This is a genomic window from Afipia sp. GW823-FHT06G09 (assembly GCF_058794875.1).
The window spans coordinates 898,214-955,355 of sequence record NZ_JBXAHF010000002.1 but is presented as its reverse complement, the minus strand read 5'-3'; the positions used below and the strand labels follow the sequence as shown (position 1 = coordinate 955,355).

Here is a 57,142-nt window from a genome sequence, read left to right as displayed (position 1 = left end):
GCCGCCGAAATGGAGCAATGCAAGCTTCGTTGAAATTTCAACCAAATGCAGCTTCGAAGCTACGCCCTCTATACACAATCGCGGTATCCCCTTGGCCTCCGGCCCATTTTTTGGGCGTCCGAAACCAGCCAAGGGGCGGGTTCATCTTGCTATTGCCGAAGGAACCCTTAAACCTAGCGTGGGCTCAAAAACTGCGGGGCTGCCATGATTACAGGGCAGCGTGGCTTGATCGGCGGCACGGATCATCGCTGTAGCTACTGCGGTTTCGTTATGGAACCGACAGCCCGGTTTTGCGGCGGCTGTGGACGCCCAAAAGCCCGCTCCAGCGACACGGCGTCGCACGCGCTTTCCTTCCTGCAATCGAACATACCCACAGACCTTGCCGATCGCATCCTGCGCTCGGGCGGAGCGATGCTCGGTGAGCGCAAGCACGTCACGGTCGTTTTTGCAGATGTCCGCGATTCAACGGCCCTGATCGATCACCTCGATCCCGAGGAGGCGCTACAGGTTCTCGGCCCCGTCCTTAAAACCTTGATGGATGCAGTCCACCATCACGATGGCTTCGTGAACCAGACACTCGGCGACGGGATCATGGCGCTGTTCGGCGCTCCAATCGCGCGGGAAGACCACGCCGTGCAGGCGTGCAGCGCGGCGCTCGCGATGCGGACCGCCGTCGGCGAACTCAATCAAAGGACCGGACGGGATATCGCCATCCGTATCGGCATGAATTCCGGTGAAGTCGTCATCCATTCGATCGGCAACAACCTGGCGATGAACTATGACGCAGTCGGAAAGAGCGTCCATCTGGCTGCACGAATGGAAGAGCTTGCTGCACCAGGCAAGATTCTGCTGACCGCGGCGACCCATGACCTTGCGAAGGGCTTTGTAACGGTCCAGCCGCAGGGATTTGTGGATGTAAAAGGCGTCTCCGAAGCGGTAGAAGTTTTCGAACTCACGGCCATACGGATCAGAACACGATGGCAGGTCCGGTCTGCACGCGGTCTCAGCGTTCTCGTGGGCCGCCAGAACGAACTGCGCAGCCTGAGAGGCGCGCTTGAGAGTGCCGCAGCCGGAAATGGACAGTCGGTGAGCATTGTTGGCGCAGCCGGACTGGGAAAGTCCCGGCTGATACACGATTTTATCCGGAATGTTTCCGACGAATGGACCGTTCTTGAGACTGCCTGCCCCTCGCAGCGAACAAGTTCAAGCTATTACCCCATCGGCCTGTTGATCAGAGCGTTGTTCGGGGTTGGCATCGATGACAGTCCCGAGACCGTCATTGGCCGCGTCAGGGAAGGCATTGGACGGCTCGGCAACAATCTGTCGGGTTTCCTCCCTCCTATTCTCTCGTTGCTGGATCTCAACGCAGACGATGAAGAGTGGAAGAAACTGGAGCCGTCCGAGCGGCGGCTCAAGACCATGGAAGCCGTCAGATCGCTGGTTATTCACTACACGCGGTCGAATCCCTCTGTCATTCTGGTCGAAGATCTTCACTGGGCCGACGCCGAGACGAAGCTCATCCTGCAAAATCTGGCCGGGGCGCTGGACGGGACACGGGCCCTCCTTATCGGAACGCAGCGTCCCGAGGGCGGATCGCTGGATCGCGGCACGACCTGCCTCGACCTGTCACCGCTTGACGACGAAACTTCTCACCAGCTGATGGACTGGCTGATGGGAGACGACAGCAGCCTCAGCCCGTTAAAGCGGAGAATACTGGCGCAGTCCCAGGGTAACCCGCTGTTCATGGAAGAACTGGTCCAGACGCTCAAGGAAACGGGATTTCTTCGGGGTCAGCCGGGCAACTATCAGGCCGTCAAACGGAGCGGCCGCGCGGAAATTCCACAAACCATTCATTCGGTGCTCGCGGCCCGCATCGACCTTCTGGACGGATTTCCGAAGTCGCTTCTTCAGACGTCAGCCGTCATCGGCATGGAGATTTCCGTCGCCCTGCTCTCGGAAATGCTGGACGTCACCCCTGCAGAAATTTCCGGCGAACTTCGAACGCTGGAGGCTGCCGATTTTCTCCGGAAGATCAGAAGCACCACGTCGGCCGATTATTCATTCAAACACGAACTCACACGTGAAGTTGTATATGGCACGATGCTGCTGGGCCTTCGACGCTCGCTTCACGCCAAAGCCATCGACATCATTGAAACGCGATTTCCCGATCGCCTTGACGAGTACATCGATCGGCTTGCCGACCATGCGTTCAAAGCCGAGCTTTGGGAAAAGGCCGTCCCTTATCAGTTGCGCAGTTGCCGGCGCGCAGTCAAACGCGGCGCCAATCAGGACGCCATCAGTATCTACGAGCGCGGCCTGGAAACCCTGTCACATCTGGCGGACTCTTCCGCCAAGATCAAAGCCGAAATCGATTTCCGCCTGACGCTGGTGATTGCACTCGAACCGCTCGGCAAGCACCGCCAGATCGCAGACGTCTTGCGCGAGGCGAGCCGTCTGGCCGACGCTTCGGGAGACCCCCTGCGCACAGCCGCGGTCAACTGTCAGCTTGCCGTAGCGTTGTGGCGACTCGGAGAGCACGCGCCCGCGATGGCGGCCGCCGAAATGGCAAGCCGCATCGCGGACAAGATCGGCGATCCATCGCTCCAGTTTGCTTCACTTCTCATTGTCGGCATTGTTCATCACGAACTCGGCAATTTCGCCACATCAATCGAGATGCACGAGAAATGCATTGCGATCGAAACCCCCGAGCTTGACCAGAAGCGCGCCGGCTGGGCTGCCTATCCCAGTGTCCTTCTGCGAACCTTCATGGCGGATTCCCTGATTGAACTTGGCGACCTTCCCCGCGCGGAAAGTGTGGCGGAGGACGCCAGCAGGCGCGCCGAAATCCTGGATCACGCCTATTCTCGTGCCAACATTAATCATGTGCTCGGCCGGTTGCGAACATCTCAGGGACGGCATGCCGAGGCGCTCCCCCTATTGCGCGAAAGCTGGCAGACCTGTCTCGATCTCGAAATGGTCCAGATGTATCCGGTGTTCGCAGCCCGCATGGGTGAGGCTCATCTTGCAACGGGCGACATCGAGACCGCCCTCAACATCCTGTCGATCCCTGAACGGCTCGACGTGCCGCTGGCGGAGCATTCGTTCGGCTGGCGCTATCTTTTCATCGCACAAGGCCGGGCCCTGCTCGCTGCGGGCCGTCTTGCGGAGGCGCAGGCTGCAGCCGAGCGCGCCCTGGCGCTTGCAGAACAGCGCGGAGAACCGCCGCAGCAGGCCTATGCGACACATCTGCTCGGTGAAATCGCGCGCGCCGGCAATCCGCAGAATCGCACCTTGGCAAACACCTACTTCAAGCGTGCGCTCATGTTCGCAGAAAAATGCGGCATGAAAGCCATGATAGCTGCCTGTCGCCATGCGATGGAGAACGCAGCCGATCGAAACAAAGAGCCCAGCATCGCGGACAGATAGAACGCTTCGCACTCTCCGGCCTGCTTCGGCTGAATCTACCTTGCCAGCGCGCGAACCGCTTCAATCCCCGGCAGGAAAAAGTAGGCGCCACCGCGGACCCGGACGAACGGGCGCGGACGATCGATATGGTGGTTGTTCGGCCGATCCTGAATGCTGGCTACATCCCCGGGGCAACTGAAATGTCCAAGCGGATCTGTACCGGCGTAAAGACCACCGAAGTGCGTGTTGTTAAGCCATGAATGCTGGATCATCTCGAATTGCCCGGCAATATCCGCGTTGAGGGCGATGAATGACATTCCACGCGCCGCCTCCCCGTTTGCACCGTCTTCGGAAAGTCTTTCTCCATAGGGCCTGCCGCGCCTGATGATACGATGCATCTTTGAAAGTCGCAGCGCTGTATCTGCATCCGGACCGATCGTGTCTCGCGGATTCGCGCGGCGGATGTGAGCGCCGATCGGGCATGCCATCCCGAAGCGATCTTCGAAGTGGTAGAGAAAATCATTGCGCGGCGACGCACCCGCGCGCCGCTCGATCGGAACCAAGGGATGGCCCTGGCGCGTTCGCCCGACAAGCTGCGAGGCAATCATTTCCTGCGCGGGCTCATCGGTTCGCCCATAAACGCGCTCAGCCGTCTTCGCGACGAACTCATTGAAAGCCGGCACGTCCTGCTCCAGCTGCCGGAACACGAGGTATGTTCCGTTATGCCGAATGTCTACGCTCCCTTCAGCCTTCGCACCGGAAACGTCGAAGATGCTGGAGCGGCGCTCGTTCTTGTAACCAAGGACGAATTCACCGGGCTTGACGAGAAGAATCCGCCTCTCCTCCGGGGTCAGCCTTTTGTTGTGGTCGGTATCGCTGGTTCGCTTCCTTCCGTTTCTTGTCGTCTTCGGAGAGCCCTCAATCAGCGGCTGTGAAATGCCGTCTGTAAATCCAAAGTGCTCCTTGCGATCGTCGTAGATCCGGCCGCCGATGATCAGCGGCTTGCCATTCTGCCGCACTGCCGGCGCAGCAACGCCCCCCATGGCCTCGATCTCGGCATCGACGAACGATCGCAGCTTCGTTTCGTCGGCCGCGTAGAGCAACAGCATTCCGTCGATGCTCTGATTCTCTTTCCAGCCGCCCCATTCCCAAAATTCAGGCGAACTGTCGCCTGTATCTCCGAGAACATTCGACCGGCGCGGAAACTTCGTTTCCGCTGTCGGCTTCGGGGCCATCCCTTCGAGAAACTCGAGAGAGAAGTCATTCAGCACCTCCTCACTGACGCGAAGATGCTCCAGGCCATGCGCCGTCAGCGCAAGATTGATCGCCTGTTGACCGCCGCTCGCCGTCGCGCGCGTCAGCCGATCTGACAGCCGCCGGAGCCATTTCTTCGCGACTCCAATCTCGCCCGGCACGAAGTGCCAGAAGACGTAAGCGGAAAACGGCAGTTTCGGATAACCGCTCAGCACCAGCCTCTGAACGTCATCCCATTCAACCTTCTCCATGGCAGCGACCCATATCAGAGGCTCCGGAATATCGTGTCGGTCTCGCTGTAGTTCAGCGGCTTGAACAGCGATTGTCTCAGCTCGGTGTTGGTGTTGACATTGATGACGCTGAGCATGGGATACGCGCTGTACCAGGCGATCGTCTCAACCTGGCTTTGACGGACATAGGCCTTGAAAGGCTGCTCGGCTTGCGCGCCTCTCCAGAAGAGAAATTTCGACGCGGGGAACCCGTAGGATTTTCCGTCCGCTGTGACAAACGTGTTCGACCAGATGGCATTGAGGCCCTTGACCGCCGCCAGATCGATGAATTCGTTGAGATAGCTTTCCCACGCGCCGCCATAATTATCGAGAAACAGGAGCCGCTGGCCGCCGTCAATCATCACCCACCGTGCCGACAGGATCGTCGGTATGCCGCCGAGCTCGCCGCGATTGAACCAGAAACGCGACAGCAGATTGATGACAAACAGCGCAAGGCGCAGCAGCCAGCATCGAATGAAACCGGGCTTCACAGACGTGATGCTGGCCAGATGATTCTGATACCGGTTGATACCACCTTCCTCGCGGACATACTTCCTGGCGTTCTCCCGGGCACGCGCGATGAGTCCGGCCGGCTCGGAAAAATTGCGCCTGTCCCTGATCTCAAGCGTTCGTATGAGCCCGAAGATAAAAAGCCCAATGACATAATAGGCCAGGATGCCGATGAGGCCGTAAGCCACGGTGACAAGAACAGCAAAGACGATCAACCGCGCGATGGTCGCGATCTGCTCGCTTACGGCAAACGGCAGGTGACGCGCGATGAGCAGAACGCCAACCGCGATCACGATAACCATCGCGAATCTGTCCAGATCAAGCAGCAGCCGCCGGACATTCTCACGAACGGCATCATATGGCCGAAGCTGAACGGCAAGCTTCAGGGATGTTGCCCAGTAGTTCAGAACCGCCAGGAGCAACACGACAACGACGAGACGGCCAATCGCCGCCCAGAGACCGGGCTGCACTGCGCCGCCAGATCGAACCGCGGTCATTCCCGAAATGACGGCCAGCACAACAGAGCCAGCAAGAAAGACGATCAGCGTGTATCTGACGATCACCGCGATCTGCAACGGAAAGCGGTTGATAAAGAGCTGATCGTGAGGATTCCTGGTCCAACTGGTCAGGAAGAGCTCAAAGATGCGGACGATCAGCCACACTCCGGTCAACGCAATCAGGGTATGAAGGATCGCGGGCTCGATCGTGATGTGGCTGGCAATCCACGGGAACCACGACACCATAAAGTTGCCGATGCTTGCCCCGATGCGGCTCACATGCTCGAACGCCCGAACGATGTGGCCGTGCAGCACAAACGGCCCCCAGGAGAACAGCGCACCTACAGCGATGCCGGTCGCGCAGACCACAACCAATGCCGCAATGACGGCGGCAGCAACGATCAGCGGACGCTGCCGTATCTCCCAAGGCGTCGGCGCAATTTGTTCGGCCCAGCGATTGTCGTCCTGCCCGCGAATGACATGGCGTCGCACCTCGTCGAGAAGTCCCACCGAGCGCGCGGGGATGGCATCACCCGGCCGGCATCGTTTTGAAAGGAACGTGACAATATCGCGACGGAGAAGACTCTCGCCCTGAATTTGCGCCACCGTGCGACCCGGACTGCCGCTAAAGAAAGTGTTCGCGCCGACATCATGGTTCACAAGATATTCTGCAATCAGGAGAGGCGCGGCGAGCCCGGAAACCGGATAGTCCGAACAATGCCGATAGGTCTCATGCATGCCTTGCGGCGCGATCTTCAGCAACTCATTCAGAAAGTCCTCTCTGGACCCGTCGAAGGTCGCCTCGAATACGAGGCTGGGAGCGAATTCGCCGTCGGCATCGAGGATGACAAAACTGCAGAAGTGCAGGCTTGCGATCTTGTCGAACCGGAACAACGGTCTGCACTCCATCAGGTCGCCGGAAAGGCGCGGCTCGGCGTTGTCGCGCAGATGCTGACGGCACGCGTCCACGCGGCCCGGGTCGAGCGGCGTGATGATCGTTGTGTAGTTCGGGCTCACCGTTTCTGCGCCCCGGTGGTTTGCGTGTTGAATGTGAGGACGAATGAGTATGGCGCCGGCCCTTCGTAGCGGATCTGGCCATCGGAACCGGGGGCGCGCGCGAGGCCGGACAGACGGAGCAATGCCCGCGCCATCTCCATGAGAGCACTCTCGGCAACGTATCTGCCGAAGCAGCGGCGCTCGCCGTCGCCAAAATGAATGTAATTCTTCAGCGGCCGCTGCGGATCGAACCGCGACGGGTCTGAAAATGCATCGGGATCGAACATGGCGGCCAGTGGCGCCGCCAGAACGCGCGCGCCCGCCGGCACGATGCGCACGCGCCTGGTTCCGTTTGCGATGATTGTTTCGCGTGGACAATCGCGCACGAGCAGGGGCAGCATCGGCCGGAACCGGAGCGCCTCATAGATGTAGTGTGTCAGCGCCTCGCGGGACTTCGCCACACGCTCCGCCGCGAAACGCCGATCACTGTCCGATGCTCCGCTCGCGAGGCGCTGTTCTTCCGCTTCCGCATGATCGAGCGCGATGGCCAGCTTCTGCGCCTCCCGCAAGGCATCGGGCCGCGCCACGAGCTGATCGACCATCTGCGACGTCCCGCGAACCACCGTTGCAAGACCGGTCGCAACCAGACCGGTCAGGTATCGCCGTATCCAGTCTTCATCGAACCACTTTGGCGTGCCGCCGGCATGCAGCAGCGCCGTCAGGCGCGTCAGCAGATTGTCGGGAAGTTCGCCTTGGCGTGACGCGCTGATTGCCGACCTGACAACCGCAATCTGCTCCAGCAGCTGCTGCGTCAGGGCAGCCATATCGTCGCGCGATTCGATCCACGGATTTGAACCGACCGGAGGATTGACCATGATAATCCCGGCCAGGTTACGCGTGGCGCGCGCCATGCGGCGCTTGTCGTTTTTCAGCGGAGCAACGCCGAAATAGTCGGCGGCAATGCGAATGACGGCGGGCTCCGCAAGCTCGGCGACCATGTCGATCCGGCCGTTATGGGCAGCGGTTATCCGCTCGCGGCATTCTTCAGCGACCACTTTCCTGATTGTCTGCGGATCGATCTCTCGCCTGACCACACTCTGAAGCAACCCCCGCTCGCGCGCGTGTTGCTCGCGCCAGTCAACCGTCATCAGAAACGGACCCCACGGCATCCCCGGATCGATCACCTCGCCCAGTGTGAAGTCATCGAAGCGCCCGAGAACCTCTCGAACATCGCTCATCTTGGTGAGAACGACGAGCTTGCCGAAGATCGAAATCGGACGCACACGGCGCAGCAGCGTGAAGACAAGCTTGAGAAGCCAGAGATGGCAAAAAATGTAGGAGCTGAACCGGTAGCTCGCCATTTGCCGGGCAAGCGAGATTCTTTGCAACAATCGGGTCAGTGCGCCGCCATCGGTCGCCCGCCTTTCGCGGCGAGGAGCCGCAGAGGAATGGCGATGTGGACCTTCGATCATTGAATCAGGAACGTGCGTGCTCATGACGACATCCCGCAATTATCGCTGGCAATGAACGCGCTAAAAATCTGGATCGGCAATCGATTGGTCTGCGCAGTCGACAGCAAGATATCATCTCCACCAGAGGACGACCAACACTTAGAGATTGATCCGCGAGAAGCAGATGGCACGGTTTCCGGAGGGCAAAGACATCGGCGTACACTCTGAAAATCTTCAATGACGCCAACACCTTGGGGGATGTCGGCGCGCGGCGCTCCGATGGAGCTCGATTGCCTCTCGCTCTTGAAAAAATAGCCGCTCGGGACGGCTGTCGAATGTGAGCTCGCTCACATTCGCCGCGCAGTTTCTGCCGCGGCGAGATGATGGAATTTTGCGATCTGTGGGTCAGGTCACAGACAGATTCGCACCCTTGTTGAAGGGTTCATGGCAGCCAATAGGAGGCTTCCATGAAAAACAGGCTCAGCTACAGCACCCGCCGCTTCGTCTTCATCGTTGGCGCATTTTGCGCTTATGGATTACTGGCCGGCGGCCTGATCATTCTCAACGCGAACAACCCGCACGCCAAAGGCGAAGCAACTTTCGATACCGCGACCATGGATTTTCCGTCATCGAACGCGGCGCCGGCCGCAAGGGCGGCGATAGCCGCGCTTCCCATTCAGGAGCTTCACCGCAAGACGACAAACCTTCCCGTTGAAGTTTTTGCCGATCCGAACTGACGCCAGCTTCCGCCGGATGCACCGTGCGACACTCGCCCGATGCATCCGCGCGCAGGCGGGAGACCTTGAGTCGCAAAGCCGGGAGTTCTGGCGTTCAGGGAATTTTGGCGGAGAGGGAGGGTGTCGAACTAATGTCCTACGGTGAACAACCTTGTTCGACGATGTCTATCAATCTTAGTTTTATCAATATGTTATTGTCTACACTCGTCATTGCCCGTCCATTGATGTCTGCCCCGATCCGAGTTATTTGTTGGGGCAGAAATTATTGAATGTTGGGGCACACATGGCTCGCGAGATCAATCGGCTCTCGGCCCGCACCGTCAAAACCGTTAAAGAGCTCGGCCGCCATGCAGACGGCAACGGTCTGTATCTGAGCGTTTCAGCGAACGGTGGCCGCCGATGGGTTTTCCTGTATCGACTTCCAGGCCGCGTTTATGAAAATGGAAAGCCGAAGCTCTTCGAAATGGGGCTTGGAAGCGCTTCGAACGTTTCGTTGAAGGAGGCTCGCGAGGCGGCTGAGGTCGCGCGAAAGCAACTGCGAGAGGGCCTTGATCCCCTTCAGCAGCGGGGGAAATCGTCCACGAAGACATTTTCGGAATGCGCCACTGAATACATCGCCTTGCAGGAAAGTGGATGGCGCAATCCGAAACATCGCGAGCAGTGGAAGAACACCCTGGCCACCTACGCCGATCCGAAAATCGGAAAGCTTCCTGTCGATGCTGTCACCGTCGACAACGTCCTCGATATCCTGAAACCGCTGTGGTCTACCAAGACCGAGACCGCATCAAGAGTTCGGGGCCGTATTGAAGCCATCTTGGATTGGGCGGCGGCGCACAAGTATCGGAGCGCCGAAAATCCGGCTCGGTGGCGAGGTCATTTAAATAAAGTGCTGCCAGCCATGCGGAAGGTGGCCAAGGTCCAACATCACCCTGCTCTTCCCTTTCGCGACATACCAACGTTCATGACCGACCTTCGAAGTCGTGATGGCACGGCCGCGAAAGCCCTGGAATTCACCATCCTGACCGCCGCACGGACAGGTGAAACGATTGGCGCGAAATGGGACGAGATCGACTTCAAGGAGAAGGTGTGGACAGTCTCGGCTGAGCGCATGAAAGCGGGCGTCGAACATCAAGTGCCACTGTCGGACCGAGCCATAGAAATCTTGGCGGATCTGAGTCAGGAAACCGACTACGTCTTTCCTGGGCAGGAAATCGACAAACCGCTCTCGAACATGGCCATGTTGGCCCTCCTCAAGCGGATGAACCGTTCAGACCTCACGGTGCATGGCTTCCGCTCGACATTCCGCGATTGGGCCGCCGAAACGACCGAGTATCCGAACGAGCTCGTCGAAATGGCACTGGCCCATACCATCAAGAACAAGGCGGAGGCCGCCTATAGACGCGGCAATCTCCTTGATCGCCGACGAGCCCTGATGCAGGCTTGGGCGAACTTCTGCATGGAAATTTCGGCTGATGCCTCCCCGTAAGGTCATCTATCCGTACCGCGATCAGCCGTTGGGCCCGGACATTATTCTGGAGGGGGTCTGGGGTGACGAAGACGAGCAGCAGATCCTCCAGCCTCCGGGCACGGAGGATGCTGTCACAACTCACACCTACGCCGAGATCCCGGGACTGTTTGAAAAATACGGCATCGATCCGGACGATCTGGATCGCTTCAGATGGCTAGCCGAGGTACTTGTCCGCGACTTTTTGATTAAACCGCGGATCGGCATCCGAACGCCGCCGAAAAAGGGGGGACGCCCCCGAATCTTCGATGACGCCTTCTCTGCCCGCATGAAGAAGTTGCGGGACGAAGGCAAGACTCAGGAAGATGCGCTGGAGATTACGGCGAAAGAACGGGGTTCGAAGGCTAGTCAACGGCGCAGCCTTAAGGATAGTTACGCCCGGATCGTCGTTCGCTGGGTGCTGCTGACTATGCGAGCCGACGAATATCTCCGGCAACAAGAAGCCCCCAAGCCCTAGCGCAAACATCGCACACTTCGATACTGCGTTTTTACATGGCACTGGGATAGGCCCCGGTTTTGACGCACCTGCTGGGCCCCCATTGTGACCCCATTTTCCGGTCAGGCACCGCTCCTGGTGTAACCGGACAAAAGCAATGGACGATCGCATTCTTACAAACGAGATTTTTCTCACCCGGCAGCAAGTCTGCGCCAGGCTCAACATTTCAAAATCGCATTTCTACAGCGAAGTCGACGCACTCCGACTCCGCATCACATACAGCGGCGGCACGCGCGTTCATATCGAGGACTTGAGCGACTACATCGGCCGCATTCGCGCAGGAAACTATGCCCCTGCGTATAGCGAGACCGATCCGTGGGTTATTCTCTATCGTTCGAAGTGCAAGCCGCGCAAGGTAGCGGCTGCAAAACGCTCACCCAAGCGCGGGAAGAAACCGGTCAGCGCGAAGCCAGCTATCGCTGAAGACGCTAATTCGGGCGGCTCGCTCTAATAAGCCGGGTTATTCACACTCACCACAATCAAACTCAAGGGAACGTCATTCGAACGAATAATTTCGCATGTCTGCATCAATTTCAATACCAACCTCCATCCTGAAAATCGACAAGCTGTCGGATACGAAAGCTGACCTTGATTCGGTTCAAGTTCAAAGCAACGTCCGTTCGTTTGAGGACTACTGCGTCAAGCGGGGCATCCCTTATGGCGCAACATCGCGTTACGCGATTCAGGCGACGACACTCTATTATTGTCGATCGCGGGTGTAGACTTCCTCGAGTTCGTCCTGACTGGCAAGGTCACACGCGTGGATGTCGCCGTCGACCTGGCGGGCATCACGACCGATGAGGTGATTGTGCGGAGTTCTGGCGTCCGCAAACACGGCATCTAGCGCGACCGGCATCCCGGAGACGGTTTACATCGGGAAGATCGGCGGAACTGTCGCATACGACAAAGGCACAGCGACGGAGGACGGTGTCACGCGCCTCAGGGCGAACGCCGATTGCGACCGAACTGCCGCGGCCACGAACTGCTGAACATCAGAATCCGTTCGACAAGATCCGCGTTAACCGACCGAAACTATCAAGCCGCTGATACCGGAGCACGCCAACGCGATCTTCGACAGCATGCGCATCCGCGGCATTCATCGCGTCCTCAAGATGCTACCACGCCAAGACCGGCTGCGCATCGAGCAGGTCGCAAACGATACCGCGAACAATCTGATGCCGGCGGACCTCTGGGACTCGTGGCCCATGTGTCTTGATCAATCAGGCCTAATCGCGCCGACCTCGAATTCAACTGATTTGTGGGCTCGGAGGGCCGCCTCTTGACGCTTTATCAAATTTATTTTCGTTGCGAGACACCTAGCGACACTGGTGGACACCACGCAGGACCGCGTCTGCTTGCGCGGTGCCCTGACCTTACTATGTTTTGATTTCGAGCATGCGGCACGAGCACATCTCGCAGCGCGCTGCAAAACGAGTCTATCGCGATGGGTCTCTAAGGCATCCGCAAACGGCTGATCGGCTGCACGATGCCCCCGCGCGGCTTGATAGCTCGAAAATGATCTGAAGCATTGCGGAGGCGCGTCCACGCGGTTTGTGGCTCGCTCACCTCTCCATGGTCCCTTCGGACGCACCCATATCGATTTCCGCTCATGAGCGGCGATTTCCCAAACCCTTTTCAAATGCAGGATTCTTCATGAATAGCGAAAAAAATCGTTCTGTGACGGCGCGACGCCTCAAAAAGGAGCTGCGAACCCGCCGCTCGGTCTACACCACCATCAGCATGGAGACAGTGGGCTCAACAGTACACATATATAGAGTCGTCTCCCGCGTCGCCTATTTTGGCGATGAGAAGCAGTTCCGCCGCTACTTCTCGCGAGTGTGGCCGCTGCTCCAGATTCGCGATGTTCGCGATTTTGAGGTCTACCCGGGGGTACGGGTCAAGTTCCGCCCTCGCGCTCACAGGGTTGAAATCACCGGAACGAACCTGCGAACCGTCGAAGGCGTCGCAGAGAATTTCGGACGCTCCGCCAAACGTGCTGGCTTACTTCACCGTCATCGCCACGAAGCAACCGACGGTGCCAAATCATGACCGGCGGCGAGAACAATAGCTCAAATGACAAGCACATTGGGGCTCGCTTGCCCGGTCACCCGACACAAGCGGACGCAACACCATCAAGCAGCATTTCTGAGAAGGGAATTTCCGTTACAAACCAATCAACTGACAACCCTTCTCACGAAGAAGGGATTAGCCCGCCGCTTGTACCGGATCCGGGCGGTCTAACCCTAGAGGACCGCCGCGTCGATTCGGTATACAGCAAAACGGCAGACGCCAGCATCGTGACCGGCGATGATCTTCGCGAGAAGTATTGTAGTGGGAAGGACGGTATCCATTTGCCCGGCGCGCTTCTCATGCAGCTCATGAATGCAAAGGCGGCCGGCGGCAGGAAATTCGTGCTGTCGGGCCCGGCTGATATCGGCCTTGCAGAAGCAGGCGTCGACCTGGCAGAACACTTCAAGCTACCTGTCTTCGAGATCAGTTCCGGCGAGAGCTACGCTGTGCGTGAGCTAAAGGCAAAACGCATCGACGGCTCGGACGGATATGTTGTGATTAGCGATGATCCCACCGCGCTGCCTGCGTCGGCCTACGCAGACGCTCAGTGGGTATCGTTTGATGACAAGAATCAGCTTCACTGGAGCGAGGTTGCAAGTTCCTTAAAAAGCCTGGCTTCCCGCATTTTCCGAGGCGAGGATATTCTTGCTTTTCGCGACGAAGCGGAAGCTTTGGTGAAACCCGCCCTTCCTGATCGCCGTGCCGTGCTGAGCGTGCTGGCCCACCACATCAATCTGTACCGCGCAACGAAGGAGAGCGGTCTTTACGATGACGGACGTTCAACGCCGACGTCGCCAGCCGGCACGCCGCGTGACGTATCGGTGACGGTTGCAACACCCAATGAGACTTCCGAACTGTTGAATTCAGTGGCGTCGCGCATCGCACGTCACGTGATCCTGCCGGAATCGTATGCTCGTGTCAGCGCACTCGCCCTACTTCATTTTTGGGCGTTTCGTGCCGCTCGCACGTCGCCAATCATTGAAGTGCAGTCGATTGCGCAGGAAAGCGGAAAGACAGTACTCATCGACATTTTGGCCGGACTTTCGCCGAGCGTTGAAAAAGTCTTCGACGCGACGCCCGCGTCGTTGTTTGAACCTGCCGATCAGGGCGCGACAATCATCTACGATGAAGGCGATCTCAACTTTACCTCGTCGAATATTACGCTGATCAAGTTCTTCAACGCAGGTTGCAAGCGCAATGGCCCGCGAATCCGTCGTGCGGGTGGAAAGAGCTATAGTGCGTGGTGTCCTAAAGTCATTGCGCGCATTGGCAAGATGCCGAATGCGGCACTTGCCAGCCGCTGCATAACTTTTTACATGCACCGCAAGTTGCCTGGCGAAAACGTCGAGCGCATTCTTCCAAATCATGAGCGCGAAATCGCAGAACTCGCTGCGACCTGCAAGCTTTGGGCCGAGACCGCTGTCAGCAACCTTCTAGACGCCGTTCCAGAAATGCCGACTGGATTTGCTTCACGCCGCATCGACAAATGGGAACCTTTACTGGCTATCGCGGAACTTGCAGGTCCGGAGTGGGCGCAGCAGGCTCGCAAAGACGCCTTGGCGCTGGATCCTATCCACTTGGACGAGCCTTCCTTAGAAGAGATGCTTCTTCACGACATACGCGCCGGCTTCGATATGACCGGCGCAGCCGCAATCAGCTCTGCCGCTCTTGTTGCGCATCTCAAGGGATTCAAGGATCGGCCATGGTGTCAGTGGGGAAGTGACGGTCAGCTTCGATTGGCCAAGCTCCTGCCCCGTCACATCCGTCCCATGAACGTTCGCACCCCGATACAAGCCAAGGGATACCGCCGCGAGCAGTTCGACGAGCTGTTTAAGCATTACCCGAAGAAGTCGGACGAATAGGCTATGAACGAGCGCGTCTGGGACGGCTGGGACGGCTGGGACGCCATTTCGCCCTCTTGCCTGTAATTTTTTAGGCCTGCCCGCCAGTTCATGCGACTTGCCGATATAAATATGCGTGACATGACTAAACTCAGCCTCAAGCAAGAACTCCGCCGTCTTATCGCATCCGGCTCAAAGGACGTGCCCGATCGCGGCGCAACCGGCAAATATGGCACCAAGAATCCTACTTCCCGCTCGGAAGCCATTAAGCGCATCAAGCAGGCAAAAACGCCGTTTGAACTGACGATTGCAGCCAGGGGAGCGCGTACGCTCGCCGATCAGCACGCAGCTATCCGAAAGGATGCAGTCTTTAAACTCAATTCCATGCCAGCGAACCGTGAGTTGGTTTTCAAGTTAGATTGGCACGAAGTCTTTCAACCTGAAGACGCAAATATCGCGCGGGAATGTATTCGCGAATTTTTGGTGCGCATGTTGAGAGGCATACACCGGTCTGCAAAATTGGAACTTGATTTCGCCGCTCAGAACTTCGTTGTTGTGCCGGAGATATGGAGCAAGATGGGAACATTTGCGCCGCTTCATTTCCATGCGCTGATCGATATCCCAACAGCGGGACTGCCGTCATTCGACGCGGGCGCCAAAAGCATCTGGGAAAGCGTTTGCCGGGCCCACAATATCAAGGGCTCGATTCATTCGTCCCCGATCAAAAACAAAGACAGGTTAGATCGCTATAACCTGAAGCAACTTGACTTAGAGTGGGTTTTCGACCGCACGATGTGGCCGATCGACCTCCTCGACTAAACGGCACGTCGAGCCAGTCTCCCCGTCGCTTTTGTCATGAACTCCGAGAAGCTGCAGATCGTTCTGGTCTGCGGCTACGTACAATAGTTGTCAAAATGATAGTCATTGAAATTTTAACAGCTCACTCAGTATCAGCTAATTTACAGGTCAAACGAATATGCCGAACGATAGTCGCTACAGTAAAACAAAGACCACTTCAGATCTCACCCACATTAAAACCTCCGGCGAGTATCCATACGAAGAGCGGGATAAGATTAATCCTCAGGTTCGTCCTGGATCAGCACGCACGCGTGGCTTTCGCGGAAACAAATACGGTCCAGCATCTCCGGTACGGCAGTTCACGAAGGAAGAGATTGCTGGGTACGAGCGCAAAGCTCGTGACGACGGCAAAATGTAATCCTGCCTTAGCTTGAAGATCATGGCTGCTCATTAGTTGATAGAAACGACCGGTGGTTGTGTACCGCAAATTCATTTGACGCCATGATCGCCGCTTGCTCGCCATTCAAACGGGGAGCAAATTTTAGCCGCAGATATTTCACAAAGGTAAGCTTTGTCATCTAGGTCCCGATAAGCTGCGATATGTTCCCGAGCAATGTCCGGATAGAGTTCTTGAGCCCGCACGTCTGCCGAGAACATCGAACTTGCAGCCAAGACTCCTCCTACGAGTGCGACTGACGCCGTTGTCGATTTTGTCGTTGCGGAGGTCGCCGACCAGATCAACGCCCCGAGCCAACCAATAATCGACCAGCCCAAGAAGAGGTTGATAACCAGAATGGCGTGCCTGTTCGTGTGCCAGCGCTGATACGCGATAAAGGCCGGTAGCAGATAAATGAATAAGCCGAACATAGTCCCGAGAATGACTGCACCGTTTCCGCCGTAAGCAGCACCCACCAGCAACGACACCGCGATAACCGAGACTGCCAGTATTGTACCTGGTCGTTTTTGCGTTGGCGGATTGCCCGGTTTAGTTGGCGCTAGAAGCTTTGCTTTTCGGTCTGCAAATTCCTCGTCAGTAATGACCTTTCGAATTCGCAGCTCGTCGAGATTTTCGATCTCCAGTGCAATGTTCGCAACTTCTGACATCCCGTAAAACCCTCTCGCTTATTGAATGACAGTCGCTCGTTCAGTTCCGCGCACCTAGCAGGAAGGACTCTGTCTTATTGCTCGTGGGAGTCGGCATGCAGCCGGGAACGTAAAAGCCCGGATAGAGGACAATCAGAACGTCAGAGTCTGTCGGCTGGAGTGCGAAGCGTCTGGTATCGCTCATGCATCGCTTCTCGTAAGCGACCAGCATGCGCACGCCATCCATCAGCTCCGGCATAGGATCTATGCCACGATCAATTTGATTATCCGCTCTGACAGCATAAGCATCGGCGTAGACGCCGAAGAATGCAGACCAAAGGAATGCGGTATCAAGCGTGTCGCGATAGCGCGGTTGGTTGGCGGCATGGATATCCGCCAGCCATTCGCAGCCAATCTGCGCCGCATCCGGCATGAAAGGGGTCTCTCCCAAGAGCAGCTGGCCCACGATTCTGACGTGGACCGAGCCCATGTGAGCAAACTGGAGCGAGGGGTTGCCTACGTCGGGCTTGAGATTATCGGGAAGTTTGCGGCAGTGCTGGACGTGCCACCCGACACATTCCTCAAGCCGTTAGCTCGCAAGTCAGCCAAAAAATGCACATAGTTCCAGACCGCCTTAAACAGGAAACCAGCGCTTATGTTTCGCGGCTTCACTTTCGATCCCCAGAACTATCGGCGATTCTACACCTGAAACGCACGAACGATTGTATCGAGCCGAAATCGTCGCCTCCCTGACCCCCATCGTGTTGGTAACGTGTGTAGGCAGCATTCTAAAGCCTAAGCGTTAGCGCGAAGATCGCAGAGGCCGCGCCTTACGGCTCCAAGCCTAAATGAAGCGCTTTAGACCTGCTAGGTCTTCACATAGACCCAGACGGCGCTGTGAAGGTAAGGAGAATGCACTTAGTATTTACCCATTAAGCCGGATTCCCTCCACCATCTTTCCATGACAACGACTAACGGTCAGACGAGTCTAATCATTCGCATTCGAGCGTCCGGCGACGTCTTTTCTAGCGGTGGTTGGCAGCGTAATCATCCTAATCATGACTAACGCTAAGAAGCGCTTACTACAGTGGAAATGATTGTTTCAGGCCACACCCCGTTTTGTGTCGCGCATCGAGCTCATTGTGATCGAATATTCTGAATCAGCGAAAGTGAAGACGTCGGAGGGTGCCTATAGTTGGGTTGTCGCTTGCCTTTCATTGTTGATGACATCCCTGAGCTTCGGCGCGGTGACTTCAGTTCCTATCTTAATGAAACCCATGTCGGACGAGCTCTTTTGGTCTCGCGGCAAGCTTTCACTGGTTCATACGGCAGCCTTAGTTGGCGCAGCTGTCGGAAGCTTGGTGATTGGATACGCATCCGACCGAATGAATTTCTTAAGGCTCGCCCTGTTGGCAGCAATCTCAATTGGTGCGGGATTGCTAATTGCCAGCCGCGCCGATGAATTCTGGCAAATCGCGCTTGCGTACGGAATTCTAGTTGGCGGAATTGGGCAAGGTACGTTTTTTAGCCCAATCACCGCTGCGGCCAGCCGGTGGTTTGACCATAACCGAACTTATGCGATCGCTATCGTTACCTGCGGCCAAGGTGTGGGCGGGATAGTAGTCCCGCTAATCTTGCGCGATATGGCGTTGCATAATGGCTGGCGTAGCGCATTGCTAAATTATGGGATTGCATCTACTGCAGTAATCGGGCTCGCGAGTCTCGTGTTTATCCGTGAGCCGCCGATAACTTCGGCGTCCATAGAACCAGAGACTGAACAGCAACCGAGCACAAATTGGTTTACTTATTATTTTGCGATGGCACATTTCGCTGTCTGTAGCATTGGTAGTTTTCTGTTCATTGGCCACTTCATGATCTTCTGCGAAGAGAGCGCAATTGATCCATTTACGTCGTCCGCGTTGATGAGTTCAACACTAGGCGCCACTATCGTGTCCCGATTGGCAGCGGGATATCTGTTAAAATCGATAGATTCCTCAAGAGTCATCCTCGCTAGCAATTTAATTATTGCAATTGGAATTATGGTTGTCGCGTTTTCGGAACAATCTGTATTCTTGATTTCCACAGGAGCGGCTATCTTTGGCATCGGCTTCGGGGCAGCCTTCCCGGCTTACGGAACCTCAGCGCGTGCTAACTTTCCAGCTCGACAGTTCGGATTTTGGTTGGCCACGATGTGGTGCTTATCGTTCATCTGCGCCGGATTTGGTAGTTGGGCGGGCGGATTATTCAGAGACGCACTCGGTAATTACAAAACCGGGTTTGCGTTTGCGAGCGGACTTATTCTTGCCGGAAGTTTGGTTGCGCAGCCGCTCCTGTATGCAACTCGCAAGCAGCAATTTAAAGGGTAAGCGGTGTCCCGCGGCCGCCTTCCGGATGATGTCGTGATCTGCGAGTCTGCGGTCTGGTTTTGACCGTTAGGCTTAGAATGGACACTGAACATATTGCTCTCACAGAGCCGGTCCGCCGGCTGGAAGTGTTCACCGGTGCCGGGCGCGGCGGACATGGCGTGAAGACAAGGCCGGGATTGTCGCTGAGATCGCGACCAGCGGAGACTCGGTCTGTGCCGTGGCTCGATGCCATGGATTATCACCGCAGCAGTTGTTTGGCTGGCGACGTCAATTGCGAGATTCCGAGGCTGAACGTTCTGAGGCTGACGGGCTGCAGTTCGTGCCGGCAGTTGTGAATGCGGGACCGTCTCCTGTTCCGCAACGGAGGGCGCCGCGGTGCAAGGCCGAGGCCCGTGCCGGAACGATCGAGGTCAAGATCCGCGGCGTGACGGTCCGGGTCGGCCGGACGCAAAGACTTTGTGCATTGAAAGCCGGCGCGTGATCGGCCCAGCGGCCGAGGTGACCTTCGGCCTTGAGGTGGCCGATCACCGGCTCGATTGCGGATCGGCGTCGAACATTTGGGGCTCCCACATCTCCATCGCGTACCGAGCGAGTTTGATAGCATTATAGCCGGCCGGTCGCATTGCCCATCGACAGCAACTTTCAGAAGGCGGCCGTCGGTAGGTCGAACGAGGCTGATCTATTTCCAGCGCAGAAATCGCGCTTCGACACGGTTCATAGCGGCTAGGATGCAACTTCCGATCAAAGCGAGAAGAAACAAAACTGCAAACACTCCGTTGGTCTGGAAACTCCCTGCAAATAGGCTCAATGCTTGTCCGAGGCCCGCCCTTGCAGCGAGAAGTTCGCCGGCGACGACTCCAAGGAGAGCATAAATCAGCCCAAGACGTAAGCTGGAGAAAAGCGTTGGCACCGCACCTGGAAGCGTGATCTGGGTAAAAATCTGAGTGGACGTTGCCCCTAGCATTCGCGACAGCGTTAAATGATCAGAATCAACGCTTCGCGCACCCGCGACCGTACCGCTCAAGACGATGAAGAACGTTAGACTCGCACCCAGCGCAATCTTTGACGATATTCCAAGTCCAAACCACAGGAGGAAGAGCGGCGCAAGCGCTACGCGCGGCAAAGCATTCAGCCCGGCAAATATCGGTTCCAAGAATTTTTCGAGCCCGGGATAGGCGACAAAGAGCGAGCCGACGCCGATCCCAAGAATGCTCCCGATCAAAAATGCGGAGACTGTCGCCCAAAGCGTCCAAAGAAGGTGGGGAACAAGAGTGTAATTAGTGAAAAGCCCATTATAGAGAAATAGCAGGATTCCAACCGGATCGCCGATTAAAATCGGGTTTATGAAACCGTAATTGGCCAAGGCCTGCCAGAGGGCACCAAGCGCAAACAGAAAGATTACTTGCCCGATCCAAAGGGGTGGGCGGATAAGTTGGCTCATATCGATCCTCCCAGAGCAATCTCAAGCTTGCTCCACAATTCTGCATAGAGTTCGTGGAAGCGATGGTCTTTTTGCAACGCACGAGCAGAACGGGGCCTGGGAAGATCGATCGCAACATCAGCAAGAATTTTGCCGGGACGTGCGCTCACAACAATAACACGGTCCGAAAGGGAAATTGCTTCACCGAGGTCATGCGTGACAAGCACGACCGTGCGCTGCTCCTTGTTCCAAAGCGATAAAAGTATCTCCCCGAGTTGAAGTTTGGTCTGCGCGTCCAGCGCGCCAAAGGGCTCGTCCATCAGCAAAATTGGGGCGTCTAGGCAAAACGTTCGCGCAAGAGCAACGCGTTGCCGCATTCCGTGCGACAACATTTTTGGGAAAGAGTCTTCGAACCCTTTAAGACCGACTTGCTCGAGCAATTTCTCCGCCTTTAGTCGACGGATCTCTTTCTCAACGCCCCTGATTTCGCAACCGAACTCTGCGTTTTGCTGCGCGGTTCTCCAAGGGAGTAACGAGTCCCTGGCGAGCATGTAAGCCACATCGCGACGCCCGGCATTCGGCGAGGTACCCGACACTCCAATGGAGCCGCTTGCTAGAGGTATTAGCCCTGCTATTAAGTTTAATAGCGTGGTCTTTCCGCATCCGCTCGGTCCGATAAGTGAGATAAACTGCCTCGGCTCGACCGCGAGTGATACATCGTCTAAAACGACCACCCCTCCGAACTTTTGGCTTACGTTATCTACCTGGATACGGCCGTTCATCTCCAATGCCGCGTTTCGCGGGGCTGACATGGATTGCTGCCGAAGCTGAGTGACATTAGCTTTATGGGGCATCGGCATAGACAATCGCATCCACGGTTACTGGCTTGTCAGTTACTTTGTACTTCAGAAGAAGATCTGAATATGCAGCCACTGATTTGCGATCGACACGCACACCCAGTGTTGGAATCTCGGCTTTAACAAGTTCTTCAAGAAGCGTTTCAGGATCAGGGAGATTACCGAGCGACATGTGCGATTTAGCAATCTTAAGAACTTTTGCAAAATTTTCGGGCTTTTGAGTCCAATCGATTGCGTCGGCCATGCCTTCGACAAATGCTTTAACTACGTGCGGATTCGCGGCGATGTAACTGTCCGTGGCAAGCAAGGGTAGAAACGCTCCGTTAAGAGCTTTAACATCCGCAGGTCCATCGCCATTAGCTAAGCTGACTGCCGTCACGCATGATTTCTGCGTTCTGCATAGCGTAGCGAAAGGCTCAAACATCATTGCTGCGTCGAGCTGCTTTGCTACAAGCATGGGATAAGAGGTGGCGGGTGAGCCCACCGCAACGTAAGTGACACTATCCGGGTCTACACCGGCTCCAGCGAAAAGGGCGCGCGTCATAATTTCAGTTGCTGCGCCCCGGGCCGTTACTCCGATTCTCTTACCCTTTAGGTCTTGCATTACAGCTGGATAGCCTGCCTTTAGGTTTGGGAGCGGGACTTCGTTGCCAACGTTCAACGTAAAGATGTTATTCGGCGCAAGCGCTCCGACGATCTTAATTTTGTTTCCGCGAGACACTGATTGAAGCGCCACATCGGTCGCCGAAAAATTGAGGTCTAAACTACCTCCAACAAGTGCCTGCAACGCTAGCGGCGCTGAAGGAATATCTGTGGGGTCGCATTTTAAGTTTCTCTCTCGGCAAAAGCCCTGGTCATTCATAACCCAAATCGGCAGATTAATGATCGAACCAGGAAAAGTGTTTATTCGAACCGTTTCCCCACGACCCATAGCTTTTTTATCTTGAGCATCGGCTGATTCGATCATCGCTACTAGTAGACCGCCGATCAACACACCAACAATAGCTATAGTCTTGGATTGCTTGATAAGCACTCTCGATCCTCCCGTTTGATGGTTCGCTTTTGATTCAATCGTACTCGTATGAGAATTCTTCTTCTATGAAAGCGAACACTTTCCCGTTTTCTACTTTAGACTCATACATATGAAGTGGCTTATCGGCGCTTTCGAGAACAGAGCCATCGTTCGCATTCCACTCCCAAAAGTGCTTACTGCAGGTAACGGTGTTTCCCTCGCAGAAACCATGCCGAAGTGGCTCTTCCATATGCGGACACAGCGGGGGAATGACTCTCACGAAGTCATCCGTCCGAAGGGCAACAACCGAAATTTTGCTATCCAAGGAAACTTCCTTGACCTCACCAATTTCAAGCTCATCGAGATCAATAACAAACTGCCAGGTCACTAGTTGCTCCTACATTGGAATGTGTGACCCAAACGGAAGTCGACGAGTATCAAGAGTAACTTTGCGAGCAGCCAGAGCAAATCGTGACTCCTCGGTGAGCACAAAGGTATCTTCATAGGTGCCAACGCAAAATAACGCTGATACGCCAGCTACATTGGTATGATAGACTGAGATTGCCGTCACCGCGCTGCATCCGTTATCAAACATTCCGCTGAGAAAGCTTCCTCCGACGATTCTACGAAACTTATCCGGATATCGTTCATGCATCGTCAGTTGATCAAAGAGCAACTTCAGACCTGCTCGATCCTTTTCCATCAAAACCACCTCACCCTGAATTTCTGGGCTAAAGGCGTAGATTCCATAAGTGAAAGTCGAATGAGTGAGAGCCAACCAATCTACGAACTTTTCTGCGTCCATCAGATAATTCGCGTGGGCGATAGTGCTCTGTATTTCTCCGACAACCTCGGGGCGAGAGAGTTTATTTCGGATATGTTCCGCTTCCAGTGGCGCATTTTTTTGCATTTAAGCACCTGTCGCGGCAGGCCGTGGATCGGCTGGATTTAAGCCAGTCAGAGCAGACCATTCCCGATAATATTCTCGAATTGGAAAATCATCTTGCGTCATGTTGTCTTCTTCCCTCGCCATGAGGGAAATCGGAGTCGCCTCGCCTTTCATCGTCTCTGTTTGGCGCTCGGCCGCAAACTGATCTTCCGGCAAGTTGCGTCCAAATGGACCCCAAAATTCTGCATGGTCGCGTAGCCGCGCTTTTCGCACGTCTGCCGGTTCGCCCTTAACGCCAAGGCCACGAAATTGCACGAGGGTTTCGCTGGGACTGATAGGCATTTGCGTATCAATTCGCATAACAGTAGCGCGGCAATTCAACATCACGTCGGGGAATATGTCGACCAAACGAAACTCGTTCGGCTGCAATCCAGGAAGCTCATAACCTCCGCGCGATTTCATCCCCTTCATTTTGCTGTAATCCACGACCAGAGGATCGAGTGTTGCGTGTCCGCCAGAGTATCCCCGCCATTTACGTTTGAAGTACGCTGGTTCGCGCATGCTCGTTTGGCGATTCAAGACATGTAGATACTCGTGATAGAGCTCCATGTTTGTTTCCTGCCAATGCTTCCAGTTGGACTTCACTACTTGCTCATGAAAATGAAAAACCTCCAGTTCCGCCTTCCCGAAGAGATCATCAAAGATTTCCAAGCATCCACCAAGCCACTCGACTAAGGGCTTCGCTTCTTGATCCAGGTTTACGAACACCAGCCCGTGTAGTGACTCGCACCGAACTTCCGGCAGCCCACATTTGCTCTTGTCGATCCCAGCAGAAGCAAATGCCTCTTCTCTCGGAATTGTCGTGCACTCACCGTAGGTGTTGTATGTCCAACGATGGAAAGGACACTCCAACTCGCGGGCGTTCCCGCGAGGAACATCAACAATTTTTGCCCCCCTATGAGAACACGAATTTACGAATGCCCGCAGCTTACCGTCAGGACTTCTGGCGACGAATAATGGAACACCGGCAACACTCAACGAGCGGTAGTCGTTCTTGTTCGGGACTTCCGATTCGCAGCAAGCAAACTTCCAAACTTTCTTAAAGATCTTCTCCTGCTCAATCTTAAAGATGGCCGGATCAGAGTAGATCTTATTGTCCACATAGTGATCAGAACGAAGGCTATGAGAAACTTGGATCGATGTTGATTGCATTGGTTACTCCGAATTCATTCCCTAGCGCGGCCGGAAGAATGGTCTAAACCGACGCCCGTTCTCTATGGACGATGGTGTCGACGAGGCCTTTCGTCTCCTTGGCGATTGCGAAGTCAAAATTAATCTTCGCAAATGGTCGGTTTAGTTCTTTACTTTTGAATTCTGCTGAGTCGCTCACACGTTCGATTTCTGGGATAAGTCCCTCGCGCGTGCCGAAAGCAAAGTCCTCGTGTAGGTATTTGTCATCGGCAATATTGATTTGCGTTGTCAACTGTCGGTAGCCGGGAGCAGTGATAAAGAAATGGATGTGCGCCGGCCGTTGCCCATGCCGTCCAAGCAAACACATAAGTTTGTCAGTGTTACCTCCTGGAGGAACGCCATACCCGCTTGGCATAATAGAACGGAAGCTATACTTACCGTCGGCTCCCGTCTTGATGCGCCGCCTCAGGTTGTATGGCGTTTGCTCAGGGCCAAAGTGCGAGTAGAAACCCATAGTATTACAGTGCCAGACATCGACGACAGCGCCGCCCACTGGTTTTCCTGAAACGTCCTTTACTTGACCCTCCATGAAAAGGACTTCTCCATCGTCTAACCCGTCGTCAAGCCGGGCATATCCGTCCGACATAGGTGCGCCGGCAATGTATAGCGGGCCCTCAATTGTTCTTGTCGTCGTGCCGATGACCCCTGCTCGGCGCTCAGCCTCATCTAGGCGAAGGTCTAAAAAGTGCTCCAAGGCGATGCCGGGAACGATCAAACCGAGCTCGTTGCTTTTGGCGGCTTCGCCGATGTATGCAACTGCTGCCCAAACTTCATCCATTTGAATATCTAGATCGTCGATCGCGCGAAACAGATCGGCTAGAAGGCGATTGACGATCTTCTTGACACGAAGATTTCCTCCGGAAGCGTTCAATCCTGATGCTTCGGAGGCCAGTTTGGTAATTACTTCATCCGATACGAACCTATCGCTCATTGTCTCTTCCCTTTACTTTTTTGGTAAGCGCTCAACCGCTAGCCCCGCGCTTCGATCGATGATGGATGCCGACACAAAGGTGTCACTTCTAAGTTCATGTAAGGAAACAGCGGCAGCGTTGAGAGAATTTCATGAAGTTCCTCGCCGTTCGTAACTTCAAAAACGCTAATATTGGCGTAGTTTCCAACAATCCGCCAAAGATGACGCCAAACGCCCGCAATCTGAAGTTCCTGAGCGCGGGCCTTTTCTAGCTTCTTAAGTGAATCAAACTCGCCACTGGCCAAATGCGCCGGAATCGTCACTGTCATTTTCACCTGAAACAGCATTTCAACCTCGCGCGGCTAGGGACGTTACCGGCACAACCACTCGTCTTGCTGCATCCCGTCGAAAAAATGATAGGCGATCTTCGTCGATCTCGACGCCCAACCCGGGACCCGTAGGAATTCCTAAGCTAAACTCGGAATAGTCTAGCGGCGTAGTGAGAATCTCTTCCGTCAAAAGAAGGGGGCCGAACAACTCTGTTCCCCAATCAAGCTTTCGAAAGGTGGAGAAGAGGTGCGCTGACGCAATAGAGCCAATCGCGCCCTCCAGCATGGTTCCACCGTACAATCCTATGCCGGCAGCCTCCGCGATTGCAGCGACCTTTGATGCAGCTACCAGCCCGCCTGATTGAGAAATTTTGACCGCAAACGCATTCGCAGCTTCTCGTTTGGCGAGGTCAAATGCGCTTTCTGGACCACACAAAGCTTCGTCAGCCATAATCGGTACAACGGATTGGCGAGACAGCCTAGCCAACCCATCGCGATTCCAACCGGCGATCGGCTGTTCAATGAGGTCGACGCCCGCATCTCGCAGGCTGATCAAGGCCGAAGCAGTTTCAGTTTCTGACCAAGCTTGGTTGATGTCTACGCGCACGCTTGCTGAACTTCCCAAAGCTCGTTTGATTTGCGCTACATGCTCAACATCTTCTTGGACGCTGCGACGGCCAATTTTAAGTTTGAAGGTGTTGTGCCTGCGGGAAGCGAGCATATTTTCCGCCTCTTTGATGTCCGCGTGCGTGTCACCGCTTGCGAGAGTCCAGGCAATCGGTAACCGCTCCCGGTATCGACCACCGAAAATATCGGAGAGAGAGCGATCTGATCGTCTTCCAATGCCATCCCAGAGCGCAGTTTCAACAGCGTTCTTCGCAAATCGATTATCGCGCACGTGCGCGTCGATCGCATTCATCGTTGCCAATACATTTTCCGGGTCGCAGGTCTTCAGGACAGGAGTTACGTACGTATCTATGGCCAGCTTTATCCCCTCTGGGCTTTCAGGGCCGTAGCTAAGACCGCCAATTGTCGCTGCTTCACCTATGCCGATCACGCCGTCAGATGTTCGGATTCGAACGATCAAGCTACTCTGAACGTTCATCGTCGTCATAGATAGCTTATGGGGGCGGATAGTCGGGATATCGACCAGAACGGTCTCAATCTCGTCAATTGATAGTTTGCTTGCCATGACTGACCAATCAAGTTATTTCGAGTTTTTTAGGGGGCAGCGCCCCTTTAGGATAGCTCCATTTTGGTCTACTTTCAGACCTTTCGGGTCTAGGAACGCAAAGATGGAACTTCGGCACCTTCGGTATTTCGTTACAGTCGCAGCTGAAGCTAATTTCACCCGCGCGGCGGAGAAGTTGCACATTGCCCAGTCGCCGCTAGGCCGTCAGATCAAGCAGATCGAGGAGGAGTTGGGCGTAAAGCTGTTGGAACGCCAACGGCCAATCAAGCTCACTGAGGCTGGTCGTTTCTTTTACGAACAATCCCGTCAGTTGCTGCAACGCGCTGATGAAATTGAATCGATGACGAAACGTATTGGCAAAGGCTGGAACGTCCACTTGAACATCGGGTTCGTGGGTTCAGTTCTGTACGACGCTTTACCTAAGCTTATTGGGCAGTTCAGAACAGCTGCCCCTGCTGTCGAGGTTTCGCTTTTCGAAATGACTACGCTCGAACAAGTGTCGGCCCTCAAAGATGGGCGAATTGATATTGGATTTGGACGGATCCGATTTGATGACCCTACAATCACTCGAGAGGTGCTACACGAAGAACGATTATCCGCGGCAATACCTCGAGGCCACCGGTTGAGTGATCCCTCAAAAGAACTGAAGCTGATTGATACAGCTCGCGAACCCTTGATTATCTATCCAAAGATGCCGAGGCCGAGTTACGCAGACCAAGTCCTTTCGTTTTATCGCGATCGAAGCGTTGAGCCGCCCGTCGCTTTCGAAGTGCGCGAGCTCCAAACAGCGTTAGGATTAGTTGCTGCCGGTGCAGGAATTTGTATCGTGCCGAACTCTGTAAGTCGCTTTGGTCGAGACGACGTAGTATATATTCCGCTTGCTGATACAGATATCGTTTCGCCTATCATCATGAGCTATCGGTCAAATGACCGATCAACGTCACTAGCAATGTTTAGACGGCTGACGAGTCAGATTCGCCGTGATGAGAGCTGAGGTAGAGTCCTAGGCCGCCAGTTCACTTATGCTTTTGACCGACGCCAGCTTGTCGGGCTCAATGGTTATACCTTTCAGCATTAGCTTCTTGATCATAGCTAATTCCTTTGGACGATTCACGGTGCAGACGTAGGTGATTTTTCCGTCCTTTAGGTAGATCCGCGAAAACTCAGAAGCTTGAATTGATCCGCGACTAACGGTTGAGTCGAACTCTCCAGGTAATCCTAGCATCTGTATGCTGAGATCATACTGGTCTGACCAAAACCATGGAATGTTCGCAGCTGTGTCGGCCATACCTAGTATGGTCTTAGCAACTTTCATCGCTTGGAGCTGCGCGTTTTCCCATGACTCGAGGCGCAATGGTCGACGGGCAAACGCGTTGAACTGACAGGCGACATCACCCACGGCAAAAATTGATGCGTCAGACGTTCTGCAGTATTCATCGATGACAATTCCGTTTTCTACAATCAATCCGCTTTGAAGAGCAATTTCTGCATTTGGAATTGCCCCTATCCCGACAACGACAGTAGAGACGGGTATCCGCCTTCCGGATGAAAGGGCTGCCACTTCCACTCGATCCTGGCCGTCAATCGTAGACACCGTGGTATCAAGTTCGATTTCCACACCTTTGCTCTGATGAACTGCACAGAGATAGTCGCTCAACTCGGAAGGCAACGCTCTGGAGCACAGCTTGCTGCCGGCCTCGACAACCGTCACTTGCAAACCCTTCGACCTTGCTGATGCAGCGACCTCTAGACCAATCCAGCCACCTCCAACGATCAGAACTCCGCCGCCACCATCGAGGGACCTTTTCAATTCGTTTGCGTCGTCTAGAGTTCTAAGAGTGTGAATTCCGGGTAGTTCGCCACCCTGTATACTGAAGGGCCTTGGGCGAGAGCCGGTTGCTAAGATCAAATAGTCATAATGCTCCTGGCTACCATTCGAAAGCTCTATCGTTTTTTCGTTTCGAGAGACGCTCAAAGCACAAAGATTCAGCTTGAGCTGAATTGTCTGCGATTCAAATTTTGATTTCGAGCCAACGTAAACAGGTACAACTCCTGCTCCTAACAGAGCAGCCTTAGAAAGCGGCGGTCTTTCGTACGGATAATGCTTTTCATCGCCAATCAGGACAATCTCACCTTCAAAGCCGTGCCGTCTCAGGTTCAACGCACAAAGTGCACCTGCCTGTCCTGCACCTACAATCACCACTTTGATCATATGAAAACCTCGGAGGTACCGACCCTGCTTCAGGACCGTACAAACTTTATCAGCATCAAACTAAAGCTTGCGATGAAAACCCAAGATGCAATGGCCAGGAGGAATGGTTTAGCGCCTCTTGCCTTGAGTTTCGAAAAGTCGGTCTCTAATCCCATCGCAGCCAGTGACGCAGTTAGCATAACCGCCGTTAATAGAACTATGACTGTGCGACTTTCCTCTGGAATATGTACTACGCTGTTTAATCCCACCATCGCGATAAAACCGACCACGAACCACGGCACACCGGGCGCACTGCTCGGACCGTTTATCGAGCTCCTCCGCGTCGACATCTTGACCAACCCGAAAAACATCACAAGCGGCGCCAAAAGAACCACACGGCTCAGTTTAGAAATCGTAGCTGCTTCCCCGGCCGTCTCCCCGTTTTGGAAGGCAGCTGCAACCACCTGAGCGATCTCGTGAATAGAAGAACCACACCATAACCCAAAGTCTTTCGGTCCGAGCCCGATGAGCGAAGATACAACGGGGTATAGTGCTATTGAGAAAGAACCCAATATTGTCACGCAGGCAACAGCATAGATCGCGTCTTCTTCCGGTGCGCGCGTGATGTTATTAGTGGCCAGAACAGCCGACGCGCCGCATATCGCAGTGCCTGCGGCAATTAATTCAGTCAGGCCGCGGTCAACTCCGATCTTTCGACCAAGCCACAACGTGAATGCTACAGAGCCGATTAAAGACACGGTTATAATGCCGAACGCGGACAGGCCGAGATCGAAAATCTGAGGAAAAGTCAGCTGCAGGCCCAGCATAGCGATGCCCAGTCTTAAGACGTGCCTCATGCAAAACTTTACTCCGGGCTTCGCGATTGTCGGAGTTCCCACGGTGTTGTTCGCGATGACACCTATCGTGATAGCGAATGCCATCGGACTTACGATAGTTAGTTGTGGCACCGCCTTGCGAAAAACGAACGCTATCAACGCGATCGTAAAGCAAAGAAAAGCACCAATCAGAACTTGGAAGTATTTTCCGAGAAATGACTGCGACGTTTTTATAGGCTGGGCTCTCATGTAACGATCTGGCTCTTTGCCTCGTTTCGCAAAAATCCACCTGAAAGATTGAGCCGGGAAGCATGTCGCGTCCGCTGGCTTTGCGTTTGTGCCGCGACAATTTTCCGCAGGACGTTTTGAAAAATCCGCGGGATACAACTCGATCCTCGATCAGAAAGGTCTTCTTGAAATTGGTTTCCGAGCATGTGCTTCCCATCGCTTCGTACTTGGGCTTGTAGTGCTTGTTCGCACCGCTAAACAGCTCGGTTTGGGTCTGATTTGAGACCTGCGAAGTCTAAGAAGCCGATGACCGCTATTGAAATCTCACCCGTCGTCTCTTAACGCCCGGACAGCAACATTCGATCTTTCGAGGCCTGCCAGAAGTCCGCCTCGGCGCCGTTGAGGTGCTACTCAGGAACAAGAAACAGCGCTAGGCGAGTGTCTTCGCCCGCGGCATGTACATCGTGATGAATGATTGGACGGAGGTCACAAGCCGGCTTCGGTCGTCGCCGTCTTTGCGGCTGCCGGGAGCATACAGCAAAATCGTCTGCGTAACTCTTCTGCCTGCCTTATGTTGCGCAAGTAGTGTATCGACTAGCAGAAGTGATGCTGGCTATCCGTGATCGCATTTGGAAACCCTTGCGCTGACGATTGCTACAAGAGCCGCAGGCATCGGGCGCGATTGCTAACCGTTTGCACTACCGTGTTGGCGTCGATCGCGGATGCGGAATGTACTTATAGAGCGTAGCATCGGACACGCCGAGCTGTACGGCTATTTCCGCGATCGTCAATGAACCATCTTTTATAAGGGCTTTCGCTGCGCCGATGCTTTGATCCGATAACGCGCGAGGACGGCCACCGCGCCGGCCACGAGCCTTAGCCGCCGCAAGTCCAGCCAGAGTTCGTTCACGAATGATACTGCGTTCAAACTCCGTGAGCGCTCCAAAGATATGAAATACGAGCTTCCCCGTTGGCGTCGTGGTATCTATCGCCTCCGTCAACGATGTGAAACCACAGCCGGCTTCGTTGAGTTGCTCGATGGTTCCGATCAACTTGGTGATCGAACGCGCTAACCTATCCAATTTCCAAACAACAAGCGTATCGCCTGGACGAATGTAGTTGAGCGCAGCCGCTAATTCCACTCGCGCGGCATCTGCACCCGACGCGGTTTCAAGGAATATGCGTGAGCATCCAGCCAATGTCAGTGCGTTAATTTGTAGGTCGGGCGTTTGATCTGCTGTCGAAACGCGGGCGTATCCAATGAGGCTCATAGTGGGCTCCATAAAACCCTCTGAGCCTAACATGAAATAGGAATAATTTCCAGATAGGGTTTTCGGAGCAATTTCACCGGGGAAATTTAACGCTTATCACCAACTGCACCTTTCTCTGACAACCGAACGTATTTCTGAGTTGGCGCGATGGCCTATTCTTCACTTCCGCGAAGCAAAACCGAGGCCCGGATTCGGCTAAGCCCTTACCTCATCACCATGGCGCACGAGTCGCTTGCGTCGCAACTCATCTGGAACTGCCTTACTGCAAAGGGCATCACGTATGCGGAAGAGCGCAAGGTCCGCGACATCATCATGAACCTCACGAGCAAATTCGATCCGTGGCAACGCGAATTCAATCACCGTCCCTATATCGAGCAAGAGCTCGATCCTCCCAGGCGCGATTTCGGAGATGATCCAATACCGAAGCCGGGACCAAAGATATGGTTAGGGCCCTGCTGCGCGCGGAAGGCTATCCAGATATTCCAGTGGTTCGCTCGGCTTGTGTGCTGTGACGTCCGAAATGCACGCGTCGCACGGTAACAGCCTAGAATTTTTGCGGCATAAGATCGTGATTGCGAAACGCGTCAAACAAATCCGCGATTTCGGGGTAGGCGTCCCCGAGTAGCGGCATGTCGGCAGAAAAATTCGGCTGGTTATATCCGGTAAATGCGGTTTCCAACCCGATGTAGAATTCGTCTAGCGGCAAGTGATTGGATGGCATATTCGTAAAGATAACGAAACCGGTCGCATCACGAGGCACGTTGCCCGGCTGCTCCTCCACCGCCCGCTTGGATGCGACAGCATCACCCTGCCACCACACCCCCTCCCCCTGCCAGTCGTGAGGCGGCGGGGGCAAATTCATGTCAATAAAGATGAGGCGTTCGGCATCAGCGGGCTTCGCAAGAGCCTCTCGTAATTGACGGCTGACATTGCCTTTCATGGTTTCAACGGGCGGCCTCTCCCCGGATTTTCCAAGGACGCCGGGCCAGCTCTTTGTCTTCATCTCGACGGCATAGCGCTTGCCCGTCCGGCGGTGAGTGGCAAGCCCGTCGGAATGGCCTGAGCTTAGATCCTCTTCATCAGAAAACGCGAAGCTAAAGCCGGCCCGTACAAGGCAGGCGGCGATCATCAGCTCATAGCGCGCGCCATGAAATTGATCGGCGACCCGCAGGGATTTGAGAAGCCTCTCGCGCGGCTCCGAATTATCGGCGATGACAAAGAGGTCATGAGCTACGGTAAAGAAGCTGAGCACAGGAACCGTCGACATGAGACCGCGTTCAGGCCCAAGGTGATGCCGCGATTTCGCCTGCGCACGCATTGCCTGCCACCAGATATGAAGTGGATGGCTGATGTTCCGACGGAACGGCTCGCCCAGTTCCCGCAGCAGATCACTTTCAAGAAAATTCATGAAATTGTCGCCGCCACCCCAGTGAATCACCTTCCCGCCCCGAACGATGAAACGATCTTGGTCATTGCCTGCGACAAGGGGCGGCCGGTGAAAACCGTGATTGGAATAGTGGTTTACGCGATCTATCTGCCGACGATTAAACGCATCCCGCACGCGCTCTGGCGTGGTGTGCCAGTTTTCGATCGGAGCATCCGGCGTATTCACGGACCACGCGCCATGGCAATGCTTGTAGCGCTTCCCGCTTCCGCAAAAACATCTTTCGTTGCGCCTTGGCATGTATGAAATTTCTGCCGATGCGGTTGCTTCGCATGGATATGAGTCGCCAGAAACGAGCATAGCCCGTAGCCGCAGGGGCGGTAAATGTTGCGCTTGTTGCCCGGCAATAACACCGACTCATGATATGGTTCGATCCGCGATACCATTCATTTGAGCATCGAATGCCCGATATTCCAACCTTGCCGCTTCCATCCGTTTTGCCTCATTCCGATGCGATCAAATCATCGAAGCAAACGAAAACCGACTATGAATCCGACTGTTGGGAATTCCAGTACGAGATTCACAGGTACCTGGGGCGGATAACCGATGACGCTCTGCGGGCGCGCTATGACAATATCGTCCGCAACATGCATGCAATCATAAGCGACGACCGGAATGTCATTCCGATCCATAGCTTTTTGAGCTCATGGTATTGGTACCGCAAGGAGCATCAAACACGGTATGAGTTTGCGCTCCGAAACGTGCCACTCCATCGGCCGCTCCCCATAGTCGCGCAGCGCGATTCAAGCGCAGCGCCGGCCCGGCCACGCGGCCCAAATGCCGGAGATGTCCTATTTCGATATGGCGAGCGGAAATGGTTGCAGAACCTCATGGATTTCGGGCGGTTGCGCATGAAATCCGCGCAAGAATATGCTTTGATGGAGAAGGATCCAGCGCGGCAGGACGACGAGCGAGTCAAGCATTCCTATTCACCTGGGGAGTATATCAGCTTGACCATGCCGGACGGCCTGCAGGTGCGTCCGATCGGTGACCTCAAATACAGCACTTCCGGAACCGATTATTTCCTCTACTGCGTCTCGATGGATTGGGACTCGGTTCTCTTTGACCAATTTTCCGGGACTGACTGCTGCGTCGTCATCAAAGAGCCGGATGAATTCGCCCGGCGTCTTGAGCACGCCGCCAAGAACTTGCTCCCGGGCTGGTATTTTCATCATTGCCCCATCGAGTATTTCGATACATATGAGCGCAGGTCCAAGGAGCGTATCGACAACGCCATGTCGAAGGATTTTCGCTTCGCTTACCAAAAGGAATATCGTTTCCTCTTTGCAGGTTTCGGTCGGCCCGCGACCGGCTTCATCGACCTCGAGCTTGGACCGTTGCACGACATTGCCGAGTTGCATATGCGGCCTGAACCGCCTCGCGTCGAATAAGATGACGGTTCGTCGAACCACCCCGTGACGGCCGATAAGAATTCAAGAGCGCGGTGAAGGCAAGCTTCTGGAAAAGATACATCCGGGGCGTTAAAGCTCTGGGGCCGGACCGGACGCGTTACCCTCGCTATCCGTGGCCGCTTGAGAGAACTTAAATTTGAGCAACGTCATCTCCCGATGCTCGATGAAGCCCTTTTCCTGCGCATAGTAGGCTTGATAGAACTTGAAATCGGTTCGGTTTGCAGCGCGGCACTTGTCTTCAATGATCTTGCAGATCGCGATCTTCTTGTCGATCGGCGTCTTAATGCCGAAGATAATTCCTTCCAGGTTGTTAAAGTCATAGTGCGTGACGCGGCTTTTAGGCTCCACAAAGTCGTGAAGCATTCCGGTCAGGATCAGGCGCTGCTCTTTCTCGTAGTGCCAGGCTTCGAGTTTTCGCGTTACACCGTGATTGAACGTATCCCAGTAGCGCTTCCGCCACGCGTCTTCATTGTTGAAAATATCGTCGGCGCAGGCACTGCGCTGTCCGGTCCGGTCCGTGTACCATGCGCGCGATAAATCGGGGATCGGCAATCGGCCGAGTGAACGAAAAAAGTCGACCGGAAGATGCTTGTTTTCGTAAACAACCTCCTGAAACGTGTGCGGTACGAAATCAACGACCGGGCCGCCACTGCTGTAACCGGCGACGCGCTTCAGCCGCAGCGATGGGGACTTCTCTCCATCACTGACCTTGAAAACAAGGCAAGCCGCAGTGTGATTATCGCCATAACTTCCCCATACGGAGGAATCGCGGCATTCCTTCATGAAGCAGGCGGTATACCAATCGGGATAAGCCAGCGTTTCAAGCTTTGTGACGTACTCGTTCGGAAATTCGAACAGAACAAACGCGCGATTTGCTTCAATTGGCTTGTCGGCATTGTTATATCGGTGAAGAAGCTTGATCTCCTCGATCATATGGCGGTGTGCCATAAAGAGTGCAGCAGCTGCGCGTTCGGGGTCGGTAATCTCCGCACTGAGGCGTCCTACATGGTCAAGCATCTGCTTCGCCTGATCCATGGTCCGTTTCAGATAGGCTTCCGTGTCTGGATCCGGATTTGTTTGTTTGGCAAGCCCGTGGTCCCGGTAATTTTGCTGGATGATCGACAAGGCCAGGGTGTGCACCGGCTGAAGATAGGCGGCGAGTTCCTCGCGGCGGACTGAGTAGGTTCGCGCTGCAAGCGACTGAACCAGAACCTTGATGGAGTCATTTCCGAGGAATGCTGCAACGAGCTTATCAATTCTGTCTTTGTATTGCGGAGTAAACGCCATCGCATCGACGTTGAAAATCGGAATGTTCTTCCACGAGAGCGGCTCGTCTTCGCCGCCCAACGATACAAGCGAATAGCCCCATTCAAGGCAAAGCAGGTAGTGCCGAAGCAGATTCTGCCATACGATCGCGTCACCCTGCCAAAAGATGTCCCGAAACCCCTCCATGGGATCGTTCAGGCTGTCGGGACTGGCGAAGAAGACTTCCTGATTGAGCAACTCGCCTTTATCAAGCAGACGCCACAGCGGCCGGAAACGGTAGAGACGGGTTGTCATACTAACCTCAGGACCTTTGCATTTCACAGATTTGCCGAGATCATCCGGAGCGTTGTCGAACTTTCTCAACACAACACCCTCAGCAACACATCCTATCTGTATAGCGAGAGTCGCCAATGACGACCACATATCGCTTTTATTCCTCACCGTCATAAGGTGCATGCGACTACTTGATATCGACGTGATCGGATATATCAGCCCGGGATGTCCGCTTTGGTTCGGGACCGATTCTGTTCGGAGCAAAGTCTTCGGTATGTAATTGAGCTAATCGGCATTATACTTGGTCGTCCTCAGCAACCATATGTTGGAGGACCAAATGACTTCCCTGAAATCGCTGAACTTCACGACGCTCCCCAAGACGGAAACGGATCCGAAGTTGGAGCGACGCGCTCGCACGATTGTGAGACTGGAAGAACAGAAGGTACTACTGGCCAATCCGAACTTCGTGCGCAAAGTACGCTCGTTCAAGCAGGTCGACGGCGTTCGCAAATCCGTCGAAAGCGATCAGCGCGTGAACCCATGGTGGCGCAAGCACATCGACGGCTCGTATCTCTTCACGATCAAGTCGGGATCGAAGTCCCTGGAGTTCGAAAAAGGAAAAGCGGCCATTGCAGTGCCGTCTCTCGATAAACTTCCCACTGTGATCGATACACTGATCGCTGCTACTCGTACCGGTGAACTCGATACGCAATTAGCTCAGGCGTCAAGAACACCACCGACCCGTAAGAAAACAAGCTGATTGATTAAGATTGGGGGGCGAGCAACCAGTTCGCCCCCGAACTTACTCTCGCGGACGACAAGATGCTTTTTCGCAACTTTTATGAATGCCCGTGCGGCTCGAAATGGGCCGATGAATGGTCCGCAACCTGCGACGATCGATGCCCGAATTGCGATACCAGTTGCTCACCGGTGAGCAGTGAAGACATCGCGGAGATCCACGAACCTGCGGCCCGAACACATGCTACAAAAAATTAGAAGCCGCCAGCCCGGCAAGACCGCTCTATCGCTCGATGCTGCCGAAACGCGAAGCGCGCATATGGGCTAACCGCCACTTTGACTACGTTCCGCACGCGAAGGACATCTTCCCGCGGAAGCTCACGCCCTCGCATGATGAAGTCAAGCTGCCAGTCCGATTGTCGCGGGACGCTACGGGCGCAAAGGCCAAGCCATTTTTAACCCCACAGAACCAGCTACATTTGAGAAAATAGCCTAGTCTTTTCAAGACCCCTTACTTTATCCCCAACCAGTTACGACCATCGCGTTGCCAGCCCTTCCTTGGCCGTAAGCGATCCAAATCAATTCATGGAAAAAGGGGGATATGCGGGCGTTGGTACGCTGGCGCGTGAGTCTGCCGTGATATTATTCCGTTCTGGCGCAAAGGAGTCGTTCCTGAGCGTCTTTTTTACGGAATTGACGATGAAGCTATTTTTGAAGTCTTTGCTTCTGGGATTTCGGCGACGCTGGTGGACGGGTATCACCCGCGCATTCGCCATGGCGGGCGCCATCTGGCTGGTCACCGAAATCACCATGAAGTCTTTTACATCCGTTGACCAGTTCATCACGGCTCACGGTACGGAATACGCTGTCGGCGTCGTGACCGCGTGCGTCGTGACCTTTTTCTATCACATATACGAGACTCGCTCTGTTTCGTTCCGGGTGCCGACGACTGATAGCTGGATCAACATCTATTACGACGATTTGCTAGGCACCGATACCGATTGGTTGATCGGAGTCGGCGAGTTTTTTGATAGCGACCTAGGCCACGTCGTTTCAAGCCAATCGCTGCATGGCAAGCTGATCGAAAAGGTTTGGAATAGCGATACGGGCCGCTTTCGTAAAGACGTAGACGATGCTCTGAAAGGGAACCCTTCCGAAGTCACGGAACGCTCAATCAAGCCAAACAAGAAATACGCAATCGGCACGACAGCCGTTCTTCCCCGGGCAGCGCGCAAGATCTTCTTGGTCGCAATGGCAAAGACCGACTTGCAAAGCTCCAAGGCGTCTTCGACTGTACCGATGCTATGGGATGCACTTCTCGGCGCACTTCATTCTATTCATAACTTTGGGAACGGTGGGACCATTTCTTTGCCCCTTATCGGGAATGGCCGTTCAAGCGTAAACATTGAGCCGCAGCATTTGCTTCGGCTCATCGTACTCTCGCTTATCGATTTCGGTCGCAAGACGGGTTTGCCTAAACAGGTCAACATCGTACTGCCCGAAGATTGCTTTGAGAGACTAGATATACGGGAAATCAAGCGGGACTGGAGTCACAAGTAAATGGCCTACAGAAACGGCACATACATCGCCTTTCATGCTGAAGGCAAAACAGACCCAACAGCATCCGACATCAAGTATTATCGAATGATCAAGGCCTGGCACGCACATGACAAAACCGACTTTCGGTTCGTAAACAGCCACGAAAAGACTTCTGCTGTTCGCGACAGCAGCCTGAAGTCTACCCTGAGAAGAAGCTTGATGGAGCGTCTCAATCACTCGCGCAACATGCTGCTGATCATCGGGAACACTACGCGTTTTGATACTGACTGGGTGCCCTTCGAAATTGCATATGCGGTAGATAGCTGCAAGATCCCGATCATTGCCGTCTATACACAGTATGATTGGATCTTAGCTCCCAGTGCGTTGAGCAACTTGTGGCCACCCACTTTTGCATCGAGGATTGCTAACAACAGTGTACGTTCAATTCACATCCCGTTTAAGCAAGCGGCCATTGACGACGCGATGAAGCAATTCGATCACAGCACCCCGCCCACGGGAGCGCTCAATTACTATACCAAAGAAGCCCACAACACCTTTGGCATCTACTGGTGATTACTTCGCTGTCGGACAGGTCGTCATCCGCATGAGTCGCAAGTGACGTAATATTCGCTGTTCTCGCGAAGAGACTCGAACCCTCGACTCCAAGATTAGAAGTCAGAGTGCTTCTGTTCGCCAACCCATCATCGCGGCTTCGATTGCTTCAAGCTCGGTTTCCAGTAGTAGCCACGCAGACGATCGCGGCAACTCAACACTACGCTCCACTCGTCGTTGCTCGCGCAAACGACCAACAAGCTTTTCAAGCCGACACACGAAAAATCTCTCGCCTTCATTGCAAGTCTTCGATGCCCGATCGGCTTTCCGAAGTTCGAAGATTTCACGGATCGAGGGTCGAACGAGAAAAGTACCAGTGTCTAGCTTGATCGAATCCAGGCCTGCATCCGGCCACCCGACCCTTCCACCAAACATCCTCCCATCCTGATCTCGATACTTCGGTCCGGGTCGACACCAAGGCGGCAGCTTCGCGTAGGCCAAAGCCCATTTCTGATCGAGCTTCGCAATTTCTGATTGAAGGTATTCGCGACGTTGAATCAGGCGAAGTCGTTCGTGATCATCTATCGCAAGGACAGCGTTTACTGGCAGTGCGGCTGGCGCAACCAGCGAAGCCGCAATGAAACTTCTGCGCGTCGGGTTAGATGGCATCTACGTCTCCTGATCAGACGCCAATCCCTATCCGTATTTTTTCGGCAGAATGTCAACGTAAGATTGCGAGCCTTCCGCTGAACAGATTTACCGACAAGATCGAGCCGCCTTTCCAGAGCCTACCGGCTAAATAAAGCCCTTTTAAAGGATGCGATTTCGCCGGGTAAATTGGGCGCCAAAATTTTCAGTATGTGATCACCCAAAATCATCATACGTAACGCGCGAGACCGTGCACCGAATTATTTTTGCAATGCGGGTCGAGTCACAGCGACGCGCTTATATATACGATTGAACCACCGTCATATCGACGCTTCAAACTCATCATGTTTCGCACTCTGGACGATGATTGTGCTCGCCAGATGCGCTGAGAAGCGCCACCGACCTTCACAACGCCAGCGATGCTGACGTTTGATGGCTGGTGACTGCTTATACGATGTAACGGTTCAAAGCGTTCGCACGAGCTTATCGTGATGCGCTTCTTATCATGACCCAAAACAACCAATAACAAAGAGGTCATAACCTTGAGCAACTTCATCAATTCAGATGCTATCGCCTACGTCATCAAGTCGATCTATCGTGATCATGTCGGTTCGAACGAAGCAGTCTTGAATCAAGCTATCGTCGATAACGTGTTCGCGGTCACGATGAAGTTTGATTCTGCACACTTTGACTTTAACGAGTCAAAAAGAGATCCTGCGAACTACCTGACCAAGTATCGCGATTGGTTCACGCGATTGGTTGTTGAAGCATGCGGCAACAACATGGGCCGTAAGCGCTATCAGCAGCCATTGAGTGTTTCGTACATCGACTTTCCAGGCTCAAAGGGAACAATGTCGGCTCGTGAAGCTGGCGAATTCTTGAAGTTCGGTTTGCTTCACGTTCACGCGGTCGTCGCATTACGTCCAGAGGGCCAGGCTTTCCGCAGACCCCTGCTCGTCGCTGGTTCAGCACATCAGCTTCGTCGTTTCGGGGAGGTCAAAGTCGAGCCGTATGATCCAGAAAAAGGCTCGCTGGAGACCATGATTCAGTACTGCAGCAAGGGTGCAGAACTTATCGGACCACGACATCGAAGTGATTGCTACGAACTGCTGCCGCGATGAATGGGCAGTGTCCATAGTTGACTGAGACTGACCATCGATGTCCACCGCGATCCACAAAAATCATTGGGGCAGATACCGGGGCAAGAAATATGATGTAGGATTTTCAGTAGTTAAATCAGGATGTTACCGGATGAGTTGGCGGAGAGGGAGGGATTCGAACCCCCGATAGGCTTGCACCTATGCCGCATTTCGAGTGCGGTGCATTCGACCACTCTGCCACCTCTCCAGGTACCAAAACGGCGGTTTCCGCCGGGTCGCGGGCCGAGTTCTATGCGAGGATGCCCGTCCAGACAAGGCGCTGTCGGTCTTTTCAGGCCTGAGAATGACGGGCAGTCATGCCCGCAGGGCGGATCTTCGGTCTTGCCCGATTAACGCCACCGGCCGCGAGGGCAATCTTGCCGCCTCAGCGCTCTTTTCTAAACAACGCCGTCCCCATCTCAGCCTTTCTTCTTCTCTCTCGGGTTGCGCATGGTGAAGCGGGCATTGCCGAGACCGGTGCCGATGGTGAGGATTCCCCAGCGCCTGTAATCCTGCATAAAGGGAATTTCGCTTAAGCCCTGCACCACGCCGTCGTTGTGCATCAGGACAGCAGTGTCGTGATCGCCGATGCTGGGGATCAGGTCGATCAGGCTGGCGGGCAGGTTGAACTTGCTGCTTTCCCAGTTCCCCGGCAGATTCTGCGCGCCCTTTTCGATCGACCCATCGGCATCGATCGCACCGGGACACGAAACGCCGATGAACGGCGCAAGCTTCAGGCCCTCATTCTCGGCCTCTTTCAGCAGCCCTTTCAGCATTCCGGCCAGCTTTTTCACTGCTCCCTCTCGGGTCGGCTCATCATCAGCATGACGCCAGAGCTCAGACTTCCAGACCGAGGCTTTCGACAGATCCGGTGCCTTCTTCTGGCGGGTTTCAACCACGCCGCAACGGATGTTGGTGCCGCCAATATCGACCGCGAGAAGGCTGTCGTGACCCTCGAAAATCCATGACGGCGCCAGATGCGCACAACCGATCAGCGCCGCTTCATCGGGATGGAAGCGAATCGGAATCAGGCTGACCTTCGCACCTTCCGCCTTGAGAATGATGTCCGCCCGCGCGATCGCCAATTCGCCGATCCGGCTCTGCCGGAAGCCGCCACCGACAATGATCGCTTCCGTCTTGTCCCATGCCTTGGTTTTGAGGAAGCGCCCCGTGACATAGGCCAGTTCCTGGGCAAACTCCTCAATGGCGCTGTGGATCAGCGCCGAGGCTTCGACATCCTCGCCGACCAGAATGTCGTCGAGCTTTTTCTTGCTAATGTCTTCGGTGGATTTGGCGCCCAGCGGGTCGTCACCGTTTTTCTTCAGGGGCTTGCGCCATTTGTCGAGAATATCCTGAAAAGCGCCCTTGCTGGCGCGGTCGCCCAGAAATCCGTCCTCATCCTTGAGCTCAATGTTGTAGCTGTCGATGTCGACGGACGGCAGGCGCGCCGCCCCATGTTTACCAATGCCGGCGATCGTCAGCGTGTCTTCAGCCATATCCGGAAGCCCCTTAACTGTTGCGAGGTATAACGACCGGGGAACCGGATTGTTTCGGGGGCGGGTTGCCGCAGCGCTCGCGGAGGCCCAAAACGCCGGAAAATCGAGCCAAATGGCTCAGAAAAGGCCCTTTTTCGAGCTGCTTTTTCTTGACTCGTGGTCTTCTGCGGCTATAACCACCCGCAACCCGGCGCGGGATTTCTCGCGCCGTTTGTTTTTGCGCGGCCGCAGCCTCGACGTTGTAGCGACGCAGACAATTGAACCCATAGCGACTGAACAAGAAGCCGGGCCGGATTTCATCCGAGCATCGGAATCGAACACGAAGGAAAAAAACGATGTTCGCAGTCATCAAAACCGGCGGCCGGCAGTTCCGTGTCGTTCCGGATGATGTGCTCGAGATTGGCAAGATCGCCGGCGATGTCGGAACGATCGTGCAACTTGGCGAAGTAATGGTGGTGGGCGGCGACACGCCGGTTCTGGGAGCGCCGTTCGTGAGTGGCGCATCCGTGGCGGCCGAAGTGCTGGACCACAAGCGCGGCCCGAAGGTGATTTCCTTCAAGAAGCGCCGCCGCAAGAATTCGAAGCGCAAGCGCGGCTATCGCGACGAAATCACGGTGATCCGCGTCACCGAGATTCTGACCGACGGCAAGGCTCCGAGCGTGGGTCCGCGCCCGAAGAAGGAAAAGAAGGTCGAAGCACCATCCGCCGAGGGTGATGCTCCCGCCAAGGCTGCGAAGAAGGCTCCGGCCAAAAAGGCAGCTCCGAAAGCTGCCGCAAAGGCCCCCGCCAAGAAGGCAGCACCGAAGGCAAAGAGCGACAAAAAGTGAAATGATTCCGTCAAGGAATCGGTCTATACACTAGACGCAAGTTTGGAGACGGAGCGATGGCTCACAAAAAAGCAGGCGGTTCTTCGCGCAACGGACGCGACTCAGCTGGCAAGCGCCTTGGCGTCAAGGCGTTCGGCGGCGAACACGTGATTCCGGGTAATATCATTGCCCGTCAGCGCGGCACGACCTGGCATCCCGGCCTTAACGTCGGCATGGGCACGGACCATACCCTTTTCGCCAAGATCGAAGGCAAGGTCGAATTCCGCGCCAAAGCCAACGGCCGCACCTTCGTCTCGGTTATTCCGATGGCGGAAGCGGCTGAATAAACGGTAGACACATCGCGTCTGCCGGGTCTCGTTGAACCGGCAGAGCGCCAGAAGGCTCGAAAGGGGAGACGGGTAAACCGGCCTCCCCTTTTCGTTTGCGCCCGTTGGGGACGGGCACATGAAGGAGCCTTGTCATGTTGCTGGAAAAGCCAACGCCCATCTTGCTGGAATCAAGAGCCGTCGTCCTCGAGACCGATCGGCTGGTGTTGCGTCAGCCGACGCTCGCGGACGTAAAAGCCATTGCGCATGTCGTCGGTGACAAGCGTGTGGCCGTTAACCTGCGCCGCGTGCCGCATCCCTATTCGCTGGACGATGCCATCAGCTTCGTGAACACCGTCGCAGGCACTGTCGATACCGTTTTCCTTGTCGAGCGCGAGCGTACCGCGGTCGGGCTTGTCGGCGTGAGTTGGGAAGACGAGAACGCGCCGGAACTGGGTTACTGTTTTGGCGTCGATCACTGGGGCAAGGGCTTTGCCACGGAAGCCGCGCGCGCCGTGATTGATTACGCCTTCGAGGAATTTGCCATCGACGAATTGCTGGCCGGAGCGCGCGTGCTGAATCCGGCATCGCGTCATGTGCTGGAGAAGTGCGGCTTCCAGTGGACCGGCGTCGAACTGCACCGCTTCCTCGCGCTCGGATCGTCGACACCGGTCGATCGCTTCAAGCTCGAGCGCGGCGTGTGGTCGTCGATCAAGAGCTGGCGCAACTCGACGCGGCGTTGAGCCGACAAGGCATGATCCTCTCCGGAGCGCCGGGAGGATCATGCACTAAACCACCGTGGGCGGATTGGGCTCAGGCTCGCGATGCATGACCGCGCGCTCGCGCAGGAAGATATAGATTCCCGCACAGGCGACGATGGTCGCCCCTATTATCGTGTTCGGTGACGGCACATCGCCGAACACCAGAAATCCCAGCACAACCGCCCACACGATCATCGTGTACTGAAACGGCGCCACCACACTGGCAGGCGCCAGAATCAGCGACCGGTTGAGGCACAGCACGGCAACCACATTGACCGTGCCGCTGATCAGCAACAGAACAACGATCAGCCATGTCGGTGGAAGGAAGATGAACGCCGATACGATTCCGCCGAAGACAAACGAGCCCACCACCTGAGTCATGGCCAGAAGAAAGTTGGACGTGCCGCGCACATAACGCGTCACGATCATGAACACCGACTGGCACAGACAACCCGCCAGCGCGATCAAGGCGGGCCAGGAAATGGCTGCGCCAGTGGGGCGCAATGCAATGATGACCCCGGCAAACCCCACGACAACGGCCGTCCAGCGCCGCCAGCCGACCTGCTCACGCAGAAAAATCGCGGAGAAGGCTGTAACGAAAATCGGCGCCGCCAGATAGCAGGTGGTGGCGTCCGCCAGCGGGATGTACTTGATGGCCGTGAAGAACAGCATACCGTCGGCAACGGACATCGCCATGCGCAGCACCTGCAAACCGGGCCGCGGCACATGGCGCATCGCCGCGAATTTGTCGCGGGCAAGAAACGGCATCAGCGTTGCGATGGCGGCAAATCCGCGGATGAAGAACAGCTGCGCCGGCGGATAGGTCGCAACCATCACCTTGCTGAAGACATTCACCAGCGAAAATATCGTGATGGCCGCGAGCATGAACAAAATGCCCGCCAGCGTGGATGATCGCGGCGCGGCCCCTCGCAGGCTTTGCAATGAAAAGCTCATCCGGGCGGAGGCACCACGACCGGCTCCTCGCGAACGAGGTCGCGTTCGCGCAGGAAGATGTAGAGGCCGGCCAGGATGATGACCGCAGCACCCACCAGCATCGCCACCGAGGGCACATCGCCGAACACGACATAGCCGAAGATCACCGCCCAGATGATCATCGTGTACTGATAGGGTACGACGACGCTGGCCGGAGCGAGCTTGAGCGAACGGTTGACCCCGAGCGCAGCCACGATGGAAATGCAGCCTGCCAAGGCGAACAGACCGAAGTCCGGCAAGGTCGGCGTGATCCAGCCGAACGGCGCCACGATCACGCCGAACAGAAGCGTTCCGCAGAACTGCGCCGTTGTCAGCACGACATCGGGCGTGCCGCGCAGCGAGCGCGTAATAATCATGAGCGCTGCGAACGACGAACTGCCCGCCAGCGCGATCATCGCCGGCCAGCTGAAGGCCTGCGTGGACGGGCGCAGCGCGATGATGACGCCGATGAAGCCGACGACGATGGCGCTCCAGCGCCGCCAGCCGACCTTTTCGCCGAGGAAAATCGCGGAAGCCGCGGTCACAAAGATCGGCGCCGCAAGATAGTAGGTAATGACATCGGCAAGCGGCAGATAGACCGACGCGGCGAAAAACGCCGCAACCTCCAGTGTCGAGAGAGCTACCCGGAGAACCTGCAGCCCGGGCCTCTGAATGGTCCGGAAGGCGCTCCGGTGACGCCAGATCACCGGTGACAGCAGCACGAGACTCGCCACCGCGCGCAGCAGCAGCAGTTGGCCGACCGTGTAGGTCGCAACAATGAACTTGCCGATGGCGTCGCCGAACGAAAACATCCAGACGGCCAGCAGCATCAGCGCGATGCCTGCAAGCGCGGCCGAGCGGTTGCCGGCCTCTGCAGAGAGTTTTGCGAACATGGCTGCGTCGCCGAGCGTGAATGGGACCAAAATGCGGCTGGACGGGTTGTTTAGGAGGCCGGGACGTTTACCGCAACCGCCGCAAATGCAGCCTTTGGTGCGATATTACGCATGAATCGGTTGCCGCTCGCGCACCCATGGCGCATACATTGGCGCACACGCCCGGAACGCGATTGAACGCGGCAAACCGGGCCTTTTGCCGATCAAGGCGCAATGGAAAACCGATGAAATTTCTCGACGAAGCCAAGGTCTATATCCGCTCCGGTGACGGCGGAAACGGCTGCGTGGCATTTCGTCGCGAGAAGTTCATCGAGTTTGGCGGCCCGTCGGGCGGCAATGGCGGACGCGGCGGCGATGTCATTGTCGAAGTCGCGGACGGCCTCAACACGCTGATCGATTATCGCTACCAGCAGCACTTCAAGGCGCCGAAGGGCGGCCACGGCATGGGCTCAGACCGTCACGGCGCGGGCGGGAAGGACATCGTGCTCAAGGTGCCGCTCGGCACGCAAATCTTCGACGAGGACCGCGAGACGCTGATCCACGACTTTACCGAGGTCGGCGAAAAATTCGTCCTGGCGAAGGGCGGCAACGGCGGCTTCGGCAACGCGCACTTCAAGACTTCGACCAATCGCGCACCACGCAACGCCAACCCCGGCCAGCCCGGCGAAGAGCGCTGGATCTGGCTGCGGCTGAAACTGATTGCGGACGCCGGTCTGGTCGGATTGCCTAACGCCGGTAAATCCACGTTTCTCTCCGTCGTCAGCGCGGCGAAGCCGAAGATCGCCGACTATCCGTTCACGACCCTGCATCCGCAGCTTGGCGTCGTCGGCATCGACGGACGAGAATTCGTGCTGGCTGACATTCCGGGACTGATCGAGGGCGCGCATGAAGGCGCAGGCCTCGGCGACAGGTTCCTCGGTCACGTCGAGCGCTGCCGCGTGTTGCTCCATCTGGTCGATGCGACATCCGAACATGCCGGCAAGGAGTACAAGACCGTTCGCACCGAACTGGAGGCGTATGACGAGAATCTCGCCGGCAAGATCGAGATCGTCGCGCTGAGCAAAATTGACGCCGTCACGCCGGAACATCTCAAGGATCAGAAGGCGCGGCTGAAGCGGGCGGCGAAGAAGACGCCGCTGCTGCTCTCGAGCGTGTCGCGCGAAGGCGTGCCGGAAGCATTGCGCGCGCTGTTGTCCGTGATCGGCGAAGCGCCGGTATCGGCGAAAGCGAAGAAGGCGACTGAGAGTCCGGCGAATGAAGAGCCGGAGCAGCCGTCAGGCTGGACTCCACTTGGCCGCTGACGCTCTCATTCGCAATTCAACTTAAGCCCATTACATGCTGATTTTCCGATGTCGAATCCCGAACTGAATAATTTCCGCCGCATCGTCGTCAAGGTCGGATCGTCGCTGCTGATCGATTCCAGCGCCGGCGAAGTCCGCGCATCATGGCTGGCCGCACTCGCAGCCGATCTCGCCAAGCTGCATCACGCAGGCAAGGATGTGCTCGTTGTTTCATCGGGCTCGATCGCACTCGGCCGCAGCCGCCTGAAATTGCCGAGCGGCCTGCTCAAGCTCGAGGAAAGCCAGGCCGCCGCCGCGGTCGGCCAGATCGAACTTGCGCGCATCTGGTCCGGCGTGCTCGGCCATTACGGCATCGGCGCCGGACAGATCTTGGTCACGCTGCAGGACACCGAAGAGCGGCGGCGCTATCTCAATGCGCGCTCCACCATCTCGAAACTTCTCGAGTGGCGTGCGGTGCCGGTGATCAACGAGAACGACACCGTCGCCACCAACGAAATCCGTTATGGGGACAACGACCGTCTCGCCGCGCGCGTCGCCACCATGACCAGCGCGGATCTGCTCATCCTCCTTTCAGACATTGACGGTCTCTACACCGCGCCGCCGTCGGCGAACCCGAACGCGAAGCTCATTCCTGTCGTCGAATCCGTCACCGCGGATATCGAGGCGATGGCAGGCGCGGCCGAATCCGAACTGTCGCGCGGCGGCATGCGCACCAAGATCGAGGCCGCGAAGATCGCAACCTCCGCCGGCACGCACATGCTGATCGCATCGGGCAAGATCGAACATCCGCTGCAAGCCATTGCCGACGGCGGGCCCTGCACATGGTTTCTCACCCCGGCCAATCCCGTCACTGCGCGCAAGCGCTGGATCGCAGGTTCACTCGAGCCGAAGGGTACGCTCACCATCGACGCAGGTGCGGTCGCGGCATTGCGAGCAGGCAAGAGCCTCCTGCCGGCCGGCGTGATCCGGGTCGACGGGCAGTTCGCCCGCGGCGACGCCGTGGTGGTGCGCGGTCCGGACACCCATGAGATCGGCCGCGGTCTTGTCGCCTATGACGCGGACCATGCCGACCAGATCAAGGGACGCTCCTCCTCGGACGCAGCGCAAATCCTCGGCATCAGTGGCCGCGCGGAAATGATCCATCGCGACGACCTGGTGGTCGGCGGCCCGCGCGGCACCGACAGCGCGAAATAGCGCCCCGGGCAAACCCGAGCACGGCCAATGGCCTAGCGGGGCGCCCCCTCGGCCACCGACCCATCCCGCCGGGCAGCCATGTTCCCGGCGGCTCGCCGGGTCCGAATTTCTGTGCTAGAGCATGGCCTTACAGGCATTCCAACCCCACATAGACCGACATGTCCGCTCCGCTCAAAGCTCTTGATGGTGCTCCCGACCTGACCGCGCTGATGGCCGATCTCGGCGTTGGCGCACGCCGCGCCGCGCGGACGCTGGCGCTTGCGCCGAGCGAGCAGAAGGATGCCGCGCTGGCTGCCATGGCGGCAGCCATTCGCGCCAATGCCAAAGAGATTCTGGCCGCCAACGCTGAAGACGTCGCCGAGGCGAAAGCCGGTGGAATGAGCAGCGCGTTCGTCGATCGTCTCGCGCTCAATGAGGCGCGCATCAAGGCGATGGCCGACGGCATCGATGTGGTGCGGGCGATTCCCGATCCCGTCGGCATCGTCACCGAAAGCTGGACACGGCCCAACGGGATGACCATCGAGCGCGTGCGCGTGCCGCTCGGCGTCGTCGGCGTGATCTTCGAGAGCCGCCCCAATGTCGCGGCCGACGCCGGCGCGTTGTGCCTCAAGTCCGGCAACGCCGTCATCCTGCGTGGCGGCTCGGACAGTTTCCGGTCGTGCCGCGCGATTCATCAATGCCTGGTCGAAGGCTTGCGCAAGGCAGGACTTCCCGAAGAATCCATTTCGCTGGTGCCGACCCGCGACCGTGCGGCAGTCGGCCTGATGCTCGGCGGGCTCAATGGCGCGATCGATGTCATCGTGCCGCGCGGCGGCAAGAATCTCGTCGCCCGCGTGCAGGACGAAGCGCGGGTGCCGGTGTTCGCCCATCTCGAAGGCGTCAATCATGTCTATGTCGACAAGGCGGCAGCGCCGAACATGGCCAAGACCGTTGTGCTCAATGCCAAGATGCGCCGTCCCGGCGTCTGCGGCGCAGCGGAAACGCTGCTGATCGACAAGGCCGCCGCCGACAAGCAGCTCAAGCCGCTGGTGACAATGCTTCTCGACGCCGGTTGCGAAGTGCGCGGCGACGCGGACATTCAGCGCGCCGACGCGCGCGTGAAGCCTGTGTCCGACGAAGACTGGGCCACCGAATACGAAGACGCCATCATTTCCGCGAAGCTTGTGAACGGCCTCGACGATGCCATCGCGCATATCGAGCGCTATGGCTCGCATCACACCGACGCTATCGTCACCGAAGACGCGAAGGCCGCCGAAAGATTTCTCAACGAAGTGGATTCAGCCATCGTGCTGCATAATGCCTCGACGCAGTTCGCCGACGGCGGCGAATTCGGCTTCGGTGCGGAAATCGGTATCGCCACTGGCAAGTTCCATGCGCGCGGGCCCGTCGGGGCCGAGCAACTCACCAGTTTCAAGTATCGCGTCCACGGCACAGGACAGACACGCCCGTGAATTGCGCGCCCGTGAGCGACGCGCCAGAGACCGCGGCAGTTCACTTGCCCCGCGCCCTTCCGCTTCATGCCGACGGAATGCGCATCGGCCTGCTCGGCGGATCATTCAACCCGCCGCACGACGCGCATCGCGCCATCAGCCTGTTCGCGATGAAACGGCTACAGCTCGACCGCATCTGGTGGCTGGTGTCCCCCGGCAATCCGCTCAAGAACAACGGCTCACTGCAAGCACTGCGCGAGCGCATGATTGCCGCACACAGAGTTGCGAACCATCCGCGCATCGATGTCAGTTGTCTCGAAACCGTCATCGGCACCCGCTACACTGCCGACACGATTTCGTATCTGCGGCGCCGCTGCTCCGGTGTTCGCTTTGTATGGATCATGGGCGCTGACAATCTCGCGCAATTCAGCCGCTGGGAAAACTGGCAGCACATCGCCAGCATGGTCCCGATCGCCGTGGTCGACCGCCCGCCCGACAGCTTCCGTGCCCTTTCCTCCATCGCTGCACAAACCCTGATGCCCTACCGCATCGACGAGCGGAGTGCGGGAACACTGTCGCGTCGGCGGGCCCCAGCCTGGACCTTCCTCACCGGGCTGAAATCCAGCCTGTCCTCGACGCGGCTGCGGAACCCGGACGGAAGCTGGAAGGATGCCAGTTCGCGATGACGTTTTCCGGCAACAGCAAAGCGCAAATTATCGCTTCGATATCTGGAAGATTGAAACCATTAACCCCACATGCGTATGATGAAGGTGGGCGCCAGGATTCGGCGCTCGCGATACAGTGAAAGGAATGGTCCCTGACCACATCTGTATTGTCCAAGGCAGCCTTGTCGAAGCCTCGTGCTGAAGCGACGCCTGCTCCCGTCTTGAAGGCGCGACCTGACGCCGACGAGACGCTGAACCTGATCCTCTCCCGCCTTGACGACATGAAGGCGGAAGAAACGATCACCATCGACCTCCGCGGCAAATCCTCCATCACTGACTACATGATCGTAACCTCCGGGCGGGCCAACCGTCACGTCGGCGCGATCGCGGAAAACGTGGCGAAGGGCCTCAAAGAAAGCGGAATCGCAGCCCCTCATATCGAGGGATTGCCCAACTGCGACTGGGTGCTGATCGATTCCGGCGACGTGATCGTGCATGTGTTCAGGCCGGAAGTCCGCGAGTTCTACAATCTCGAGAAGATGTGGACCTCGGACAAGCCGGCGGCAAAGGCCCGCTGAGAAGCGGTAAGCCTGCACGTGTTCATGTGCTTGCGCGCATGTTAGTTTGCGCGCCATGCGCATCGTTGTCATCGCCATTGGCCGCCTGAAACAAGGCCCGGAGCGGGAGCTTGCTGATCGTTATCGCGACCGGTTCGATGATATCGGCCGCAAGCTCGGATTTCGCGGCCTTGAGATTCATGAAATCCCGGAAAGCCGCGCGCGCGACACTGCGGCCCGCATGGCGGATGAAGCCGCCGCAATCTCAGCGCTGATTCCTGACAAATCGTCCATCATCGCGCTCGACGAACGCGGCGAAACCATCGACAGCGCAACGTTCGCGCGGCATCTTGGCCGCTGGCGGGACGAATCGGTTCCAACCGCTGTTTTCTTAATCGGCGGGGCGGACGGACTTTCGCCTGAATTGCGGCGCAAGGTGAAACTCAGCGTTGCGTTTGGCAAGGCGACATGGCCGCATCAGATGGTGCGCGTCATGCTGCTGGAACAGATTTACCGGGCCGCGACGATTTTATCCGGCCACCCGTACCACCGCGCATAGTATAACTTGGCGTGTATTCTGTTCGCAAAACCAGTGCCAACTGAAATACGCGCATGAAAGATCCAACCGCACGTGACTGACGCGACAGGCTATGCACCCTCGCTAACACCGCGCCGGCTTTCGCGCGGGGCCATGCTGCCGTTGTCGCTGGTGGTTTCAGCCTTGCATCTTGCAGGCATCGCGCCGGCTGTCGCACAAAGCGCAGCCAAACAGATTGCCGCTCCCGATCCCGAAGCAATCAAGCAGCGCGCCCAGGAGCTGGAGGCCGCGCGCGAACAACAGAAAAAGGCCGCCGAGCTGGAGAAGAAGCTCAAGGCCGATATCGCTGCCATCGGTCAGGACCGTTCCAAGCTGAACCAGCAACTGATCGGCATCGCCTCGCAGGTGCGCGATGTCGAAGGCAAGATGGCGGATACGGAAGGCCGGCTGCGTCCGCTGGATGCGCGCGAGCTTCAGATTCGCGCCTCGCTCGAATCGCGCCGCGATGAAATTTCCGAGGTGCTCGCGGCCCTCCAGCGGTCCGGACGCCGCGCACCGCCGGCGCTGTTTGTAAGACCTGAAGACGCGCTGCAGTCGCTACGCACCGCAATGCTGCTGGGCGCAGTGGTGCCGGACATGCGCGCACGGGCCGCCAAGCTTGCCGGTGATCTTGGCGAACTGGTTAGCCTGCGCAAAAACATTTCGGAAGAACGCGACCGGCTCGCGCGCGACCGCGACAAACTGAACGACGATCGTGCACGGCTCGCGGCGCTGGTGCAAGAACGGCAGAAAACGCAGACGGAAGCGGAAAAGGACATGGAGGCGGAGCGGCAACGCGCCATCGCGCTGTCCAGACAAACTGAAAGCCTCCAGGATCTCATCGCCAAGATGGAGCAGGACGTGAAAGCGGCGGCAAAGGCCGCAGCGGCGGCCGAGCTGAAGGGCACCCCGGCATCCCTCAATGGCAAGCCCGATCTGGGCGCCTTGAAGGACTCGGCGCGGCTGAGCCCGGCGATCGCTTTTGGTTCCGCGAAAGGACTATTGCGAATTCCGGTTAACGGCACCCGGATCCGCAATTTTGGCGGTTCCGACGGCACGGGAGGCCAAGAAAAAGGCATTTCCATCGCCACCCGGCCGGGCGCGCAGGTCACAACACCTTGTGATGGCTGGGTTGTTTACTCCGGCCCCTTCCGGAGCTACGGACAACTCTTGATCCTCAATGCGGGCGGCGGGTATCATGTGCTTATCGCCGGTATGGAACGTATTTCGGTCACGATCGGACAGTTTGTTCTAACAGGAGAACCGGTCGCGACGATGGGGACCACGTCTCAGGTCGCGTCAATTCTGGCGGCAGCGTCTAGCCAGCCTGTGCTCTACATCGAGTTCCGTAAGGACGGCGCTCCAATCGATTCTGGTCCATGGTGGGCCGCAAGTGAAGGCCAAAAGGTTCGCGGATGATGCGCAAGACTTCCCTGGTTCTCCTCAGCGTCGCAGCAGGCGCAGCGGCAACACTCCTTCTCACCCAGCCGCGCTCGGCCCTGGTGGGATCGACCGCACGCGCGGCGTCCTCCGACACGTACCGTCAACTCAATCTGTTCGGTGATGTGTTCGAGCGTGTTCGCAGCGACTATGTCGAGAAGCCGGATGACAGCAAGCTCGTCGAGACCGCGATCAGCGGCATGCTTACCGGCCTCGATCCGCACTCCAGCTACATGGATGCGAAGAGCTTCCGCGACATGCAGGTGCAGACACGCGGCGAGTTCGGCGGCCTCGGCATCGAAGTCACGATGGAAGAGGGCCTGATCAAGGTCGTGTCGCCGATCGACGAGACACCGGCTTCAAAGGCCGGCATCATGGCCAACGACATCATCACGCAGCTCGACGATGAGGCCGTTCAGGGTCTAACCCTGAACCAGGCCGTCGAGAAGATGCGCGGCCCGGTCAATACCAAGATCAAGCTCAAGATCATCCGCAAGGGCCAGGACAAGCCGCTCGAGATCACGCTGACGCGCGACAACATCCGGGTGCGTTCGGTGCGCGCGCGCGTCGAGAGCGATGACATCGCCTATATCCGAGTCACCACCTTCAACGAGCAGACCACCGAAGGCCTGAAGCGCGAGATGGCGAACCTGACCAACCAGATCGGTTCGGACAAGCTCAAGGGCTACATCCTCGACCTGCGCAACAATCCGGGCGGCCTGCTTGAGGAAGCTGTGTCGGTGTCCGACGCGTTCCTCGACCGGGGCGAAATCGTTTCGACCCGTGGCCGCAACGCCGAGGAAACCCAGCGCCGCACCGCCAAGCCCGGCGATCTCGCCAAGGGCAAGCCGGTGATCGTACTGATCAACGGCGGCTCGGCATCTGCGTCGGAAATCGTCGCCGGCGCATTGCAGGACCACAAGCGCGCCACGCTGCTCGGCACCCGCTCGTTCGGCAAGGGCTCCGTGCAGACCATCATTCCGCTTGGCTCCGGCAACGGCGCGCTGCGGCTGACCACTGCGCGTTACTTCACGCCATCGGGCAAGTCGATTCAGGCCAAGGGCATCATCCCGGACATCGAAGTTCTGCAGGATGTGCCGGACGATCTGAAGTCGAAGACCGACACCAAGGGCGAAGCTTCGCTGCGCGGCCATCTCAAGGCTGAAGGCCAGGAAGAGACCGGGTCGCAATCCTACGTGCCGCCGGATGCGAAGGACGACAAGGCGCTGAAGATGGCTGCGGACCTGCTGCACGGCATCAAGCAGACCACGTCGGCTCCCGCTCCGACCGACAAGGCTTCGAACAAGGCCGCGAACTAAGCGCGCCAGTATCTCCATCTGATCAGGGCGGCCCTCGGGCCGCCCTTTTTGCTGGCCCGATCCCAGCGGAACCAAGCCTTTGCGGGCCGCCCTATCGAGGCCGTGGTAGGATTCGGCGATTGATTCGCGAGGGTTGAGGGCAGTGACCACTGACGATCTGAGCGCCCCGCTCGGACAGGACCGGGCGCGCAAGCGGCGATACCGGCTTCCGTTCACGGCACCGCAGGCGATTGCGGGGCTGCTCGGGCTGTTTCTGGTGGTCTTTCTCGGCTTCGCGATTTTCAACCAGAATCCGATGGGCGGCGAACCGCTGGCGAAAGTGGCCTACGATCCCGCCAAGCTGCCCGCAGAGACCGCTGCAAAGCCGGCCAGCACCGCACCCGCGGCGCCGAAAGAAGCCACGGCACCGTCCGCCAGTGGCCAGCAGACGGTGACCATCATCGACGGTTCCAGCGGGGCACGGCAAAGCGTGGTGGTGGGCGCAGGTACGGACGCTCCGGCCAATGCGGATGCACCGCCAGCCGTGATCGCAGGCGTCAATCCGAAGCTGCTGGAAACGTCGCGCTACGGCATGATCCCGGTGGCTGCGGACGGGCTGAAGCCTTTCCGCGCCTATGCGGCCGGCAGCGACGCCGAGCGCGCCATGGCCGCAAAGAAGCCCGTCATCGCGATCGTCATCTCCGGACTTGGCGTCGGTGCCGCAAAAACCGCTGATGCTATCACCAAGCTTCCGGGGTCCGTGACGCTTGCTTTCACGCCCTACGGCTCAGACCCCGGCAAGCTGGTCGAGCGCGCCCGCGCGCAGAAGCACGAAGTTCTGTTGCAGGTTCCGATGGAGCCGTTCGACTATCCGGACAACGATCCCGGCCCGCAGACGCTGCTGACGACACTGTCCGCCGAGCAGAACGCCGATCGCCTCGCATGGCACATGAGCCGCTTTCAGGGCTACGTCGGCATCGCCAATTTCATGGGATCGCGCTTTGTCGCAACCGACACAGCGATGCAGCCGATCGTCAAGGAAGCTGCAAGGCGCGGCCTCGCCTGGCTTGACGACGGCAGCGCGCCGCGCAGTGTCGCCAGCGTGATCGCGGAAGGCCAGTCAATGCCGTTCGCAAGGGCCGATGTCAGCATCGACACCGTGCCGACACCCGCGGAGATTGACCGCGCGCTGGCGCGGCTGGAGACGCTTGCGAAGGAACGCGGAACGGCCGTGGGGGTCGCATCGGCGCTGCCGATCTCGATCGACCGTATCGGAACCTGGGCCCGGCAACTGGACGGCCGCGGCATCGCGCTGGTGCCGTTGACAACAGCCATGCTGAAACCAAAATCAAGCTGATGGCCGACCGGAACCCATCACCGGGCAGATGGTCACGTGAACGAGAGAACAAGACGCGATTGGTGCTGATACCGGTCGGGGATCAAAGGCTTTAGCAGTATGGCGCGTTACGACGATCTGCCCTACCGGACCTGCGTCGGGATTACCCTGATCAACCCGGAGGGGCTTGTTTTCATCGGCCGCCGCGTCGGCGGACCGGAACATGTCGACCAGACCCATGTCTGGCAAATGCCCCAGGGTGGCGTCGACAGCGGCGAAGATACCTGGGCTGCTGCCAAGCGCGAGCTCTACGAAGAAACCAACGCCCAATCGGTCGAGAAGCTCGGCGAAGTTTCCGAATGGCTCACCTACGACATTCCGCGCACAGTCGCCGGCCGGGCCTGGAAGGGCCGCTTCCGCGGCCAGAAACAGAAATGGTACGCGATGCGCTTCACCGGCAACGACAGCGAGATCAATGTCGCGTCCCCCGCCGGTCACAAGGCCGAGTTCATGGACTGGCGGTGGGAGCCGATGAAGAATCTTCCCGATCTGATCGTGCCGTTCAAGCGCCCGGTCTATGAACGCGTGGTCAGGGAGTTCTCAAAGTTCTCGGGGAAGTGACCACCCCTCTGAAATGCAAAAAAGCCCTGCGTTGCAGGGCTTTTTTAATTTTCGGATGACCGGGTGCTCAATGCATCGCGGTCGAATTGACCACCTGACGCTGAATGGTCTTGAAGTGATCGAGCCGCTCGATCGCCTGATCGAGAACCGTGCCTTCCTTCTCCTTCAGATCCTCTTCCATCTGAGCGATCTTGTCGGCGAAAGCAGCGGTGTCGAGCTCCGCCACCGATGTTGCGGTATCGGCGAGAACCGTAAGACCCTTGTCCGAGATTTCCGCAAGGCCGCCGAGCACGATGATCTTCTCATGCTTGCCGCCAACGGTGACCGTCATGATACCGGGACGAATGGTCGCCACCAGCGGCGCATGACCGGCCATCACGCCGAGATCGCCCTCGACGCCCGGAATATCGACCTGCTCGACTTCACCCGAGAAGGCGATCTTTTCCGGAGAAACCAGATCGAAGTGAAAGGTGGCCATCGTGATTACGCCGCTTCCGCTGCGAGCTTCTTGCCCTTCTCGACGGCTTCCTCGATCGTGCCGACCATGTAGAACGCGGCTTCCGGCAGGTGATCGTACTTGCCGTTGCAGAGATCCTTGAAGCCCTTGATTGTGTCGGCGAGTTCGACGAACTTGCCCGGCGAGCCGGTGAAGATTTCAGCGACGTGGAACGGCTGCGACAGGAAGCGCTCGACCTTGCGGGCGCGGGCCACGGTCAGCTTGTCCTCTTCGGACAGTTCGTCCATGCCGAGAATGGCGATGATATCCTGCAGCGA

General features: G+C 56.7%; 55 protein-coding genes, 1 tRNA gene and 1 pseudogene (1 of these 57 only partly in view). 30 read left to right on the top strand and 27 right to left on the bottom strand.

Annotation, left to right across the window (positions count from 1 at the left end; all coding sequences use genetic code 11):
- Positions 1-270: 270 nt before the first annotated feature.
- Positions 271-3,426, top strand: coding sequence for an ATP-binding protein (locus AC1Q67_RS12205; RefSeq protein ID WP_492233909.1), 3,156 nt, complete (start codon positions 271-273; stop codon positions 3,424-3,426).
- Positions 3,427-3,461: 35 nt separating this feature from the next.
- On the opposite strand, the gene AC1Q67_RS12200 is transcribed toward AC1Q67_RS12205, so the two are convergent.
- Genes AC1Q67_RS12200 through AC1Q67_RS12190 form a run of 3 tightly spaced genes read right to left on the bottom strand, consistent with a single transcriptional unit; the run spans position 3,462 to position 8,427 of the window.
- The gene (locus tag AC1Q67_RS12200) at positions 3,462-4,910 is read right to left on the bottom strand and encodes a Dyp-type peroxidase (RefSeq protein WP_492233910.1); all 1,449 of its coding nucleotides are present in this window, start codon (positions 4,908-4,910) and stop codon (positions 3,462-3,464) included.
- Positions 4,911-4,924: 14 nt separating this feature from the next.
- Positions 4,925-6,952 carry a hypothetical protein gene (locus AC1Q67_RS12195; protein WP_492233911.1) on the bottom strand — a complete coding sequence of 676 codons (2,028 nt, stop codon included), beginning with the start codon at positions 6,950-6,952 and terminating at the stop codon, positions 4,925-4,927.
- Positions 6,949-8,427, bottom strand: coding sequence for a cytochrome P450 (locus tag AC1Q67_RS12190; protein ID WP_492233912.1), 1,479 nt, complete (start codon positions 8,425-8,427; stop codon positions 6,949-6,951). The genes AC1Q67_RS12195 and AC1Q67_RS12190 overlap by 4 nt, the downstream gene beginning before the upstream one ends.
- A gap of 422 nt (positions 8,428-8,849) precedes the next feature.
- Here AC1Q67_RS12190 and AC1Q67_RS12185 point away from each other — a divergent pair, with 422 nt between their 5' ends.
- The 7 genes from AC1Q67_RS12185 (at position 8,850) to AC1Q67_RS12155 (ending at position 15,870) form a co-directional block, all read left to right on the top strand.
- Positions 8,850-9,119 carry a hypothetical protein gene (locus AC1Q67_RS12185; protein ID WP_024576654.1) on the top strand — a complete coding sequence of 90 codons (270 nt, stop codon included), beginning with the start codon at positions 8,850-8,852 and terminating at the stop codon, positions 9,117-9,119.
- A gap of 283 nt (positions 9,120-9,402) precedes the next feature.
- Positions 9,403-10,605, top strand: coding sequence for a tyrosine-type recombinase/integrase (locus tag AC1Q67_RS12180; RefSeq protein ID WP_492233913.1), 1,203 nt, complete (start codon positions 9,403-9,405; stop codon positions 10,603-10,605).
- Entirely contained in the window at positions 10,592-11,101 is a 510-nt protein-coding gene (locus AC1Q67_RS12175) for a hypothetical protein (protein WP_492233914.1), read from the top strand. Before AC1Q67_RS12180 ends, AC1Q67_RS12175 begins: the two co-directional genes overlap by 14 nt.
- A gap of 136 nt (positions 11,102-11,237) precedes the next feature.
- Positions 11,238-11,591, top strand: a complete 354-nt coding sequence (locus AC1Q67_RS12170; RefSeq protein ID WP_492233915.1) for a hypothetical protein — start codon at positions 11,238-11,240, stop codon at positions 11,589-11,591.
- Between the two features lie 1,202 nt (positions 11,592-12,793).
- Positions 12,794-13,189, top strand: coding sequence for a hypothetical protein (locus AC1Q67_RS12165; protein ID WP_146744785.1), 396 nt, complete (start codon positions 12,794-12,796; stop codon positions 13,187-13,189).
- Positions 13,186-15,072, top strand: a complete 1,887-nt coding sequence (locus tag AC1Q67_RS12160) for a DUF3631 domain-containing protein (RefSeq protein ID WP_492233916.1) — start codon at positions 13,186-13,188, stop codon at positions 15,070-15,072. The genes AC1Q67_RS12165 and AC1Q67_RS12160 overlap by 4 nt, the downstream gene beginning before the upstream one ends.
- Positions 15,073-15,183: 111 nt before the next feature.
- Entirely contained in the window at positions 15,184-15,870 is a 687-nt protein-coding gene (locus AC1Q67_RS12155; protein ID WP_492233917.1) for a hypothetical protein, read from the top strand.
- Positions 15,871-16,338: 468 nt separating this feature from the next.
- Here the strand turns inward: AC1Q67_RS12155 and AC1Q67_RS12150 are convergent, their stop codons facing one another.
- Complete coding sequence (locus tag AC1Q67_RS12150) at positions 16,339-16,953, bottom strand: superinfection immunity protein (protein ID WP_492233918.1); 615 nt, start codon at positions 16,951-16,953, stop codon at positions 16,339-16,341.
- Between the two features lie 40 nt (positions 16,954-16,993).
- Entirely contained in the window at positions 16,994-17,365 is a 372-nt protein-coding gene (locus AC1Q67_RS12145) for a hypothetical protein (protein ID WP_492233919.1), read from the bottom strand.
- Here AC1Q67_RS12145 and AC1Q67_RS12140 point away from each other — a divergent pair.
- The 3 genes from AC1Q67_RS12140 (at position 17,318) to AC1Q67_RS12130 (ending at position 19,779) form a co-directional block, all read left to right on the top strand.
- Positions 17,318-17,554 (top strand): helix-turn-helix domain-containing protein, encoded by a 237-nt coding sequence (locus AC1Q67_RS12140; protein WP_492233920.1) that lies wholly within the window; start codon positions 17,318-17,320, stop codon positions 17,552-17,554. The genes AC1Q67_RS12145 and AC1Q67_RS12140 overlap by 48 nt on opposite strands.
- A gap of 475 nt (positions 17,555-18,029) precedes the next feature.
- Positions 18,030-19,298 (top strand): MFS transporter, encoded by a 1,269-nt coding sequence (locus AC1Q67_RS12135; protein ID WP_492233921.1) that lies wholly within the window; start codon positions 18,030-18,032, stop codon positions 19,296-19,298.
- 175 nt (positions 19,299-19,473) lie between these two features.
- Positions 19,474-19,779, top strand: a complete 306-nt coding sequence (locus AC1Q67_RS12130) for a transposase (RefSeq protein ID WP_492238154.1) — start codon at positions 19,474-19,476, stop codon at positions 19,777-19,779.
- Between the two features lie 198 nt (positions 19,780-19,977).
- Here the strand turns inward: AC1Q67_RS12130 and AC1Q67_RS12125 are convergent, their stop codons facing one another.
- From AC1Q67_RS12125 to AC1Q67_RS12085, 9 genes are all read right to left on the bottom strand, one after another.
- Positions 19,978-20,739 carry an ABC transporter permease gene (locus tag AC1Q67_RS12125; RefSeq protein WP_492233922.1) on the bottom strand — a complete coding sequence of 254 codons (762 nt, stop codon included), beginning with the start codon at positions 20,737-20,739 and terminating at the stop codon, positions 19,978-19,980.
- Positions 20,736-21,500, bottom strand: a complete 765-nt coding sequence (locus AC1Q67_RS12120) for an ABC transporter ATP-binding protein (protein WP_492233923.1) — start codon at positions 21,498-21,500, stop codon at positions 20,736-20,738. Before AC1Q67_RS12120 ends, AC1Q67_RS12125 begins: the two co-directional genes overlap by 4 nt.
- Before the next feature lie 61 nt (positions 21,501-21,561).
- Positions 21,562-22,608 (bottom strand): ABC transporter substrate-binding protein, encoded by a 1,047-nt coding sequence (locus tag AC1Q67_RS12115; RefSeq protein WP_111835217.1) that lies wholly within the window; start codon positions 22,606-22,608, stop codon positions 21,562-21,564.
- 34 nt (positions 22,609-22,642) lie between these two features.
- Positions 22,643-22,975 carry a Rieske 2Fe-2S domain-containing protein gene (locus tag AC1Q67_RS12110; RefSeq protein ID WP_111835218.1) on the bottom strand — a complete coding sequence of 111 codons (333 nt, stop codon included), beginning with the start codon at positions 22,973-22,975 and terminating at the stop codon, positions 22,643-22,645.
- A 9-nt stretch (positions 22,976-22,984) separates the two neighbouring features.
- Positions 22,985-23,497: a nuclear transport factor 2 family protein gene (locus AC1Q67_RS12105; protein ID WP_492233924.1), complete on the bottom strand. Its 513-nt coding sequence runs from the start codon at positions 23,495-23,497 to the stop codon at positions 22,985-22,987.
- The gene (locus tag AC1Q67_RS12100; RefSeq protein ID WP_492233925.1) at positions 23,498-24,688 is read right to left on the bottom strand and encodes an aromatic ring-hydroxylating oxygenase subunit alpha; all 1,191 of its coding nucleotides are present in this window, start codon (positions 24,686-24,688) and stop codon (positions 23,498-23,500) included.
- Positions 24,689-24,731: 43 nt separating this feature from the next.
- Positions 24,732-25,658, bottom strand: a complete 927-nt coding sequence (catA, locus tag AC1Q67_RS12095; protein WP_492233926.1) for a catechol 1,2-dioxygenase — start codon at positions 25,656-25,658, stop codon at positions 24,732-24,734.
- Between the two features lie 38 nt (positions 25,659-25,696).
- Positions 25,697-25,984 (bottom strand): muconolactone Delta-isomerase, encoded by a 288-nt coding sequence (gene catC, locus AC1Q67_RS12090; protein WP_492233927.1) that lies wholly within the window; start codon positions 25,982-25,984, stop codon positions 25,697-25,699.
- A 1-nt stretch (position 25,985) separates the two neighbouring features.
- Positions 25,986-27,158: a muconate/chloromuconate family cycloisomerase gene (locus tag AC1Q67_RS12085; protein ID WP_492233928.1), complete on the bottom strand. Its 1,173-nt coding sequence runs from the start codon at positions 27,156-27,158 to the stop codon at positions 25,986-25,988.
- 103 nt (positions 27,159-27,261) lie between these two features.
- On the opposite strand from AC1Q67_RS12085, the gene AC1Q67_RS12080 reads away from it, so the two are divergent.
- Complete coding sequence (locus tag AC1Q67_RS12080) at positions 27,262-28,152, top strand: LysR family transcriptional regulator (protein ID WP_492233929.1); 891 nt, start codon at positions 27,262-27,264, stop codon at positions 28,150-28,152.
- Positions 28,153-28,161: 9 nt separating this feature from the next.
- Here the strand turns inward: AC1Q67_RS12080 and AC1Q67_RS12075 are convergent, their stop codons facing one another.
- The 5 genes and pseudogenes from AC1Q67_RS12075 to AC1Q67_RS12055 form a co-directional block, all read right to left on the bottom strand.
- Positions 28,162-29,370, bottom strand: coding sequence for an NAD(P)/FAD-dependent oxidoreductase (locus AC1Q67_RS12075; RefSeq protein WP_492233930.1), 1,209 nt, complete (start codon positions 29,368-29,370; stop codon positions 28,162-28,164).
- Between the two features lie 29 nt (positions 29,371-29,399).
- Positions 29,400-30,434, bottom strand: coding sequence for a YeiH family protein (locus AC1Q67_RS12070; RefSeq protein WP_332925590.1), 1,035 nt, complete (start codon positions 30,432-30,434; stop codon positions 29,400-29,402).
- Between the two features lie 677 nt (positions 30,435-31,111).
- Complete coding sequence (locus tag AC1Q67_RS12065) at positions 31,112-31,684, bottom strand: recombinase family protein (protein ID WP_492233931.1); 573 nt, start codon at positions 31,682-31,684, stop codon at positions 31,112-31,114.
- A gap of 544 nt (positions 31,685-32,228) precedes the next feature.
- Positions 32,229-33,296 (bottom strand): hypothetical protein, encoded by a 1,068-nt coding sequence (locus AC1Q67_RS12060; protein WP_492235726.1) that lies wholly within the window; start codon positions 33,294-33,296, stop codon positions 32,229-32,231.
- A gap of 9 nt (positions 33,297-33,305) precedes the next feature.
- A pseudogene (locus AC1Q67_RS12055) lies at positions 33,306-33,368 on the bottom strand (SEC-C metal-binding domain-containing protein); the annotation flags it as partial.
- A 161-nt stretch (positions 33,369-33,529) separates the two neighbouring features.
- Here AC1Q67_RS12055 and AC1Q67_RS12050 point away from each other — a divergent pair.
- On the top strand, positions 33,530-34,519 hold the full coding sequence (locus tag AC1Q67_RS12050) for a hypothetical protein (protein WP_492233932.1): 990 nt from the start codon (positions 33,530-33,532) through the stop codon (positions 34,517-34,519).
- A 90-nt stretch (positions 34,520-34,609) separates the two neighbouring features.
- Here AC1Q67_RS12050 and AC1Q67_RS12045 read toward each other — a convergent pair whose 3' ends face one another.
- On the bottom strand, positions 34,610-36,100 hold the full coding sequence (locus AC1Q67_RS12045; protein ID WP_492233933.1) for a hypothetical protein: 1,491 nt from the start codon (positions 36,098-36,100) through the stop codon (positions 34,610-34,612).
- 316 nt (positions 36,101-36,416) lie between these two features.
- Here AC1Q67_RS12045 and AC1Q67_RS12040 point away from each other — a divergent pair, with 316 nt between their 5' ends.
- From AC1Q67_RS12040 to AC1Q67_RS12030, 3 genes are all read left to right on the top strand, one after another.
- Complete coding sequence (locus tag AC1Q67_RS12040; RefSeq protein WP_492233934.1) at positions 36,417-36,839, top strand: DUF6641 family protein; 423 nt, start codon at positions 36,417-36,419, stop codon at positions 36,837-36,839.
- A 536-nt stretch (positions 36,840-37,375) separates the two neighbouring features.
- Positions 37,376-38,377, top strand: coding sequence for a macro domain-containing protein (locus AC1Q67_RS12035; protein WP_492233935.1), 1,002 nt, complete (start codon positions 37,376-37,378; stop codon positions 38,375-38,377).
- Positions 38,378-38,929 (top strand): TIR domain-containing protein, encoded by a 552-nt coding sequence (locus AC1Q67_RS12030; RefSeq protein WP_492233936.1) that lies wholly within the window; start codon positions 38,378-38,380, stop codon positions 38,927-38,929. It abuts the gene before it with no gap.
- 102 nt (positions 38,930-39,031) lie between these two features.
- Here AC1Q67_RS12030 and AC1Q67_RS12025 read toward each other — a convergent pair whose 3' ends face one another.
- Entirely contained in the window at positions 39,032-39,577 is a 546-nt protein-coding gene (locus tag AC1Q67_RS12025) for a hypothetical protein (RefSeq protein WP_492233937.1), read from the bottom strand.
- A gap of 521 nt (positions 39,578-40,098) precedes the next feature.
- Between AC1Q67_RS12025 and AC1Q67_RS12020 the strand changes: the two genes are divergently transcribed.
- Entirely contained in the window at positions 40,099-40,677 is a 579-nt protein-coding gene (locus tag AC1Q67_RS12020; RefSeq protein WP_492233938.1) for a hypothetical protein, read from the top strand.
- Between the two features lie 136 nt (positions 40,678-40,813).
- Here the strand turns inward: AC1Q67_RS12020 and AC1Q67_RS12015 are convergent.
- Both AC1Q67_RS12015 and AC1Q67_RS12010 read right to left on the bottom strand, forming a co-directional pair.
- Positions 40,814-40,903: transfer RNA gene (locus AC1Q67_RS12015), tRNA-Ser, on the bottom strand.
- Between the two features lie 211 nt (positions 40,904-41,114).
- Positions 41,115-42,191, bottom strand: coding sequence for an ROK family protein (locus AC1Q67_RS12010; RefSeq protein WP_492233939.1), 1,077 nt, complete (start codon positions 42,189-42,191; stop codon positions 41,115-41,117).
- Positions 42,192-42,526: 335 nt separating this feature from the next.
- On the opposite strand from AC1Q67_RS12010, the gene rplU reads away from it, so the two are divergent.
- The 3 genes from rplU (at position 42,527) to AC1Q67_RS11995 (ending at position 44,066) form a co-directional block, all read left to right on the top strand.
- Positions 42,527-43,018 (top strand): 50S ribosomal protein L21, encoded by a 492-nt coding sequence (rplU, locus tag AC1Q67_RS12005; protein ID WP_024576656.1) that lies wholly within the window; start codon positions 42,527-42,529, stop codon positions 43,016-43,018.
- A gap of 56 nt (positions 43,019-43,074) precedes the next feature.
- Positions 43,075-43,344, top strand: coding sequence for a 50S ribosomal protein L27 (rpmA, locus tag AC1Q67_RS12000; protein ID WP_006023191.1), 270 nt, complete (start codon positions 43,075-43,077; stop codon positions 43,342-43,344).
- Positions 43,345-43,478: 134 nt separating this feature from the next.
- Complete coding sequence (locus tag AC1Q67_RS11995) at positions 43,479-44,066, top strand: GNAT family N-acetyltransferase (RefSeq protein ID WP_492233940.1); 588 nt, start codon at positions 43,479-43,481, stop codon at positions 44,064-44,066.
- A gap of 45 nt (positions 44,067-44,111) precedes the next feature.
- Here AC1Q67_RS11995 and AC1Q67_RS11990 read toward each other — a convergent pair whose 3' ends face one another.
- Positions 44,112-45,038 (bottom strand): DMT family transporter, encoded by a 927-nt coding sequence (locus AC1Q67_RS11990; protein WP_492233941.1) that lies wholly within the window; start codon positions 45,036-45,038, stop codon positions 44,112-44,114.
- Complete coding sequence (locus AC1Q67_RS11985) at positions 45,035-45,949, bottom strand: DMT family transporter (RefSeq protein ID WP_492233942.1); 915 nt, start codon at positions 45,947-45,949, stop codon at positions 45,035-45,037. Before AC1Q67_RS11985 ends, AC1Q67_RS11990 begins: the two co-directional genes overlap by 4 nt.
- A gap of 224 nt (positions 45,950-46,173) precedes the next feature.
- Between AC1Q67_RS11985 and obgE the strand changes: the two genes are divergently transcribed.
- From obgE to AC1Q67_RS11935, 10 genes are all read left to right on the top strand, one after another.
- Entirely contained in the window at positions 46,174-47,250 is a 1,077-nt protein-coding gene (obgE, locus tag AC1Q67_RS11980) for a GTPase ObgE (RefSeq protein ID WP_492233943.1), read from the top strand.
- A gap of 48 nt (positions 47,251-47,298) precedes the next feature.
- Positions 47,299-48,444, top strand: coding sequence for a glutamate 5-kinase (proB, locus tag AC1Q67_RS11975; RefSeq protein WP_024576660.1), 1,146 nt, complete (start codon positions 47,299-47,301; stop codon positions 48,442-48,444).
- Between the two features lie 158 nt (positions 48,445-48,602).
- On the top strand, positions 48,603-49,895 hold the full coding sequence (locus AC1Q67_RS11970) for a glutamate-5-semialdehyde dehydrogenase (protein WP_492233944.1): 1,293 nt from the start codon (positions 48,603-48,605) through the stop codon (positions 49,893-49,895).
- A 44-nt stretch (positions 49,896-49,939) separates the two neighbouring features.
- Positions 49,940-50,560: a nicotinate-nucleotide adenylyltransferase gene (locus AC1Q67_RS11965; RefSeq protein WP_492233945.1), complete on the top strand. Its 621-nt coding sequence runs from the start codon at positions 49,940-49,942 to the stop codon at positions 50,558-50,560.
- A 161-nt stretch (positions 50,561-50,721) separates the two neighbouring features.
- On the top strand, positions 50,722-51,117 hold the full coding sequence (rsfS, locus tag AC1Q67_RS11960) for a ribosome silencing factor (RefSeq protein ID WP_024576663.1): 396 nt from the start codon (positions 50,722-50,724) through the stop codon (positions 51,115-51,117).
- 55 nt (positions 51,118-51,172) lie between these two features.
- On the top strand, positions 51,173-51,655 hold the full coding sequence (gene rlmH, locus AC1Q67_RS11955) for a 23S rRNA (pseudouridine(1915)-N(3))-methyltransferase RlmH (RefSeq protein ID WP_492233946.1): 483 nt from the start codon (positions 51,173-51,175) through the stop codon (positions 51,653-51,655).
- 132 nt (positions 51,656-51,787) lie between these two features.
- Entirely contained in the window at positions 51,788-53,092 is a 1,305-nt protein-coding gene (locus tag AC1Q67_RS11950) for a murein hydrolase activator EnvC family protein (protein WP_492233947.1), read from the top strand.
- Positions 53,089-54,432 (top strand): S41 family peptidase, encoded by a 1,344-nt coding sequence (locus AC1Q67_RS11945; protein WP_024576665.1) that lies wholly within the window; start codon positions 53,089-53,091, stop codon positions 54,430-54,432. Before AC1Q67_RS11950 ends, AC1Q67_RS11945 begins: the two co-directional genes overlap by 4 nt.
- Positions 54,433-54,574: 142 nt before the next feature.
- Positions 54,575-55,768, top strand: coding sequence for a divergent polysaccharide deacetylase family protein (locus AC1Q67_RS11940; RefSeq protein ID WP_492233948.1), 1,194 nt, complete (start codon positions 54,575-54,577; stop codon positions 55,766-55,768).
- A gap of 99 nt (positions 55,769-55,867) precedes the next feature.
- On the top strand, positions 55,868-56,368 hold the full coding sequence (locus tag AC1Q67_RS11935; protein ID WP_492233949.1) for an RNA pyrophosphohydrolase: 501 nt from the start codon (positions 55,868-55,870) through the stop codon (positions 56,366-56,368).
- Between the two features lie 67 nt (positions 56,369-56,435).
- Here AC1Q67_RS11935 and AC1Q67_RS11930 read toward each other — a convergent pair whose 3' ends face one another.
- The gene (locus AC1Q67_RS11930) at positions 56,436-56,846 is read right to left on the bottom strand and encodes a F0F1 ATP synthase subunit epsilon (RefSeq protein WP_492233950.1); all 411 of its coding nucleotides are present in this window, start codon (positions 56,844-56,846) and stop codon (positions 56,436-56,438) included.
- 5 nt (positions 56,847-56,851) lie between these two features.
- A protein-coding gene (gene atpD, locus AC1Q67_RS11925) for a F0F1 ATP synthase subunit beta (RefSeq protein WP_492233951.1) crosses the window boundary here: on the bottom strand, positions 56,852-57,142 show its end. The gene runs 1,140 nt beyond the window's last position; the window shows 291 of its 1,431 coding nt (coding positions 1,141-1,431); its start codon lies off the right edge, out of view; its stop codon occupies positions 56,852-56,854.

Excerpts from the sequence above, each read along its gene's own strand:
- AC1Q67_RS12140 (WP_492233920.1), top strand. The coding sequence starts at position 17,318 with ATGGATATCCGCCAGCCATTCGCAGCCAATCTGCGCCGCATCCGGCAT.
- rplU (WP_024576656.1), top strand. The coding sequence starts at position 42,527 with ATGTTCGCAGTCATCAAAACCGGCGGCCGGCAGTTCCGTGTCGTTCCG.
- AC1Q67_RS11995 (WP_492233940.1), top strand. The coding sequence starts at position 43,479 with ATGTTGCTGGAAAAGCCAACGCCCATCTTGCTGGAATCAAGAGCCGTC.
- AC1Q67_RS12075 (WP_492233930.1), bottom strand. The coding sequence starts at position 29,370 with ATGATCAAAGTGGTGATTGTAGGTGCAGGACAGGCAGGTGCACTTTGT.
- rpmA (WP_006023191.1), top strand. The coding sequence starts at position 43,075 with ATGGCTCACAAAAAAGCAGGCGGTTCTTCGCGCAACGGACGCGACTCA.
- AC1Q67_RS12170 (WP_492233915.1), top strand. The coding sequence starts at position 11,238 with ATGGACGATCGCATTCTTACAAACGAGATTTTTCTCACCCGGCAGCAA.
- AC1Q67_RS11935 (WP_492233949.1), top strand. The coding sequence starts at position 55,868 with ATGGCGCGTTACGACGATCTGCCCTACCGGACCTGCGTCGGGATTACC.
- AC1Q67_RS12190 (WP_492233912.1), bottom strand. The coding sequence starts at position 8,427 with ATGAGCACGCACGTTCCTGATTCAATGATCGAAGGTCCACATCGCCAT.
- AC1Q67_RS12040 (WP_492233934.1), top strand. The coding sequence starts at position 36,417 with ATGACTTCCCTGAAATCGCTGAACTTCACGACGCTCCCCAAGACGGAA.
- AC1Q67_RS12105 (WP_492233924.1), bottom strand. The coding sequence starts at position 23,497 with ATGCAAAAAAATGCGCCACTGGAAGCGGAACATATCCGAAATAAACTC.
- AC1Q67_RS12200 (WP_492233910.1), bottom strand. The coding sequence starts at position 4,910 with ATGGAGAAGGTTGAATGGGATGACGTTCAGAGGCTGGTGCTGAGCGGT.
- catA (WP_492233926.1), bottom strand. The coding sequence starts at position 25,658 with ATGAGCGATAGGTTCGTATCGGATGAAGTAATTACCAAACTGGCCTCC.
- AC1Q67_RS12045 (WP_492233933.1), bottom strand. The coding sequence starts at position 36,100 with ATGACAACCCGTCTCTACCGTTTCCGGCCGCTGTGGCGTCTGCTTGAT.
- AC1Q67_RS11990 (WP_492233941.1), bottom strand. The coding sequence starts at position 45,038 with ATGAGCTTTTCATTGCAAAGCCTGCGAGGGGCCGCGCCGCGATCATCC.
- AC1Q67_RS12125 (WP_492233922.1), bottom strand. The coding sequence starts at position 20,739 with ATGAGCCAACTTATCCGCCCACCCCTTTGGATCGGGCAAGTAATCTTT.
- AC1Q67_RS11945 (WP_024576665.1), top strand. The coding sequence starts at position 53,089 with ATGATGCGCAAGACTTCCCTGGTTCTCCTCAGCGTCGCAGCAGGCGCA.
- AC1Q67_RS12145 (WP_492233919.1), bottom strand. The coding sequence starts at position 17,365 with ATGCCGGATGCGGCGCAGATTGGCTGCGAATGGCTGGCGGATATCCAT.
- AC1Q67_RS12185 (WP_024576654.1), top strand. The coding sequence starts at position 8,850 with ATGAAAAACAGGCTCAGCTACAGCACCCGCCGCTTCGTCTTCATCGTT.
- AC1Q67_RS12120 (WP_492233923.1), bottom strand. The coding sequence starts at position 21,500 with ATGAACGGCCGTATCCAGGTAGATAACGTAAGCCAAAAGTTCGGAGGG.
- AC1Q67_RS12050 (WP_492233932.1), top strand. The coding sequence starts at position 33,530 with ATGCCCGATATTCCAACCTTGCCGCTTCCATCCGTTTTGCCTCATTCC.
- AC1Q67_RS12100 (WP_492233925.1), bottom strand. The coding sequence starts at position 24,688 with ATGCAATCAACATCGATCCAAGTTTCTCATAGCCTTCGTTCTGATCAC.
- AC1Q67_RS12080 (WP_492233929.1), top strand. The coding sequence starts at position 27,262 with ATGGAACTTCGGCACCTTCGGTATTTCGTTACAGTCGCAGCTGAAGCT.
- AC1Q67_RS12150 (WP_492233918.1), bottom strand. The coding sequence starts at position 16,953 with ATGTCAGAAGTTGCGAACATTGCACTGGAGATCGAAAATCTCGACGAG.
- AC1Q67_RS12165 (WP_146744785.1), top strand. The coding sequence starts at position 12,794 with ATGAATAGCGAAAAAAATCGTTCTGTGACGGCGCGACGCCTCAAAAAG.
- AC1Q67_RS12030 (WP_492233936.1), top strand. The coding sequence starts at position 38,378 with ATGGCCTACAGAAACGGCACATACATCGCCTTTCATGCTGAAGGCAAA.
- AC1Q67_RS11970 (WP_492233944.1), top strand. The coding sequence starts at position 48,603 with ATGTCCGCTCCGCTCAAAGCTCTTGATGGTGCTCCCGACCTGACCGCG.
- AC1Q67_RS12085 (WP_492233928.1), bottom strand. The coding sequence starts at position 27,158 with ATGGCAAGCAAACTATCAATTGACGAGATTGAGACCGTTCTGGTCGAT.
- AC1Q67_RS12010 (WP_492233939.1), bottom strand. The coding sequence starts at position 42,191 with ATGGCTGAAGACACGCTGACGATCGCCGGCATTGGTAAACATGGGGCG.
- AC1Q67_RS12065 (WP_492233931.1), bottom strand. The coding sequence starts at position 31,684 with ATGAGCCTCATTGGATACGCCCGCGTTTCGACAGCAGATCAAACGCCC.
- catC (WP_492233927.1), bottom strand. The coding sequence starts at position 25,984 with ATGCTGTTTCAGGTGAAAATGACAGTGACGATTCCGGCGCATTTGGCC.
- AC1Q67_RS11930 (WP_492233950.1), bottom strand. The coding sequence starts at position 56,846 with ATGGCCACCTTTCACTTCGATCTGGTTTCTCCGGAAAAGATCGCCTTC.
- proB (WP_024576660.1), top strand. The coding sequence starts at position 47,299 with ATGTCGAATCCCGAACTGAATAATTTCCGCCGCATCGTCGTCAAGGTC.
- AC1Q67_RS11950 (WP_492233947.1), top strand. The coding sequence starts at position 51,788 with ATGCTGCCGTTGTCGCTGGTGGTTTCAGCCTTGCATCTTGCAGGCATC.
- AC1Q67_RS12175 (WP_492233914.1), top strand. The coding sequence starts at position 10,592 with ATGCCTCCCCGTAAGGTCATCTATCCGTACCGCGATCAGCCGTTGGGC.
- obgE (WP_492233943.1), top strand. The coding sequence starts at position 46,174 with ATGAAATTTCTCGACGAAGCCAAGGTCTATATCCGCTCCGGTGACGGC.
- rlmH (WP_492233946.1), top strand. The coding sequence starts at position 51,173 with ATGCGCATCGTTGTCATCGCCATTGGCCGCCTGAAACAAGGCCCGGAG.
- AC1Q67_RS12070 (WP_332925590.1), bottom strand. The coding sequence starts at position 30,434 with ATGAGAGCCCAGCCTATAAAAACGTCGCAGTCATTTCTCGGAAAATAC.
- AC1Q67_RS12180 (WP_492233913.1), top strand. The coding sequence starts at position 9,403 with ATGGCTCGCGAGATCAATCGGCTCTCGGCCCGCACCGTCAAAACCGTT.
- AC1Q67_RS12155 (WP_492233917.1), top strand. The coding sequence starts at position 15,184 with ATGCGTGACATGACTAAACTCAGCCTCAAGCAAGAACTCCGCCGTCTT.
- AC1Q67_RS12025 (WP_492233937.1), bottom strand. The coding sequence starts at position 39,577 with ATGCCATCTAACCCGACGCGCAGAAGTTTCATTGCGGCTTCGCTGGTT.
- AC1Q67_RS12160 (WP_492233916.1), top strand. The coding sequence starts at position 13,186 with ATGACCGGCGGCGAGAACAATAGCTCAAATGACAAGCACATTGGGGCT.
- AC1Q67_RS12205 (WP_492233909.1), top strand. The coding sequence starts at position 271 with ATGGAACCGACAGCCCGGTTTTGCGGCGGCTGTGGACGCCCAAAAGCC.
- AC1Q67_RS11985 (WP_492233942.1), bottom strand. The coding sequence starts at position 45,949 with ATGTTCGCAAAACTCTCTGCAGAGGCCGGCAACCGCTCGGCCGCGCTT.